Raw genomic sequence first — 57,671 nt, 5'->3', positions numbered from 1 at the left:
TGCCAGTCAAAAACATTTTGGTATTCGTAGGCTGCAAACAGTTTCACCGTGTCATCACTGCGTGTTTTGGCAAATGTCAGGCTCTGTGACTGGTAATCCTTGTAGCTGTAGCCAGCGGTAAGTGCCAGGCGGTGACGGTTAATAAATTTAAACCAGCTGATATCAAGCCCGTATGAATCGAACGATTCAGCGTCACCATCGGCATCGTGATTAATGTAAGTGAAAGCAGGCTGCAACATCGCAGTGCGATTAACGAGAATTCGGTAATCGCCTTTGATGTAGTAAATATCAGCATCACGGGCGAGCGTGCGATCAGTGACCTCTTCGTCATCTATCTGTTTGTCGGCAAACGCCAAGTCGAGATTGAAGTTCTTATCAATCAGTCCTTTTATCTGTAAGCGGTATGCGTTGCCAATCTCATCGGTTGTACGCCGGGCAACACCTACCTGATAGGGGTTACGCCACGCTTCTCCTTCCAGCAAAGTTGGTAAGTAGGATACGTCAAGCACGGTGCCAGACGGCAACTGATATTGATAGCCGAGCTGAAAGGCCAGTGTACCAATAGCCACATCCGAGCGGGTGGTACCTGTGTACACTTGCTGATTGAGCTGTGTGCCGAAGGTGTAAGCGATGTTTCCCAGCGGGCCTGCAACCACGGAGCTGTCACTGTCTGCACTGTGACTCAGTGAATCGATGGTCTTGTCGCTGTCGGTATTAAAGTTAGATTCCGATGTAACAAATCCTGCGTTAAGTGAAAGCTCTCCGCTGAGTCCGGCGGTTTCTGCGAGCCGAGCCTGAGCTGAGCTGACGATAAAGGCGAGAGCCAAGACTGCTAGTCTTGCTTTCATTCGTGATCTCCCTATTAGCAAATGAATAGTTTAGTGCTCGTTGCGAGTGACTAATCAGACCATTCTGATAAGTGTTTCAATGTAGCAGTGGGACAGTATAATTACACGCTGTTTTATTACACACCTTATCATTATTACTTGGTTATCATGCTGGCATATTTGTTACTTTTTTTTTAACGCTTCTCTTGTGATCTTAAATTCGGCGATCTGCTCGCTGGCAATTTGCATTATCGCCATGATTAAGTTTTTTCTTCCGGGTATACAGCTGAAAGCGAAGGGTACTGAAGCCGCTAATAAAGTAATGTGGGTATGGTCAACGGTGAATGCGGGTATTCTCGCTCTGTCTAACCGTGTTGAGTGGGATGTGCAGGGTGGTGAGGAGCTGAAAAAGGATGGCTGGTATCTGCTTATCAGCAATCACCTTAGCTGGACGGATATTGTTGTGCTGTGCTGCGTGTTTAAAGACCGTATTCCGATGCCAAAATTTTTCCTTAAGCAGCAGCTATTGTATGTTCCTTTTATAGGCATGGCGTGCTGGGCACTGGATATGCCGTTTATGCGCCGTTATTCGCGTGAATATCTTATCCGTAACCCGCACAAGCGTGGTCAGGATCTGGCGACGACCCGTCGTTCTTGTGCAAGGTTTAAGCATACTCCGACAACGGTGGTGAACTACGTTGAAGGCACACGTTTTACCACAGACAAACAGCGTTCGGGTAATGCAAGATATGAGTATCTTCTGCAGCCAAAATCAGGTGGCATCGCTTACACGCTGGCTGCGATGGGCGATCAGTTTGATAACATCATTGATGTGACTCTGGCTTATCCGGAGAACACTGATAAACCATTCAAAGACATGATGATGGGACGGATGAGCAAAATCGTGGTGCGGGTAAAGGTACTGCCGGTTGATGAGCAAGTACTGGGTGATTACTTTAATGATAAGCCATACAAACGCCAGTTCCAGCAGTGGTTGGGTGATGTCTGGCAAGAAAAAGATCAGATACTGCAAGATATCCATAAGTAACGGCAGCAGATAAAACAAAGGGGAGCGTAAGCTCCCCTTTGTGCGATTTGTGCTGGTTTATTTCAGTTCCAGTAAGTAGTTCACCAAAGCAAAATACTCGTCCGTGGTTTTGATGCTTTGTGCCTGTACCTGGTACTTGTTATTGACGATTACCGCCGGAACTCCTGTCAGGCCGCTGTCTGAAAACTGTTTATCCATGCGGCGAATCATGGAGTCGACTGCAAAGCCTTTGAATGCTGAGTCAAATTTGTTCGCGTCTACGCCTTCATCCAGAAATATCTGGCGCAGTTCAGCGTCGTCACGTGGTGCTTTACGCATATTGTGAATGCGGTTAAACATTACTGGCACCATTTTGTCTTCAATCTTTAGCGCGACCATGGTGGCGAATGCTTTACTCATAGAAGGCCCCATCTTGCCACCCATGAAAGATACGTGGTTCTTTTGTAGTTTTACGCCTTCTGGTAACTGCTTTTTAAGCTGCTGAATAACCGGTTCGAAAGAATTACAGTGCGGGCAGTAGAATGAGAAGAACTCAGTAACAACAGGCTTACTTGATGCCTCTAAGTCCAGTACTTTGTAATGTTCACCTTCTTTGAACTGAGCGGCATTTGCCGTGAGGCTCAGCATTAGCATAGAAAACAGTGCGAACAGCTTTTTCATCTAAATATCTCCTTTTTGAATTATTTGGCTGATTTACCATTGAGGCATTAAAGAGAGGGGGGCTTCTTCTAAGCTGGCAATCTGCTCTTTAAACGCAAGGACTTGACCTTCCCAGTATTTTGGCTCATTAAACCATGGAAAAGCGAGCGGAAATGCCGGATCATGCCAACGTTTTGCTAACCAAGCCATGTAGTGCACCATTCGTAGACCGCGAAGAGGTTCTATAAGTTTCAATTCTGCTGAATTAAAATCGCAAAACTCCTGATATGCTTCCAGAATCGTATCCAGCTGCATCAATTTCTCCTGACGCTCTCCGCTGAGCAGCATCCACAAATCTTGTACAGCAGGTCCGTTACGTGAGTCGTCTAAGTCTACGAACATCGGGCCGTCACGCCACAGGATATTGCCCGGATGACAATCTCCATGCAGACGAATGGTATTGAAATCTTCTCGCCAGTGATTCTCAATAGATTTGATTAGCATATCCAAATCATTGAAAAAACTGTTTTCCAGGTGCATCGGAATCATATTTGAGTTTTGCAAAAGCTCACGTGGTTGGTAGAGGTATTCCTGTAATCCGATACTTGGCCGGTGCTGAAACGCTTTCTGACTGCCGACTTTATGGATGCGGCCGAGAAATCTGCCAACGCCTTCGAGCTGATCTAAATTATCCACTTCAAACTGACGCCCGCCGACGCTTTCAAACAGAGCAAAGTTATAGCCCTGGTAGTGATGTAAGGTCTGGCCGTTCAGTAGTACTGGTGGGGCGACCGGGATTTCATTGTCGATCAGCTCCAGAGTGAAATCGTGCTCTTCCTGAATTTGTTCGTTACTCCAACGTTCTGGACGATAGAACTTCACCACGTAGCGACGGCGCTCTTCATCAGTAAACTGATAAACACGGTTTTCATAGCTGTTGAGAGGGAGAAAGCCAGATTCTGCGCGAACACCGATGCTTTCTAACGCATACCACATAAAATCCGGGGTTAGGGCGTCAAAGTTAAACGTACCTTGGGACATATAAATAAAAAGGCTCATTACTGAGCCTTATTCCATTAGTTATCGAAGCTGGAATCAGAGTTTCTTGATAAACCTGCTTTCCACTTCGATAGTGAAATCGTTACTCTTATCGGTGAGTATAAACTGAATTGTTGTTATCGCAGAGTTTAGCTTGTCAGGATCTGCGCCAAGACTCAATGGTAAGTTCAGCACTTCACCCGGTTGTACCTGTACGGTTTGTTTACCGTACCAGCTCACATCGCTTAGGCCGCTGACATCAAGAGTGTATTCTTGTGTCTGTTGGGTCTTATTGATCAGTTTAAGGGTGTAGGTATTTTCCACTTCACCGGAACTGTTAACGCGGAACAGTTGGTTACGGTCACGAATTACACTCATACCAGCAGGGTCAACAGATGCAATCTGCGCGAAGAATAAGCCCACCATGATCAGTAACACGGCACCATAGCCAAGTAGCTTAGGACGCAGAACTTTAGTGTGCTTACCCGATAAACGGTGCTCAGTGGTGTAGCTGATCAGCCCTTTTTCGTAGCCCATGCGATCCATGGTCTGGTCACAAGCATCAATACAAGCACCACAGTTGATACATTCATACTGCAAGCCATCACGGATATCGATTCCCGTCGGACAGACCTGGACACATAAATCACAGTCAATACAGTCACCCAACCCCAGTTGTTTTGGATCTGCCTTACGTGAACGAGGGCCTCTTTGTTCACCACGATTGGTGTCGTAGCCAACGATGAAGGTATCTTTATCAAACATCGCTGACTGGAAACGTGCGTAAGGGCACATGTGAATACACATGATTGAGCGCATCCAGCCTGCATTACCGTAAGTACAAATCGCAAAAAACAGCACCCAGAAAACAGGCCAGAAGCTAGAGTTAAAGGTGAAGAAATCGATCACTAGTTGCTTAATAGGCACAAAGTAACCGGCAAAAGTGAAGCCAGTGGCGAGCGCAATTGCAAACCAGGCGATGTGTTTGAGGGTTTTACGCATCACAAGGTTGGCGGTTAACTTGTTCGCATCTTGCCTGCGGCGCTTATTCGCGCTGCCTTCGAGTTTCTCCTCAAACCAGATGTACATAAACGTCCAGACGGTTTGCGGACAGAGGTAACCACACCAAACCCTGCCTAAAAATGTGGTAATGAAAAACAGGCCGAATGCCGCTATCACAAATAATAGGGCAAGCAGGGTGAGATCCTGCGGATACAGTGTAGTGCCAAAGAAGTTAAATTGCTGATTACCAATATCAAGCAGAATGGCCTGGCGATCACCGTATGGAATCCAGGGAGTCAAAGCAAACAGGAGTAATAAAAACCAGCCGCCGTAGCGTCTTAGCTTTTGATAGGTTCCTTTACTTTCACGGACATAAATGCGATTGCTCGGGTTAAAACGATCCCCGTTACCTTTATGGGTTTTCGGGTTAAAAGTCTTGGGAGTCACATCTTTGATGTCGATCTTATCCTGACTCATGCACTCATCCTTCTTGGGCTTTTTTAATGTACGGCGTCATTTCTACCGATGGCGCTCGATGACATTGCTATTTTAGTTAATACTGATAAACGATGATTATACAACCAATAACATTTCCTTTTCTTTAACGTAGTCAATGTTTAACAACAAAAAGCAGTACAGTTAACCTGATTATTGGCTGAACAGTTATCACTTACTTTACTGCTCTTTTTTAGTTGTAAAAAAGAGCAATAAAAAAGCGACTCGGACGAGTCGCTCAGACAGGGCTGGTATTGTCTATTTGATGACGCCGCGAGCGCGTAAAATAGCCGTTTTGAAATCATCTTCCTGGTCTTTCTTTAAACCCGGGATCATCTCATCTTTACTGCTGTTACGCATTTTAAGGTGGTAGATCAGAACATCATCAGTGAGATCTTCCAGTTTGCCTTCATAACCCGCTTCTGTGGCCAGTTTCACAATAAACTGTAGCAGGTTCATGTCCTGGTCTTTGTGCCACTCTGGATCTAGCAGTTCGAGCAATTCTTCAATTCGATGACACTTCATTCATTTCTCCACAAAATTTATAGGTATTTGGGTATATACCCAAATAACCTCAAGGTGCCAAGTTCAGCGAGAATGACTTGGCTTACAGGCGAGGCAACGATTTGATGATCTAGTGGCTCTAAATCAAAAATCGTTAACAAAGACTGTGAGCCAAGGAAACTCGCCCTTCGGGAGCGTGTCACTGACACGATTTCCGCGTCAAATAACTTGGAAAGAGCTCGCTATTCCGCTGCGTTATTTTCCTAGATCTTGTGCCAGTGACAACGCTCTGAATCCTGCACCTTGAAGTCATTTGGGTATAACGGTATCAAATTGCCGTGAGGATACAAATAGGGAGCAAGAAAAGAAAAAAGCGCAGCTAGTGCCGCGCTTTTTATTAAGCTGCTTTGATAACTTTGGACGGAGCTTCTGGCGTTACCGCGTTTTTCTCAACCATTGTCATAGCAGGCGCAACTTGCTTTGCCTTAAATGCAGTAGCAAAACCACTGCGACGGCGCATTGCACTACTATTGGTGTGTGCGAACCTGACTGCTGTTGGGCGCATTTAATTACCTAACTGTCACACATATCCATTGCCGATGTTATGGCCTGAATCACTATGAGCTGACCTCAAACTGCGAAAAGCTTCGCTCTTTTGGCTCTCGCCAATCCGGATAATGAGTCAGGAATACCGATATGCATACATATCAGTGATTAGGTTAGCACCCTTGTGTTAATTGGTCGATACTTGAACAATCGAAATGTTTCGATTTTGTCAATTTATCGAATGTAAAGAATGCAAAAATTGTTTTTGACCCCGTGATCGGCAGTAGTAGTATGAGATCTCGACAAAGGAGGTGCCTATGTCATTTTTAAAGAAGACACTTGCGAGTTTTGGGATTGGCAGTGCTAAGGTTGACTCGGTTCTGAATCAGGATGTGCTCTATCCGGGGCAGAGTGTGGATGTGTCTATCCATGTTTACGGGGGAGCGACAGAACAGGAGATTGATAATATCGATTTGAAACTCTGCTGTCGTTACATTGCGGAAGCGCCTGATGACAGAGGAGCCCGTGAAGGGCACAGTATGCGCCGGATACCGCAAACCCATGTTCTGGCTGAGTGGAGCCTTCCTTATGCGTTTACTATCCACTCTGCAGAAGAACGTACCTTCGATTTAAAACTTGATGTGCCCTGGAATACTCCGATTACAATCGGTGACGCGAAAGTGTGGCTGGAAACAGGCTTAGACATTGCCGCTGCGCTTGATCCGACTGACAAAGATATGCTTACCATTCGTCCGGATCCTCTGATGGATGCAATCCTGACCGCATTTGAGGCGCAGGGTTTACGTATTCGCAAGGTTGAATGCGAAGAAGTGAAGGGATTTGATCTGCCATTTGTTCAGGAATTTGAACTGGTACCGACAGATGGTCCCTACCATGGTCTGTGGCGTGAGCTGGAGTTTGTCGCGCACCGCAGTGAAAAAGAGCTGAAACTATGGTTTGAGGTTGACCGCAATCGCAGCGGGTCCGGAGGTATGCTGGCGAGCCTGTTAGGCAGCGGCAAGCTCAAGCGGGAACTGACGATCCCTGTGACGACTAACCATGATGAAGTCGGGGAGCTTGTGCTTAATTACCTTGACCAAGCTACTGCTATTCACGACCCTTAATTTTAGCTTACACGTGTAAGCTAAGTGTGCCATACTAGAGCGAATATACACGACTCAAGTATAGGTACATCGATGTCATCATCACATAAGCCTCAATACAGTCAGGGCGAAGAGTTTGCTAACTCTCTCACTCACGGGATAGGGATGTTATTGGGTATTGTTGGCCTGATTCTGCTGTTAGTCAGAGCTTTGGACCAACAGGCTGATGCCCTGACCATCACCAGTATGGCGATCTACGGTTCCAGTATTATTGTGCTGTTTCTTGCCTCTACGCTCTATCACGCAATTCCGCATCCTAAAGCTAAACGCTGGCTGAAAACCTTCGATCATTGTGCGATTTATTTACTGATTGCGGGCAGCTATACCCCGTTTTTGCTGGTGAGTTTACGAACCCCTTTGGCGATTGGTTTAATGATCGTGATCTGGACCATTGCCTTGATTGGTATTCTTATGAAAGTGGCGTTTATTCATCGCTTTAAGAGATTATCGCTAACGACTTATCTGGTCATGGGATGGCTGTCATTGATTGTTATTTACCAACTGGCCATTACCCTGGATATTGGCGGATTGACGCTACTTGCGGCGGGCGGCCTGATTTATTCCCTTGGTGTCATTTTTTATGTGGCTAAACGTATACCATTCAATCACGCTATCTGGCATGGCTTTGTTTTAGCGGGCTGTGTGTGTCATTTCTTTGCTATCTATTATTTCGTCGAACCGATTTAGCCTTAACGGTTCGACGGGGTTTGGCTTTAGCGAGTCTGTACCTCTATGACTTTAGCTGAAAACTGGTATTGCTGAGATTGCGGCACTGCCAGCCTGATGGTTTTACCCTGCTCTGCCTGTTGCGGGCGAAGGTAGGTATCGGCCATGCGTTTGATCGACTGCCAGACAATAACCTTTTCTTTTTTCAGTGCCTTACCGGACAGATCGAACACCTCGACTTCCACTTCAATCTGGATTACTGACTGAGAACTCTGGTTGGTAATCGAGGTTGGAAATATCAGTTCACCACCTTCATAACTTGCGGAACCAATAAGGATATCCACACCAGAATCAGAAAGCTGCATAGTTGGCTTTTTTGCATTGACCACAACTGTTGTGCCCGTAGTTTTTGAGACAGCAGGTATCGTCGCAATGACTGGTGTTGCTGCGACTCCGGTTGTGGTAACCGCTTTGGATGCGGATTGCGTTGTGGATTCAGCTGCGGCGCTAACCACCACATACTCCCAGGTAAAGTCATCATTAAGCTTTACTTCTCGTCCATCGGCTAACTTTACGACTTCGGCAGCATCAACTGATGAAGTGGCCAGCAGTGTAGCCAGAGTGATCCAGGTTTTCATTGTTGTACCTTTTATTTGATGGTCTAACGGCGCCAGAATGCAGGGAAGAATAATACAAGAATAGTCAGAATCTCCAGGCGCCCCATTAACATCCCAAAACTTAGCAGCCATTTGGCCGCATCGGGTAGTGGTGCAAAGTTACCTGTCGGGCCAATCACCGATCCCATCCCCGGCCCCACGTTAGCAACGGCGGTGATAGAGCCTGAAATACTGGTAACCGGATCTAAGCCTAAGGCACTCAGACACCCTGCAATAAAGATGATGGTGATAAAAAACATCAGTACGAAAGCGACAACGGAACGCACAATGTCATCATTTACTGGACGTTGGTTGTAGCGCTGGACAAATACACCTGACGGATGCACCAGTTTTAGCATTTGTTTGTTCAGCAGAGTCATTGCGATCTGGAAGCGGAATATCTTGATACCGCCGGATGTGGAGCCTGAGCAGGCGCCTGCAATCATCAGGAAAGCAAACAGTGTTGTCGGCAATGCACCCCAGGCGGTGAAGTCTTCTAAGCCAAAACCGGTTGTGGTGACGACAGATACGATATTAAACATCGACACACGCAATGCATCTACTATGGTGTAGCCATCACGGATTACCAGCCAGGCAGCAATGACCAGACTTGAGAGGATAAACAGGCAGGCAAAACCCCGGACCTGGGCATCTTTAAGCAGAATGCTGATTCTGCGTTTACGCAGGGCGGCAATGAACAACAGGAAGGGTAGCCCCCCTAGGAACATAAAGGCGGTTGCGACCCAGTGTGCACCATCGGAAAACTGATTCATCGACCTGTCGGAAGTCGAGTAGCCGCCGGTCGATAGTGTCGTGAAAGCGTGGTTGATCGCTTCGAACACATTCATACCCGTCAGCACAAAGCCAACAATGCACAAACCGGTCAGGGTCAGGTAAACCAGTACGATGTTCTTCGCCACGGTCTTAGCTCTCGGGCTGCTTTTGTCTGACCAGTCGGAAGACTCGGTGTGGAACAGCTTCATACCACCAACGTTTAGCATCGGCAGAACCGCTACCGCCATAACGATAAAGCCGATGCCGCCAAGCCATTGCAGAATTGAGCGCCACAACAGGATGCTTGGTGCCATACTGTCCAGGCCGCTCAAAACCGTTGAGCCAGTGGTGGTGATACCTGACATGGTTTCGAAATAGGCATCAGTGAACGTAATATGGTTTATGAACACAAAAGGCAGCGCAGCGAACGCACTGGCGATAATCCAGACCAGGCTGGTGATCAGGAACATATCACGTACACTGAGTTTGAAATTGGTCGTCCGGCCAATAGTCAGGCAGAAAAATGCAGCCACATGGGTGATGACAACAGCCTGGGCGAAATCGAGGAATCCGCCCGTACCTGTGAAAAACGCGACCAACGTCGGTATGTACATGAAAAGAGCCAGTTTGGATAAAACCAGCCCGATAACAAACAGTACGGGACGTAAGTTGACCATTGGCTAATCCTAAAGGAAAAACGGGCTAGGCTGGAACAGAGCTTCGACGTCTGATACGTATTTTTTGTCGACCAGGAACATAACGACGTGGTCATCTTGTTCTATAACCGTGCGATCATGAGCGATGAGGACCTCTTCACCACGAACGATTGCGCCAATGGTCGTGCCCGGCGGAAGTTTGATGTCGCCAATCGCGCGGCCAACCACTTTCGATGTGGTTTCATCACCGTGGGCGATGGCTTCAATGGCTTCAGCAGCACCACGGCGCAGAGACGAGACGTTAACAATATCGGCACGGCGAACGTGGGTCAGCAACGCAGAGATTGTCGCTTGCTGTGGTGAAATTGCCACGTCTATCACGCCTCCTTGTACGAGGTCGACATACGCACCGCGCTGAATCAGCACCATTACCTTTTTCGCCCCCATGCGTTTTGCCAGCATGGCGGACATGATGTTGGTTTCATCTTCGTTAGTCAGGGCAATGAACACATCGACCTGATCGATATTTTCTTCTGTCAGTAACTCTTGATCCGCGGCATCTCCACAGAACACAATGGTGTTGCCCAGCTGTTCAGATAGTTTTTCTGCTCGCTGGTAGTTACGTTCGATTAATTTCACGCTATAGGTCTGCTCTAAGCGCTTCGCTAAGCTTGCACCGATGTTACCGCCACCGACTATCATAATTCGGCGGTAAGGCTTCTCAAGGCGCTGCAATTCACTCATTACAGAGCGGATATGATTACTTGCGGCAACAAAGAAAACTTCATCATCGGCTTCGATGATGGTGGTGCCTTGCGGACGTATCGGACGACCCTGACGGAATATTGCAGCCACGCGGGTGTCTATGTGTGGCATGTGCTCACGCAGCGCAGATAACGCATTCCCCACCAACGGGCCGCCATAGTAGGCTTTTACCGCAACCAGGCTGACTTTCTGCTCGGCAAAGCTGACAACCTGAAGTGCGCCCGGATACTGAATAAGACGTTCGATATAGCTGGTAACGAGTTCTTCCGGTGCGATAAGGTGATCGACCGGGATTGCGCCAGATTTAAACAGGGCTTCTTTTTCTGCCAGATACTCTGGAGAGCGGATACGAGCGACACGGTTAGGGGTGTTAAACAGAGTAAAGGCTACCTGACACGCCGCCATATTGGTTTCGTCAGCGTTGGTTACCGCAACCAGCATGTCGGCATCTTGTGCCCCTGCTTCGTGCAGGACATCCGGATGACTTGCATGGCCGTTGACCACACGTAGGTCATATTTGTCCTGCAACTCACGCAGGCGGTCAGAGTTGTTGTCGACGATGGTGATATCGTTGTTCTCACCAACAAGGTTTTCTGCCAGTGTGCCGCCAACCTGACCAGCACCAAGAATTATGATCTTCATACTCTTTTCTCGTTATCTGAAAAAGGCGATTGAATAACTCCAATCGCCTTATTTAGCTTGCTGTTACGCACGGTTTTTTGTGAGCACGGCGTAGTAAAATCCATCCATATCGTCTTCACCTGGCAGTATCTGACGCCCAGGCTGATCGGGATCTGAATCCAGCAATATCGCATCTGCGGTGCGAGCTAAAAATGCTTTCACTTGCTCGGTGTTTTCTTGTGGAGTGATGGAGCAAGTTGCGTAAACCATTGTGCCGCCTGGTTTTAGCTGTGTCCACATAGCATCGAAAATTTCACGTTGCAGATCTGCCAAAGCGGCAATATCGTCTGCCCGGCGTAGCCATTTAATATCCGGATGACGGCGAATGACTCCTGTTGCAGAACAAGGTGCATCCAGCAAAATACGGTCAAACTGTTCACCTTGCCACCATTCTTGAGGGGTACGGGCATCACCGCAAATTACTTTTGCGTCAAGGTTGAGACGCTTCAGGTTTTCATGCACACGCTTCAGGCGAGTGTCATCACAGTCGATTGCCACTACTTCGCTGCCCGAGGTGCGCTCAAGAATATGGGCTGTCTTACCACCCGGAGCGGCGCAGCAATCGAGGATCTGTTCACCATTTTTTGGCTTGAGGTAGTTAATTGAAAGCTGCGCTGCCGCATCTTGTACTGATACCCAGCCTTTCTCGAAACCAGGCAGTTTGGTCACATCGCAAGGCGTTGCTAACTTCAGAGCGTCCATCGCTTCCGGATGCGGCGTGCTCTCAATCTCTTCATCTTCAAGTAGCTTCAGGTATTCATCACGTGTGTGGTGCTGGTGGTTTACCCGCAGCCACATTGGCGCTTTCTGATTATTGGCCTCGATAATGCCTTGCCACTGCTCTGGGTAAGCGTCCTGCAGCAGTTTTAGTAGCCAGCTCGGGTGACCATATTTTCCGGCATTGTGGCTGACTGCAATCTCGTCAAGCTCTTCCTGATTACGCTGGTAATTACGCAATACCGCATTAATCAGGCCACGCAGACGAGGGCCTTTAAGATCTTTGGTGCCTTCAACCGTTTCTCCAACGGCCGCGTGCGCAGGAATTCGCATAAAGCTCAGTTGATAAATACCGACCAGAATCAGGTGATGGAAGACACGCTGTTTGCCTTTGAGGGGCTTATCCATCAGCTCATTAGCGATCGTTTCCAAGCGAGGCAGGTAACGAAGCGCACCGTAACAGATCTCTTGCAAGAGAGCATGATCACGAGATCGGATGGTTTGTTGAGCCGCCGGAAGCGCGCTGGAAAGAGAGTGACCCTTGTCGACGACAAGATACAGGACGTTAGCAGCCGCAGCGCGAACATTCATGATGAGTACCTTAAAGTAAAGGAGGGCATCTCTGCCCTCTAAAAGTTCGTAATAATTAGGGTCTGTTGACCTTTCGTGGTTAAGTTTTGTTCGAGATAAAAGCGTTTTAATCGCGGCGAGAGATTTGTAGCCTAGTCATTCTAAGCAAGCACTTCTCAACAAAGAGTAAAACGCTTTTAGCCGAACCCTTCGGGCAGCATTTGTGGCTCCTTTCTACTGCGTTATCGGCTTATCAAGTAGAATAACTACATTTCAAAGCCTCTGCCTTGTATAAAAGAACCCACAAATTGCTGCAAAAATCAGCTCGAAAGGTCAACAGACCCTAGGGTATATACCCTAGTATGGCTTAAATTAGCTGGGTGCCAACTTCAAACCAAGCCGCGCGTGAGTTCAGAATATCTTGAACTGACATGGCTTTTTTACCTGGAACCTGCAGTTGTTCCAGTACCAGTACGCCGTTACCTGTCACAACATAAATGCCGGTTTTATCTGCTTGCACAATCGTACCCGCCGGCTTGTCGCTGGTTTGCTCCGAAACATGGCTTTGCCATACTTTGATGCTGTTTTCGGCCGCTTCAAAATGACTCATTGGCCACGGATTAAAGGCGCGAACGCAGCGTTCTATATTCGCAGCGTCATCGTTCCAATCGATACGAGCTTCCTCTTTGCTGAGCTTTTTCGCATAGTTGGCGAGATCATCATCTTGCTTAACAGGATTCGCTTTGCCTGTCGCGATATCTGCAAGGCAATCAATCAACGCTTGTGGGCCAAGCTCGGCGAGCTTTTCGTACATCGATGCACTGGTATCCGTCGCTTCGATTGGCAGTGTGGCGATTTTCAGCATATCACCGGTATCGAGACCAATATCCATCTGCATGATAGTAACGCCAGTTTCTGCGTCTCCAGCCCAAATTGAACGTTGGATTGGTGCCGCGCCGCGCCAGCGAGGCAGGATGGAACCGTGGACGTTAATACAACCTAGCTTAGGCGTGTCTAGTACGGCTTGTGGTAGTAGTAAGCCATAAGCAACAACAACCATGATGTCAGCATTCAGATCAGCAAGTTCTTGTTTCGCTTCATCGGATTTGAAATTCTCAGGCTGATAAACCGGGATGTCGTGTTCTAGGGCGATGTTTTTTACCGGGCTTGCAGTCAATTTCTTACCGCGACCCGCAGGGCGGTCAGGTTGAGTGTAGACGGCAATTACTTCGTGCTCCGAAGACAACAACGCCGCCAAGTGACGGGCGGCGAAATCCGGAGTACCTGCAAAGACAATACGTAAAGACTGACTCAAGGTAGACTTCCTTATAATTGGTATGGTTCGCGATTAAGCGTTTAGCTGCTTCTCGTTGTAGCGTTTGATCTTCGCTAGCTTGTCCTGAATACGTTTACGCTTCAGTGGCGACAGATAATCAACAAACAGCTTACCTTGCAGGTGATCCAGCTCGTGCTGAACACAAATCGCTAGCAGGTCGTCAGCGTCAAAGGTAAATTCTTTGCCGTCACGATCCAGTGCTTTTACCGTAACTTCAGCGGCGCGAGGCACAAGCGCGCGAGCACCCGGTACCGATAGACAGCCTTCTTCGATGCCATCTTCACCACGCTTTTCCAGAATCTCAGGATTGATAAGCACCATAGGCTCATCACGAGTATCTGAAATATCGATCACTACGATACGTTTATGGATATCAACCTGCGTTGCAGCAAGGCCAATACCTTCTTCGTCGTACATGGTTTCAATCATGTCATCGACGATTTTTTGAATCTCAGGGGTCACTTCTTCGACAGGTTTAGCAACAGTGCGAAGACGATCATCTGGAAATGTTAATACTTGTAATACAGACATATTCACTCGAAATATTGAACTGTGCCGAAACAGCACAAACCTTGTTGGGTCAATTCTAGACATTTTATGACCTAAATGACAGCATCCAACATTAATTTTCACTCTGATTACTGCTTTACAGACCAAGGATGAGGGTCATGAATCGAATTTTTCGCAACGTTACCAGTGTTATGTTGCCGTTATTTTTCTCTCTCAGTGCAGCCGCCAGTGCGGATTCCAAACCACTCGCTGTTAAAGCTAATGCGCCACAAACGTATGTAGTGGTGAAAGGTGACACCTTGTGGGATATTTCGGCAATGTATCTGGATAGTCCTTGGTTGTGGCCGCGTTTATGGCAAGTTAACCCGGAGATAGACAACCCGCATTTAATTTACCCCGGTGATAAACTGTCATTAGTGTGGATCAATGGTCAGCCCGTACTGAGTTTAAAGCCGGTTAAGAAACTGAGCCCTCAGGCGCGTATCACCGAGAGAAAAGCCGTACCAACCGTAGCTGAAGGCCTGGTGATACCTTATCTCAATTCTGACCGGTTGGTAGATGAAGATACTCTGGATAATGCCGTTAAGGTGATGGGCAGTACTAAGGGCAGTAAATACCTGACCGCAGAAGATGTGCTGTATATCAGCGGTGAGCACACGTCGACGCAATGGGCTATTTACCGTCCTGTGGAGACTTTCTCACGAGAGGACATCTCAAAGGAGATCACAGCGTTGCGTTTAATTGCAAAAGGAGAGTTAGTTGAAGCCTCCGAAGATTATTCTGGCTTAAAGATTACTTCACAGCTGCAAGAAATCGTTCGTAATGACATTGCGTTACCTAACCAGATGGCAGAAAGTGAGTTTACGACGACATTCCATCCATTGCCTTCACCGGCAGGTACCTCAGCTAAGTTGCTCGGAAACATTGAAGGTATCCGCTTTAGCTCGACCAGTCAGGTTGTTGTTATTGACAGGGGAACGGCGGATGCGCTGATACAGGGCAGTGTATTTGATTTAAAAGAGGACGCTCATCCGGTTTATCAGGATGGCGATGGCTATAAAAAAGAGTTTGGCTTACTTGATAAGAAAATCACCTTGCCACAAAGTAAGGTAGGTGAGCTGCTGGTGATTCGCCCTTATGAATATTTCAGCTTGGCCCTGATAACGAACAGTTCCAAACCAATCAGTAACGGAGTCACAGTGGTTTCACCACTGACTGAAACGCCAGCAGCAGATGACTCGTCCCAATGAAAATGACCTTATTGCCTGGCTAAAGCTGAGTTGCTTACCAGGCATTGGCGGGGTCAGAATGAATCAGCTTCTGAGCAAAGATACCCCGCGTAATATTGTTAATTCTTCCCCTGAGTACCTACAACGACTTGGCTTGAGCCCGAAGCAACTTCAAGCTTGGTCATCGGTCGATAAAGAAGTTGATGCTTGCCTGGCCTGGAAAGCACGCTCTGCAAATCATCATATCCTGACCTTAGACGATCCCTTTTACCCTCCGTTACTCAGGCAGATTGTTACTCCTCCTCCATTACTGTTTGTTCAAGGAGAGTCTACCTGTTTATCTCAGCCCCAGATTGCCATGGTGGGAAGCCGTAATGCCAGTGTTGACGGATTGCAGCATGCCCGTTATTTTGCTGCCGACTTTGCTCGCAACGATCTTGTCGTCACCAGTGGGTTAGCTCTGGGCATAGATGGCCACGCTCATGACGGAGCCCTGCAGGCTGGTGGTAAGACGATAGCCGTACTCGGCTCTGGCCTAGCACAAATTTATCCGGCCCGGCATCGCGGACTCGCTCAACGGGCTGCAGAAAACGGTGCGCTTGTTTCTGAGTTTCGCCCCGATGCCAAGCCGAGGGCAGAACACTTTCCGCGTCGGAATCGAATCATTAGCGGGTTATCGCTCGGGGTTTTAGTGGTAGAAGCTGCAGAGAAAAGTGGCTCGCTGATCACCGCACGCTACGCCCTTGAGCAAGGAAGAGAAGTGTTTGCTCTGCCTACCTCTATCAATGCGGCTAATGCCAGTGGTGGCAATCATTTGATTCGTAATGGTGCCTGTCTCGTAGAAAAGACCAAAGACGTGCTCGATGAAATACAGTCGTTGCTCGACTGGTCTGTTAATCAGACTTTTGATTTATTTTCTGCGTTAAATGAAGAAGAAGAATTGCCATTTCCTCAGCTGTTAGCTAACGTAGGAAGTGAAGCTACACCGGTTGATATTCTTGCAAGCAGGACCAATATACCTGTCCAGGAAGTCATGATGCAGCTCTTGGAGCTTGAGCTTTCAGGGCATGTTGTTGCAGTTTCAGGTGGCTATATTCGAAAGGGGAGGGGCTAGCTATGATGATGGATATACTGATGTATCTATTCGAAACCTACATCCATAGCGATGCAGAGTTACAGGTCGAACAAGACGAGTTGGAAGATGAGCTGCTCCGTGCAGGCTTCCAGCAAAAAGATATCTACAAAGCCCTTGTCTGGTTAGAAGAGCTTGCCGCACTGCAGCAAAGTGATACATCTTCAGCCATATCGGCGTGTATCGCATCGTCATCGACTCGTATTTACACTGCAAAAGAGATGCAGCGTCTGGATATAGAAAGCCGGGGCTTTTTGTTATTCCTTGAGCAAATCAATGTGTTGACGACAGAAACGCGTGAAATGGTCATTGACCGCGTGATGGGGCTGGAAACAAGCGAGTTTGAACTTGATGATCTGAAATGGATCATTCTGATGGTGCTGTTTAATGTACCGGGTAATGAAAATGCTTATACGCTGATGGAAGAGCTGTTATATACCAAGGAGCAGGGGATTCTTCACTAAGTTCAATCTAGACAAGTTCTGGTTCAATCATACTAACGGAGCTTGTCTATTTTGCATGCCTTCAATTAAGCGGTAACTATGAGTAGTAAAATCGACAACACCCTTTTCTCTGCGCATGAGCACGCTCTGGTTCATGAGCCTTGTCCAAAATGCGGCGGTGAGCTAACCCTCAAGCACGGTAAACACGGCCCGTTTCTCGGTTGCAATCACTATCCAAGTTGTGACTATATCAAAGCGTTGCACAGTAATGATGGTCACATCGTAAAAGAGCTCGGTGTACCGTGTCCTGATTGCGCGAATGAGCTGGTTCTGCGTCAGGGGCGTTACGGCATGTTTGTCGGGTGCAGTAATTACCCTGCTTGCCATCATATTGAGTCGATTAATCAGCCTGAACCAGAAAAGCAGTCTCAGGAGCAGTATGCTTGCCCCGATTGTGGCAAAGGTCATTTAGTTGAACGAAAGACGCGCTTCGGTAAAACATTTTATGCCTGTGATAATTACCCAAAGTGTAAGTTTGCCGTGAACCTACCTCCGGTCAAAGGCCAGTGTGAAGAGTGTGGGTTTACTTTGCTGGTTGAGAAGAAACTCGCCAGTGGTATCAAGTTGCAATGTGCAAACCGCAAGTGTCAGCATACTCAGCAAGGCTAATGAATCGAATAGAAATAAAAATGGTCGCATTTGAAGTGCGACCATTTTTATTTGTCTTGAGCTGGATGTGGATGCTAAGCCTGTGATTGTTTGGCAAACTCATGCACAGCAGGAAAAGCAACAGGATTCAACACTTCTGCTAATGCACAAACTCTGCGTTGCAGTTCTCCCGGGTAGTCACCACATACATTGATGTGACCCATTTTGCGCCCAGCGCGTTTCTCTTTACCGTACCAGTGGATATGGCAACCATCCATCGCCAGCAGTGCTTCTGGGAGCGTATCTTCTCCAAGAATGTTTACCATCGAGGTTTCGCGAATCAGTTTGGTGCTGCCTAGTGGCAAGCTGCACACTGCGCGCAGATGGTTTTCAAACTGGCAAGTTTCCGCACCTTGTTGTGTCCAGTGACCTGAGTTGTGTACCCGTGGAGCAATCTCATTAACCAACAAAGCACCATCGACATCAAAGAACTCGAGAGCTAATACGCCAACGTACTCCAGGCTGTCTGCAACTGCGGTGAACATTTGCTTGGCTTGATCTTGCAGCTCTGGTGCATCAATGGCTGTCGACAGGCTCAACACACCATTGGTGTGCACGTTTTCTGCCAGCGGATAAACTTCAACACTGCCATCTTTGCCGCGGGCGCCGACTAACGATACTTCACGGTTAAATGGCACAAACTCCTCAGCTACAATCGCTTGAGTTGGTGTTGTTGCGATGCACTCGGCCATTTCCATCCAGATAGCGTCTACCTGAGAAGCTTCTTTCAAGCGCCATTGTCCTTTCCCGTCGTAGCCGCCTAAAGCGCTTTTCAGCACCATTGGCATGCCGACGTGTTCAATGGCACGTTCAAAATCTTCCCGTGTTTCAATTACGTAGTACTTTGCGTTACGTACACCAGCATTATCTAATAATGCTTTTTCAAGACGTCGGTCACCGCCAGCCTTGATGGCTTCGGTACTAGGAAGGAACTTTCCGCTTTTTTCACAGATGTCGAGTACATCGTGAGGAATATGCTCGAATTCTGCTGTAATAACATCGACTTGTTCAATGGCATTTTCTAGACCATGTCCAAGCACGTGTTGAGTAAGAGGATGGACAACGTTACCGCTACCGACATCGTAAGCCGAGATTTGAATATTCAGTGGCGCACCAGCCAGAGACATCATACGAGCCAGCTGACCTGCTCCGAGAACCAGTACATGCATCCGATTAATCCTCAGCTGGGTTTGGGTTCGCCAGTACGGTTTCTGTCTGTTCATTACGGAACGCTTCGACTTTGGCCATGATGCTTTCATCATGAGTACCCAGAATCTGTGCTGCCAGGATGCCTGCGTTAGCTGCGCCCGCTTCGCCAATTGCCAACGTACCGACTGCGATACCTTTTGGCATTTGTACGATAGACAGCAGAGAGTCCATGCCTTTCAGTGCACGAGACTGAACCGGAACGCCGAGTACTGGCACACTGGTGAATGCCGCTGCCATGCCTGGAAGGTGAGCCGCGCCGCCCGCACCAGCGATGATCACTTTGATACCACGTTCTTTTGCACTGCTTGCGTAATCGGCTAACAGCTGAGGAGTACGGTGAGCTGACACCACTTTTGTTTCGTAAGACACACCAAACTGATCCAGCATGTCTGCTGCTAATTTCATGGTTGGCCAATCTGATTTAGAACCCATGATGATACCGACTTTCATCTCAAACTCCTTCAAGCTGCAAAATTAGGTGAGCTGATAAATTTGTGCGCATTATACGGGGATTTTTGTCTCAAGCAAACGTTTGCGTGGCTCGGTAAATGTTATTGATACATTTTATAAAAAAATAGCTTTAGTCTCTGAGAATGAATCTTTGTACACTTAGCGGCATAACATAATAATCAGACTATCAGGAAGTAATCGGTGGATAACTTTGAACAGGTGCTGAGCGCACTACAGCAAGGCGAAGTAATTGCCTATCCGACAGAGGGCGTTTTTGGTGTCGGGTGCGATCCGGACAACCCAGAAGCCATCCAAAAACTGCTGGAACTGAAACAACGTCCAGTAGAGAAGGGGCTTATTCTGATTGCGGCCAGTTATGAGCAGTTATTGCCTTATATTGATGAATCTCAACTTACTCAGGAGCAACTAGATAAAGTTCATGCAACCTGGCCGGGTCCGTACACTTGGATCATGCCTGCGAGCGATAAAGTATCTAATTGGGTTTCAGGGCAGTTTGATTCAATTGCTGTTCGTGTGACTGATCATCCTTTGGTGCAAAAAATGTGTAATGCATTCGGAAAGCCGTTAACCTCTACCAGCGCAAATCTTTCTGGCTTACCGCCGTGCATGACGACAGAAGAAGTTGAGCTGCAGTTAGGAGACAAACTGGTGGCGATTCTTCGTGGTGAAACCAGTGGCCGTGATAAACCAAGTGAGATTCGTGACGCTAAAACCTCGCAAATATTAAGACAGGGCTAACCCTGCCAGTTAGTTATCAATAGTTATCGGATAATAGGTAATAACGTATGTCAGTAATCGATAAGCATGCTGTAAAGCAGTTCCTGATGTCGCTTCAGGATTCTATTTGTCAGCAGTTAGAACAAGAAGATGGAAAGGCCGTCTTTGTCGAAGATGCATGGCATCGTGAGCCGGGCGAGCGCCTTGGTGGTGGTGGTCGTTCTCGAGTCCTGCGTGATGGCCATGTTTTTGAGCAGGGCGGGGTAAACTTTTCTCATGTTGAAGGAAAAGAAATGCCAGCGTCAGCGACAGCTCATCGTCCAGAGTTGGCTGGTCGCCGCTTTGAAGCGATGGGTGTTTCTCTGGTTATTCACCCTAAAAACCCTTATGTACCGACTTCTCATGCTAACGTACGTTTCTTCATTGCAGAAAAAGAGGGAGAAGACCCTATTTGGTGGTTTGGTGGTGGTTTCGACCTGACTCCTTTCTATCCTTTTGAAGAAGACTGTCAGTCGTGGCACGATACAGCAAAGACAATCTGTGCCCCGTTTGGTGATGACGTTTATGCCGATCACAAAGCATGGTGTGATAAGTACTTCTTCCTTCCACACCGAAACGAAACGCGTGGTGTTGGTGGTTTGTTCTTTGATGATTTGAACCATTGGGAATTTGATAAGTGTTTCGATTACATTAAAGCGGTAGGCGAAGGCTTCTGTCAGGCTTACTTACCTATTGTTGCGCGACGTAAAGATATTGAGTTCGGCGAGCGTGAGCGCGATTTCCAACTGTACCGCCGTGGTCGCTATGTGGAGTTTAACTTAGTGTATGACCGTGGCACGTTATTTGGCTTACAAAGTGGCGGGCGTACTGAGTCGATTCTGATGTCGATGCCGCCGTTAGCACGATGGGAATACAGCTACCAACCGGAACCAGGCACACCTGAAGCTGAACTTTACGAGCGATACCTAAAACCACGCGAGTGGTAAGCGCTGAATCTCCTTTTCTATATAGATAGATAGTGATAGGGTCATCTTTAATCAGATGGCCCTGTTTTTCTCTGTATTTAGGTAAGGAATAAAGGTAAGGAAATGACTCAGCAAATTGATCGCTACGCCGTGTTTGGTAATCCTATCGGGCATAGTAAGTCGCCATTTATCCATACACTCTTTGCTCGCCAAACTAATCAGTCACTGACTTATACGGCTGAATGTGCGCCAGTTGGTGGGTTTATCGAGGCGGTGACCATGTTTTTTGCTGAAGGTGGCAAAGGATGTAACGTGACCTTACCTTTCAAAGAAGAGGCTTATCAATTTGCCAGTCGTTTGACTGAACGCGCGCAATTGGCTGGTGCCGTGAATACGCTAAAAAAACTTGATGACGGTGAGATCATAGGTGACAACACGGACGGGGCTGGCTTGGTACAAGACTTGCTCCAGCATCAAGTGGCTTTAGAAGGTGCCCGTATCCTTATCATAGGTGCTGGTGGTGCTTCTCGTGGTGTAATTCTTCCGTTACTTGAGCAAAAGCCCGTTACTCTGACGGTCACCAATAGAACTTTTTCCAAAGCAGAAGAGTTGGCGGAGCTGTTCGCTGCGTATGGAGCGGTGACAGCGAAAGAGATGAGCGCCATTAATGAAGAATATGACGTCATTATCAACTCTACTTCCGCGTCGCTGAGTGGTGATCTTCCTGAAATATCGCCAGCTATTTTCGCGCCTGATAGTGTCAGCTATGACATGATGTATGGAAGTGGCGATACTAAGTTTAACCATTGGGCTAAGGAGCATGGCGCTGCTCAAGCTTATGATGGTTTAGGAATGTTGGTCAGCCAGGCATCTGAAAGTTTTATGTTGTGGCGTGGCTTGCGTCCTGGCGCCAAACAGATCTTACGTGAATTAAGAAAAAACCTTGAAGGTCAGTAACCGATGAATCAATCTATTTTATTTCCTGACATGCAGTCGTGGGACGAGCCTTCGCAATCGGTACGCTTTCCTGCGCAGCAGTCGGGAGCTCTGATAGAATGCTACGTAACAAAACAGAAGTTAGTCAAAATCAGTGGTTCGGATATTAAAAGCGAGCAACAAGCAGTAGAAGTGTTTGTCGCCTGCCGGTTTGATCTAGAAGAAATTGCTGAAGAACTGATAGAAGATGAAGCCTTCGATGAAGAAGGCCACATTGTTATTGAATAAGTAGAATAACGAACAATTAACTAATAACTTCAACTTCATTTAAGTAGTCATTTTTGTTCTGTACATAGTTATCAGAAGACTTTTGCAAAAAGGCGCGCTCTTTCTCTGACAGAGGGCGTGCTTGCTTAACCGGGCTGCCTACATAGAGGTAACCACTTTCCAATACTTTTCCTGGTGGCACCAAACTACCAGCGCCAATCATTACTTCTGACTGAATTACCACACCGTCGAGAACAATTGCTCCCATCCCTACCAATACTCGATCGTGAATCTCACAACCATGCAGCATTACCTTATGTCCAATAGTGACATCATTACCAATAACCAATGGGTAGCCATTAGGATTTTCTTGATTCTTATGTGTAACGTGTAAAACGCTGCCATCCTGGATATTTGTGCGCTTTCCGATGTGGATATGATTAACATCCCCGCGCGCTGCAACTAAAGGCCAAATGCTAGAATCGTCCCCGATGATAATGTCTCCAACTAAAACAGACGTTGAATCGACGTAAACTCGCTCGCCAAGTTGCGGTTGGATGCCTTTATAACTTCTTATTGAACTCATTTTTTCTCCTTATTAGGGGCGATTGAAGAGGATGTCTTGATAGAAGAGTAGTGAAAACTTGCCTTTTAGAATAAAAAACACCCAAACGATAGAAAAATCAAAAAAAACTTAAAAAAGGGGTTGCCAATGTGATCGCAATCCCTATAATGCCACCTCGCTGACACGGCAACGCTTCGAAAGAGATGAAGCTGAGTTAGCAAGCCAAATTAGCTAAGCGGAAACGCTGAAAGAAAGTTTGAAAAAAGTGTTTGACACTAAACTTTATCTCGCTAAAATGGCCGTCCTGTTTGAGCAAAGCTCAGCAGGAAAGCTCTTTAACAATATAGACCTATCAATCTGTGTGGGCACTCGTTGATGATAATCCAATTCGAAACTTCGGTTTCAAATTAGGTTTCAATGATACGAAGTGACCATTGAATCTTCGGATTCAGCACAGTCAATTCATTATCGTTCTGTTGGAACGATAATAGCTTTAAAATTACTTTTGTAGTTTTGAAGTCAGTATTCATTGAGCCGAACAAAATCTTAAATTGAAGAGTTTGATCATGGCTCAGATTGAACGCTGGCGGCAGGCCTAACACATGCAAGTCGAGCGGAAACGAGTTATCTGAACCTTCGGGGACGATAACGGCGTCGAGCGGCGGACGGGTGAGTAATGCCTAGGAAATTGCCCTGATGTGGGGGATAACCATTGGAAACGATGGCTAATACCGCATGATGCCTACGGGCCAAAGAGGGGGACCTTCGGGCCTCTCGCGTCAGGATATGCCTAGGTGGGATTAGCTAGTTGGTGAGGTAAGGGCTCACCAAGGCGACGATCCCCTAGCCTAGCTGGTCTGAGAGGATGATCAGCCACACTGGAACTGAGACACGGTCCAGACTCCTACGGGAGGCAGCAGTGGGGAATATTGCACAATGGGCGCAAGCCTGATGCAGCCATGCCGCGTGTGTGAAGAAGGCCTTCGGGTTGTAAAGCACTTTCAGTCGTGAGGAAGGTAGTGTAGTTAATAGCTGCATTATTTGACGTTAGCGACAGAAGAAGCACCGGCTAACTCCGTGCCAGCAGCCGCGGTAATACGGAGGGTGCGAGCGTTAATCGGAATTACTGGGCGTAAAGCGCATGCAGGTGGTTTGTTAAGTCAGATGTGAAAGCCCGGGGCTCAACCTCGGAATTGCATTTGAAACTGGCAGACTAGAGTACTGTAGAGGGGGTAGAATTTCAGGTGTAGCGGTGAAATGCGTAGAGATCTGAAGGAATACCGGTGGCGAAGGCGGCCCCCTGGACAGATACTGACACTCAGATGCGAAAGCGTGGGGAGCAAACAGGATTGGAGATACCCTGGTAGTCCACGCCGTAAACGATGTCTACTTGGAGGTTGTGGCCTTGAGCCGTGGCTTTCGGAGCTAACGCGTTAAGTAGACCGCCTGGGGAGTACGGTCGCAAGATTAAAACTCAAATGAATTGACGGGGGCCCGCACAAGCGGTGGAGCATGTGGTTTAATTCGATGCAACGCGAAGAACCTTACCTACTCTTGACATCCAGAGAACTTTCCAGAGATGGATTGGTGCCTTCGGGAACTCTGAGACAGGTGCTGCATGGCTGTCGTCAGCTCGTGTTGTGAAATGTTGGGTTAAGTCCCGCAACGAGCGCAACCCTTATCCTTGTTTGCCAGCGAGTAATGTCGGGAACTCCAGGGAGACTGCCGGTGATAAACCGGAGGAAGGTGGGGACGACGTCAAGTCATCATGGCCCTTACGAGTAGGGCTACACACGTGCTACAATGGCGCATACAGAGGGCGGCCAACTTGCGAAAGTGAGCGAATCCCAAAAAGTGCGTCGTAGTCCGGATTGGAGTCTGCAACTCGACTCCATGAAGTCGGAATCGCTAGTAATCGTGGATCAGAATGCCACGGTGAATACGTTCCCGGGCCTTGTACACACCGCCCGTCACACCATGGGAGTGGGCTGCAAAAGAAGTAGGTAGTTTAACCTTCGGGGGACGCTTACCACTTTGTGGTTCATGACTGGGGTGAAGTCGTAACAAGGTAGCGCTAGGGGAACCTGGCGCTGGATCACCTCCTTATACGATGATTACTCACGATGAGTGTCCACACAGATTGATATGGTTTATGAAGTTTAAGAGATAGAACATCCCCCAAGATGTTCACTTAGTGTCCCGTTCGTCTAGAGGCCTAGGACACCGCCCTTTCACGGCGGTAACAGGGGTTCGACTCCCCTACGGGATACCATTGGGTCGTTAGCTCAGTTGGTAGAGCAGTTGACTTTTAATCAATTGGTCGCAGGTTCGAATCCTGCACGACCCACCATTCTTCTCCACGAAGAATCAAAAAAACTTATGTGGGCGATTAGCTCAGTTGGGAGAGCACCTGCCTTACAAGCAGGGGGTCACTGGTTCGAGCCCGGTATCGCCCACCATTCTCTAAGTATTTTTGGAATATAATGTCCAAACCAGAGCAAGCAATTGATACTGGTTGGAATTTTTGACGCCGAAAGTCTTTAGAAAATGTACTTCCTCGTGAAGAAACATAGCTCTTTAACAATTTGGAAAGCTGACAAAATAATCTTTAAGATTATTTGTAAAGTTCTCAAAGTATTCCTAACGGAATACAACTAACAACACATTCAAGTGTTCTTGGAATTTGAGTCCGGCAAAATCGAAAGCTGTCTCGCTCATTCAAATAATGAGACAGCAACTTTGGTTGTTTAACTTCAATTCGAAACTCCTTCGGGTTGTATGGTTAAGTGACTAAGCGTACACGGTGGATGCCTTGGCAGTCAGAGGCGATGAAGGACGTATTAACTTGCGATAAGCCCAGATTAGGCAGTAAAAGCCACTTGAGTCTGGGATTTCCGAATGGGGAAACCCACTAGCATAAGCTAGTATCGCTGCGTGAATACATAGCGCAGCGAGGCGAACCGGGGGAACTGAAACATCTAAGTACCCCGAGGAAAAGAAATCAACCGAGATTCCGAAAGTAGCGGCGAGCGAAATTGGACTAGCCCTTAAGCTTTATATGCGTTAGACGAACGGTCTGGAAAGTCCGGCGATACAGGGTGATAGCCCCGTAGTTGACAACGCACATTCAGTGAAATCGAGTAGGGCGGGACACGTGATATCCTGTCTGAATATGGGGGACCATCCTCCAAGGCTAAATACTACTGACTGACCGATAGTGAACCAGTACCGTGAGGGAAAGGCGAAAAGAACCCCTGTGAGGGGAGTGAAATAGAACCTGAAACCGTGTACGTACAAGCAGTAGGAGCAGGCTTTGTCCTGTGACTGCGTACCTTTTGTATAATGGGTCAGCGACTTATATTCAGTGGCAAGGTTAACCATATCTAGGGAGCCGTAGGGAAACCGAGTCTTAACTGGGCGTTTTAGTCTCTGGATATAGACCCGAAACCAGGTGATCTAGCCATGGGCAGGTTGAAGGTTGAGTAACATCAACTGGAGGACCGAACCGACTAATGTTGAAAAATTAGCGGATGACTTGTGGCTAGGGTGAAAGGCCAATCAAACCTGGAGATAGCTGGTTCTCCCCGAAAGCTATTTAGGTAGCGCCTCGGACGAATACTACTGGGGGTAGAGCACTGTTAAGGCTAGGGGTCATCCCGACTTACCAACCCTTTGCAAACTCCGAATACCAGTAAGTACTATCCGGGAGACACACGGCGGGTGCTAACGTCCGTCGTGGAGAGGGAAACAACCCAGACCGCCAGCTAAGGTCCCAAATTACTACTAAGTGGGAAACGATGTGGGAAGGCTCAGACAGCCAGGATGTTGGCTTAGAAGCAGCCATCATTTAAAGAAAGCGTAATAGCTCACTGGTCGAGTCGGCCTGCGCGGAAGATGTAACGGGGCTAAGTAGTAAACCGAAGCTGCGGCAATATACTTTTGTATATTGGGTAGGGGAGCGTTCTGTAAGCGGTTGAAGGTGTGTGGTAACGCATGCTGGACGTATCAGAAGTGCGAATGCTGACATGAGTAACGATAAAGGGGTGAAAAACCTCCTCGCCGGAAGACCAAGGGTTCCTGTCCAACGTTAATCGGGGCAGGGTAAGTCGACCCCTAAGGCGAGGCCGAAAGGCGTAGTCGATGGGAAACGGGTTAATATTCCCGTACTTCTTACAATTGCGATGGGGGACGGAGAAGGCTAGGTGGGCCTGGCGACGGTTGTCCAGGTTCAAGTGCGTAGGCTTAAGAGTTAGGTAAATCCGGCTCTTTTTAAGGCTGAGACACGACGTCGAGCTACTACGGTAGTGAAGTCATTGATGCCATGCTTCCAGGAAAAGCCTCTAAGCTTCAGATTGTAAGGAATCGTACCCCAAACCGACACAGGTGGTCGGGTAGAGAATACCAAGGCGCTTGAGAGAACTCGGGTGAAGGAACTAGGCAAAATGGTACCGTAACTTCGGGAGAAGGTACGCTCTCGACGGTGAAGTCCCTCGCGGATGGAGCTATTGAGAGTCGCAGATACCAGGTGGCTGCAACTGTTTATTAAAAACACAGCACTGTGCAAAATCGTAAGATGACGTATACGGTGTGACGCCTGCCCGGTGCCGGAAGGTTAATTGATGGGGTTAGACTTCGGTCGAAGCTCTTGATCGAAGCCCCGGTAAACGGCGGCCGTAACTATAACGGTCCTAAGGTAGCGAAATTCCTTGTCGGGTAAGTTCCGACCTGCACGAATGGCGTAATGATGGCCACGCTGTCTCCACCCGAGACTCAGTGAAATTGAAATCGCTGTGAAGATGCAGTGTACCCGCGGCTAGACGGAAAGACCCCGTGAACCTTTACTACAGCTTGGCACTGAACATTGACCCTACATGTGTAGGATAGGTGGGAGGCTTTGAAGACGGTACGCCAGTATCGTTGGAGCCGTCCTTGAAATACCACCCTTGTAGTGTTGATGTTCTAACGTTGACCCCTTATCGGGGTTACGGACAGTGCCTGGTGGGTAGTTTGACTGGGGCGGTCTCCTCCCAAAGAGTAACGGAGGAGCACGAAGGTGGGCTAATCACGGTTGGACATCGTGAGGTTAGTGCAATGGCATAAGCCCGCTTGACTGCGAGAATGACAATTCGAGCAGGTGCGAAAGCAGGTCATAGTGATCCGGTGGTTCTGAATGGAAGGGCCATCGCTCAACGGATAAAAGGTACTCCGGGGATAACAGGCTGATACCGCCCAAGAGTTCATATCGACGGCGGTGTTTGGCACCTCGATGTCGGCTCATCACATCCTGGGGCTGAAGTCGGTCCCAAGGGTATGGCTGTTCGCCATTTAAAGTGGTACGCGAGCTGGGTTTAGAACGTCGTGAGACAGTTCGGTCCCTATCTGCCGTGGGCGTTGGAGAATTGAAAGGGGCTTGCTCCTAGTACGAGAGGACCGGAGTGGACGAACCTCTGGTGTTCGGGTTGTGTCGCCAGACGCATTGCCCGGTAGCTAAGTTCGGAATTGATAACCGCTGAAAGCATCTAAGCGGGAAGCAAGCCTTGAGATGAGTTCTCCCTGATACTTTAAGTATCCTAAAGGGTTGTCGTAGACTACGACGTTGATAGGCAGGGTGTGTAAGCGTTGTGAGGCGTTGAGCTAACCTGTACTAATTGCCCGTGAGGCTTAACCATACAACACCCAAGGGGTTTTGATGGACTCAATAAAAGAACATTGAATGTGTAAGAACGAGAATTAAAAAACAGCTTTCCAGATTAAAGAATTTGCTTGGCGGCCATAGCGTTTTGGACCCACCTGATTCCATTCCGAACTCAGAAGTGAAACAAAACAGCGCCGATGGTAGTGTGGGGCTTCCCCATGTGAGAGTAGGACATCGCCAGGCTTTAAATTTAGGTTTTGACCTTTTATAGGTGAAGACAGCAGTTAGAAAAGCCCGCTCTTTGAGCGGGCTTTTTTGCGTTCTGTATTCTGGGAAATTATTACAACTAGAAAGCAATATTCGACCTGTTTAAGGTGCGATGTACTTGTTTTCGGCGACCTCCCAGAAAGCTTTCACCAATGGGTTGCTTAGCTGACTCTTTGTGCAGCACACACCTAACTCGAAGGGTTTAATCGGCAGTACTTTTAGTCGGATTATCTTTTCTCTAACCGGGCTATTATTTATTACCACATCAGGTGCGATGCCCACTCCACAGCCTAATGCTACCATACTGACAATTGCTTCATGCCCCGATGTCTGCGCATAGATATTGGGCTTAATTTTCATTTTCTTCAGCCAGACATCAGCTCTCTCCCTTGCAGTACCTGCTTCCGGCAAGATAAACGGAATCACTGACCAATCAGGACTTTCTTTTTGTAACTCTTCGGCAAACGTACTTACACCTACTGGTGCAATAACGGATAAAGGGACCTCACTGATCAACTCAAATGCTATGTTATTAGGTAATTGGTTGGGCATTGCCGAAATAGCAATGTCAGCTTCGTCGGCTAAAATCTTATCGATGGCTTGTGCCGGGTCGCCGGTAGACAGTTTGAACTCAATAAACGGATGTTGCAGCCGGAACTCAGAAATAAGCTCAGGAAGATGGCTGTAGCTTGCGGTAACTGAGCAGAAGAAGCGAATCTCTCCTTTTAGCTCCCCTTCGCTGCCTTTAAGATGACTTTGGTACTGTTGCCACTCTCCTAATATCTTAAGGGCAACGGGAACGAGCCTTTTTCCTTGTATGGTCAGTTCTACACTGCGATTGTCGCGCATAAACAGTTGCTGACGTGTTTCTTCTTCCAGTTTTTGGATCTGTCGGCTTAACGCTGAGGGGCTAATGTGCATTGCTGCTGCAGTCTTAGCAAAGCTTTTACTGTCACATAGATGAATGAAAAGTTGCAGGCTTTTTATGTTCATATGTACGTTAGGTCCATGTTGCAAAATTCGCAATGACTAATTGTGAATATATCACTTTAAGCAATGGAATGTCTGTTTTAGTATGAAGTCATTCGGTAAGACTAGTACCGACCTCTACGGAAGAATTTAAAAGGAGCACCCTAATGGCTAACTATTTCAATACCCTAAACTTGCGTGAGCAATTGGATCAACTTGGTCGTTGTCGTTTTATGGATCGCAGTGAGTTTGCTTCAGAAGCTGATTACCTTAAGGGTAAAAAGGTAGTCATCGTGGGTTGTGGTGCCCAGGGGTTAAACCAAGGCCTGAATATGCGTGATTCTGGTCTGGATGTATCATACGCGCTTCGCCAGGCTGCCATTGACGAGCAACGTCAGTCATTTAAAAACGCAAAAGACAACGGTTTTGAAGTAGGCAGTTACGAGATTCTGATTCCTCAAGCCGATCTCGTTGTAAACCTGACTCCGGATAAACAGCACTCTAACGTTGTAGAGACAGTAATGCCTCTAATGAAAGAGGGCGCTGCTTTAGGTTATTCACACGGCTTCAACGTTGTTGAAGAAGGCATGCAAATCCGTAAAGACTTAACGGTTGTCATGGTTGCCCCTAAGTGTCCTGGTACCGAAGTACGTGAAGAATACAAGCGCGGCTTTGGTGTTCCAACCCTAATTGCGGTTCACCCGGAGAATGACCCTCAAGGTGATGGTCTAGAAATCGCGAAAGCATGGGCAGCTGCGACAGGTGGTCACCGCGCAGGATGCCTAGAGTCATCTTTCGTGGCGGAAGTGAAATCAGACCTTATGGGTGAGCAAACTATCCTATGTGGTATGTTGCAAGCTGGCTCTATCGTTTGTTACGAAAAGATGGTTGCAGAAGGTATCGACCCAGGTTATGCAGGTAAGCTACTTCAGTACGGTTGGGAGACGGTTACTGAAGCTCTTAAATTTGGCGGTATTACGCACATGATGGATCGCCTGTCTAACCCAGCTAAAGTCAAAGCCTTTGAACTTTCTGAAGAGCTGAAAGATTTAATGCGTCCGTTATACAACAAGCACATGGATGACATCATTTCTGGTCATTTTTCCAGTACAATGATGGCTGACTGGGCTAACGATGACGCAAACTTATTAGGCTGGCGTGAAGAGACTGGTGAAACAGCATTTGAAAACTACCCAGCGACTGACGTTGAAATTTCTGAGCAAGAATACTTCGACAATGGCATCCTGATGATTGCTATGGTTCGTGCTGGAGTTGAGCTTGCATTTGAAGCGATGACAGCATCTGGCATCATCGATGAGTCAGCGTACTACGAGTCTCTGCACGAGCTACCACTAATCGCGAACACGATTGCACGTAAGCGTCTGTACGAAATGAACGTAGTTATCTCAGATACCGCTGAGTACGGTAACTACCTGTTTGCTAACGTTGCTACTCCATTGCTACGTGAGAAGTTTATGCCTTCAGTAGGTACTGATGTTATCGGTAAAGGTCTGGGCGAGACTTCAAACCAGGTTGATAATGCAACACTAATCGCGGTTAACGAGAAGATCCGTAACCATCCAGTAGAGTACATTGGTGAAGAGCTACGTGGATACATGACTGATATGAAGCGTATCGCGGTAGGTGGCTAAATTACTTACTATAAATTTTCATTTTGATGTCGAAGGTGCTCATTTACTACCGTAAACTCTGTGCCTCTCTTAGAATTGAAAACTTAATGCAGCGCATTTTGAAAAAATAATTAATCGCAGTAACTGAACTCCGGGCAGACTGGAGTGATAAATACAAAACAACACAACATCTAATGAAAAGGCTTGGTCGCCGTTGACCAAGCCTTTTTTATTTAATTTGAATGTAATACCAATCGTAGTAAATAACTGATCATTCTAGCTTGCTAAAATACTCGTTAACGTCGTTAAAAATTTTGATTGTAGAATAACTACTTACCAAAAATTTTTGCCTTGTTATCAAGCATTTTTTCCTACGCTATTTCTGATCACTTATTTACTGTGATTGGTATAAATCACCAAAAAGTGACTCCTGTAACTTTTTGAATGTTTTGTCGATAGGGGGAGGTAAATTCGTTGAATTTAAAGTTTGTATTAACGATATTAGGTCGATTTTGATTACAATGTCGCCATAAAGAGTTTGGGGGGAGTTATGGGGCAACTTTATATTTTAGGCTTTATCGCAGTGGGTGGAGCATTTGGTGCGTGTTCTCGTTATCTTGTTTCTGAGCTGTGCGTGTATCTTCTAGGTCGTGGTTTCCCTTATGGTACGCTAACCGTTAACGTTGTCGGTTCTCTTATTATGGGGCTATTAATCGCCGCTTTTGAAAACGAGATGTTAGCTACAGATCCTTGGCGACAAATCATTGGGTTAGGGTTTTTAGGGGCGCTAACTACCTTTTCTACATTCTCTATGGATAACGTTTTATTAATGCAACAGGGTGCCTTTTTCAAAATGGGCTTAAACATTCTTTTGAATGTTACATTGAGTATTTCAGCTGCATGGATTGGCTTCCAGTTAATGATACGTAGCTAGTAAAAGATGACAAAATGTCATCTGATCGGATTGGTTTAATCAATCCGTTTTAATATACTGATTTCACTTGTCGGAGTGCCATAAGGCTGAGACCGTTAATTCGGGATCCGTTGAACCTGATCAGATTAGTATCTGCGAAGGGAACAAGAGAAGATACCTACACCAGATCTGTTCTGGCTAACCTATCAAAACGTCGATTGTTGTTATAGACGAAGCATTCTATCTTGCTATCTATATTTCGACTCCTCTTGTCGCATCTATCCGCCAAGCATTTTTATCCCAATACTTTTTATCTAGCATAACAAGCAAGGAAAAATGCTATGTCGAATCGCAAGCAAGCGAGACTGGAAGCAAAACAGTTTATAGATACTCTTTCGGTACAGCCGTACCCAAATTCAAATAAAGTCTATGTCGAAGGTTCACGCCCGGATATTCGTGTCCCGATGCGTGAGATCTCTTTAGCTGATAGCCTCATCGGTGGCTCTAAAGAGGCGCCTATTTTCGAATCAAATGAGTCAGTACGCGTTTATGACACCTCTGGTGTATACACTGACCCTGATTACTCTATTGATCTTTTCAGCGGCTTACCAAAGCTCAGAGCAGGTTGGATTGAAGAAAGAAACGACACTGAAGTTCTTCAAGATGTTAGCTCTGTTTACGCAAAAGAGCGCTTGGAAGATGATACGTTGGATGAACTGCGTTACGGTAATCTACCTCATATTCGACGTGCTAAGGCGGGACATTGCGTCACTCAACTTCATTACGCACGTAACGGGATTATCACGCCGGAAATGGAATTCATCGCTTTACGTGAGAATATGGGGCGCGCTAGATATCGCGATGAGGCATTAACTCAGCAACATCCGGGCCAAAGCTTCGGCGCTAACCTACCAAAAGACATCACAGCTGAGTTTGTCCGTAAAGAAGTGGCAGAAGGTCGTGCCATTATCCCATCAAATATCAACCACCCAGAATCGGAACCAATGATTATCGGGCGTAACTTCTTAGTAAAAGTGAACGCGAACATTGGTAATTCGTCGGTAACATCTTCAATCGAAGAAGAGGTAGAGAAACTTGTCTGGGCCACGCGCTGGGGTGGGGATACCGTTATGGATCTCTCTACAGGACGTAACATCCACGAGACCCGTGAGTGGATATTACGTAATAGCCCGGTGCCAATTGGTACTGTGCCAATGTATCAGGCGCTAGAAAAAGTAAATGGTATTGCGGAAAATCTAAACTGGGAAGTAATGCGTGACACTTTAATCGAGCAGGCAGAGCAAGGCGTGGATTACTTTACCATTCACGCAGGTTTGTTACTTCGTTATGTCCCGATGACGGCAAAGCGTGTTACTGGTATCGTTTCTCGTGGCGGCTCCATCATTGCTAAATGGTGTTTAGCGCATCATCAGGAGAGTTTCCTTTACACCCACTTCCGCGAAATCTGTGAGATCTGTGCTAAGTATGACGTTGCACTTTCATTAGGTGATGGACTACGTCCTGGCTCAGTCGCAGACGCCAATGACGAAGCACAGTTTGCTGAATTACGTACTCTTGGTGAACTGACTAAGATCGCTTGGGAATATGACGTTCAGGTCATTATCGAAGGCCCTGGTCATATACCAATGCACATGATCAAAGAGAACATGGATCAACAGCTGGAACATTGCCATGAAGCACCATTTTACACGCTGGGTCCGCTGACAACAGATATTGCACCTGGCTATGACCACATTACCTCCGGTATTGGTGCAGCGATGATTGGTTGGTATGGCTGTGCAATGTTGTGTTATGTCACACCTAAAGAACACTTAGGGCTGCCCAACAAGGAGGATGTTAAGACAGGCATGATCACCTACAAGCTGGCTGCACATGCCGCTGACTTGGCAAAAGGGCACCCTGGTGCGCAGGTTCGTGATAATGCGCTATCTAAAGCACGTTTTGAATTCCGTTGGGAAGATCAATTTAACCTCTCACTAGACCCAGACACGGCGCGTGCTTTCCACGACGAAACGTTACCACAAGAATCTGGGAAAGTAGCTCACTTCTGTTCGATGTGCGGCCCTAAATTCTGTTCGATGAAGATTTCTCAGGAAGTCAGAGAGTATGCAAAGGACACTGAACAAGTTGCTGCTGATCAGGCGATTTCTATCAAGATGTTAGATGATCCGCTAGAAGGCATGCGCAGAAAGTCTGAAGAATTTCGTTCGACGGGCTCTGAACTTTATCACCCAGCTGTACACGCCGAGGTGGATGACTGATGACTAAAATCCTTATTCCGTCACCATTAATTGAGCTAACGGGTTTTGTTCAGCAATGTTTATTATTGGCGAAAGAACAGGGTTTTAGTACTGAAGAGATTGAGTTGGGCGTTAGCCCAACTCATTTGATTCAACTTGTTCCAGACCAAAATAAAACAGTCTGTGTGGGCACAGATCTTGTTGATGGATTTTATGAAGCGTCAAGCGGTGATTTTACGCTTTACTACCAATCGGATTTACCTTTGAAGGAAACGAATCAGCAAAGTTCCTCGTCTATTTTTATTGGTATTGAGGAGGCTCCTCCAGCACCAAGCAGAGACGACAACATGACGGTGTTTGATATCTGGCGTCATCCAATTAGTGATGAAGTAAGGGCGTTATCGGTGCATGTATCAGCATCAAAGAATTTCCAAGCTGAGTATCACTTAGCTTGGATAGTAACGTTGTTGGCTCTCGACTTTCCGATCGAAGACGCATTGACATTAGCCCGTGCAATGACCAATGTTTCACGTGAAACACAGTTTAGCGGTGAAACATGTACTCTTCACGAGTGGGCATCTCACATTGTTGATTTTCCAACTCCCGTTATAGAAGACGTTCGCTTGGGTATTCAAGTGGGTTGGTCATCGCAAAGCGAAGCGGTTGGTTTTCCTTGCCTTGATAAAGACAGTTTAGGGCTTTATCCCGTTGTTGATGACGTCAGTTGGATAGAGCGGCTTCTTCCGTTGGGTATTAAGACTATACAACTGCGTATCAAAGATGCCGTTCAGTCCGATCTCGAACAACAGATTATTCGAGCGATTGAACTGGGACGTCAATATGATGCGCAGGTCTTCATTAATGATTACTGGCAACTCGCTATTAAGCATGGTGCGTTCGGAGTACATCTTGGCCAAGAAGATATTGAAGCATCTAACTTACTGCATTTAAGTGAAGCTGGGATTCACTTAGGACTGTCAACACATGGTTACTATGAACTGCTGAGAATTGTACAAATCAATCCAAGCTATATCGCACTGGGTCATATCTTTCCGACTACGACTAAGCAAATGCCATCAAAGCCACAAGGTTTGATTCGTTTAGCTTTGTATCAAACGCTGATCGATAGCATTCCATATGGAAAGCAAGTTGGCTACCCAACAGTCGCGATTGGCGGTATTGATCAATCAAATGCAGAGCAGGTTTGGCGATGCGGTGTATCCAGTTTAGCTGTGGTTAGAGCCATGACATTATCTGAGTCGCCAAAATCGGTGATTGAGTTTTTCAATCAATTGATGGGTAGCGTTCAGCCATTGCAGGAAGTGGAGGGCGAAAGTGCTTACTGATAAAGAATTCATTCGCTATCAGCGTCAAATTGCGCTAACTGAAATTGGTGAATCAGGACAAGCTAAACTCAGCCAATCTCATGTTTTGATCATTGGCTGTGGCGGGCTGGGAAGCGCTGCAGGTTTGTATTTGGCAGCCGCAGGAGTAGGTAAGTTAGTGGTTGTTGATGATGACCATGTCGATAGCAGCAATTTACAGCGACAGGTTGTTTATCGGGAACGTGATATCAACCTAATGAAAACAGAAGCTACTGCTCAACAGTTAGGTGCCCTTAATTCACTGGTTCAAGTTAGAACTATTCCGAAACGTCTGGATAAATCTCAGCTGCAATTGGAAGTGATGCTTGCCGATGTTGTACTCGACTGTAGTGACAATATGCCCACTCGGCAGCTGATTAATCAAGTCTGTTTTGAGCAAAGTACACCGTTGATATCTGCGGCTGCTATTGGTTGGCAGGGTCAGTTTGCTGTATTTGATTACTCAGATGAGAAACACAGTTCGGGGTGTTACCGATGCCTTTATCCATTTGGCGAATTAAAACAGGGGATGAACTGCAGTGAAATGGGCGTTGTAGGGCCGGTGGTTGGAACATTAGGAAACTACCAAGCTTTAGCGGCAATTCAAAAACTGGCGACAGATAAGTTTCATGTCGCTAGTGGGCAGTTGCACCTATTTGATGGGATTTGTCTTAACTGGCAAACCATGAGTATCAATAAGGACCAAGAGTGCCAGGTTTGCAGTGAAGCGCATGAACCACAGCACTGAGTTAGGAGAGGAGCTAGTTATGACATCATCAAAACATGATGCAATCACTGAACTTGACGCTTCATGTGGCAAAGGAAAATTGGTCGTCATCGCTATTAATGACCAACCACAACAAGTCGAGTCCAACGTGAATCTGCAGCAAATCATCACACAGTTTTCTCTACCGGAAGTAGGCTGTGTTTTTGCCATAAATAATCAAGTTGTGCCGCGCAGCGAGTGGGCAAGCACGATACTTTCTGAGGGAGATACTATCTCTCTGTTTCAAGCTATCGCAGGGGGATAATGTCGATGCTGAAAATAGGTGATAAAGAATTTCAATCGCGCTTGTTCACCGGAACAGGCAAGTTTTCCAATAGCCGTTTGATGGCCGAAGCCATTCAGATTTCCGGCTCTCAACTCGCAACGATGGCACTCAAACGCATTGACGTAAATGATCAGCAAGATGACATTTTGCGACCTCTGATTCATGCTGGAGTGAATCTGCTACCGAACACTTCTGGTGCTAAAAATGCTAAAGATGCAGTGTTTTCCGCTCAACTTGCGCGTGAAGCGTTAGGCACCAATTGGGTCAAACTGGAGATTCACCCTGATCCGAAATATTTGATGCCAGACCCGATTGAAACTTTAGCTGCAGCAGAACAACTGGTTTGTGAAGGCTTTATTGTTTTGCCATATTGCCATGCCGACCCTGTGTTGTGTAAGCGACTAGAAGAAGTTGGCTGTGCAGCTGTTATGCCGTTAGGTGCACCTATCGGTTCAAACAAGGGCATCGCCTCACATGACTTTTTACAAATCATCATCGATCAAGCCACTGTGCCAGTTGTCGTTGATGCGGGGATTGGTGCGCCTTCACATGCTGCGCGAGCAATGGAAATGGGCGCAGATGCAGTATTGGTTAACACGGCGATTGCTGCAGCAAGCGATCCCGTTGCTATGGCAAAAGCCTTCAAGATGGCTGTAGAGTCGGGGCGTATGGCTTATGAAGCGGGGCTTGCAGGGCAAGTTTCTCATGCCGTTGCTTCGAGTCCGCTAACCGCTTTTCTCGATGAGCTGTAAAAGAGAGGTCCAAACATGAGTTTTTACGACCACTTTAAGCAGTTTAACTGGGATGACATTACCATGTCGATATATGCCAAAACGGCGCAGGATGTGGAAAGGGCGCTGGCAAACCCCAAACGAGATTTAGAAGATTTCAAAGCGCTCATTTCGCCCGCGGCAGAGCCCTATCTGGAGCAGATGGCAAAGCTGTCTTATACGCTGACGCGAAAGCGGTTTGGTAATACGATGTCGCTTTATATACCGCTGTACCTTTCTAACCTTTGCGCCAATGCTTGTACTTATTGCGGCTTTTCGATGGAAAACCGTATTAAGCGCAGAACGCTGACCAAAGACGAGGTGCATGCGGAGATTAATGCGATCAAGCAAATGAAGTTCGACAGTGTGTTACTGGTTACGGGCGAGCATGAAACCAAAGTCGGGATGAAGTACTTTCGGGAAATGCTGCCGGTGATAAAGCAACGATTCAATTACCTGGCGATGGAAGTTCAACCTTTGGCTCAGGACGACTATGCGGAACTGAAAACGTTGGGCCTGGATGCGGTAATGGTCTATCAGGAAACTTATCATCCATCGACTTATGCTGAGCATCACTTGCGCGGTAATAAAACGGATTTCCGCTATCGTCTTGAGACTCCTGACAGGTTAGCCAGGGCAGGGATAGACAAAATCGGTATCGGCGCCTTGATTGGTTTGCAAGAGTGGCGAACAGATTGTTTCTTTACTGCTGTTCATCTGGATTATCTCGAACATACTTACTGGCAATCGCGTTATTCTATTTCATTCCCTCGTTTACGTCCTTGTGCAGGCAGCTCACCAAGTTCTACTCTGCAACCAAAATCGCTGATGACGGATAAGCAGTTAGTACAGTTGATTTGTGCGTACCGGCTACTCAATCCAGAAGTTGAGCTATCGCTGTCGACCCGAGAGTCACCTCAGTTCCGGGATAATGTGTTACCTTTGGGCATTACGAGCATGTCCGCGGCATCTAAAACACAACCTGGCGGTTATGCTTCTGAGACGGCAGAACTAGAGCAGTTTGAAATCAGTGATGAAAGAAGCGCAGCTTCAGTAGAAGGCATGATTAGAGCCAAAGGGTTCGATCCCGTTTGGCGTGATTGGCACTCTGCTTATTCTGGTTAGCTGAGAAATTGAAGATGACGCTGAGTGTTTCACGTGAAACATTACGGCTCGCATACAAAGTTATTACAAAAAAGGCTCTCCGTTTGGAGAGCCTTTTTGTTTTATATCGAAGTGATAATTGTGCTTTTACTTATGAGTGAGCTAACGGCAAAGTTGCTTCGCGTAGCCACTCTTTAACTTCTCCATCAACAAGAGGGCTGATTTGATCCCACACTTTTTGGTGGTAGTCATTTAGCCACGCAAGCTCAGGACGAGTCAGCATATCAACGTTGACGTTACGTTTGTCGATTGGGCAGCGCGTTAGTGACTCAAAGGACAGTACAGGGAAGTCACCATTGGTTGGTGTTTCCACAACTAACTCTAGGTTCTCGATACGAATACCAAATGCGTCTGCACGGTAGTAACCCGGCTCATTAGAGAGCACCATACCTTCTGTAAGAGGTACGTTGATTTGTCTCTTAGAAATGCTCGCAGGACCTTCATGCACACTCAGGAAGTGACCAACACCGTGGCCAGTGCCGTGGTCGTAATCGTAACCTTCAGCCCACAGGTGTTGTCGCGCTAAGGTATCGATCTGGTAACCACAAGTACCCTTCGGGAAGCGTGCACGAGCCACACCGATATGACCTTTTAGTGCCAGAGTGAACTGCTTGATCATTTCTTCTGATGGCTGACCAATGGCAATGGTACGCGTGATATCAGTGGTGCCATCTAGGTACTGACCGCCTGAATCAACCAGATAAAGCGTATTCATTTCCAGCTTGCCTGGCTCTGGTTGGTTCTCATGGTTGTAGTGACACATAGCCGCGTTACTGCCTGCCGCAGAAATCGTATCAAAGCTTAGATCCATTAATGTTGGGTCTTCTTTACGAAATGCTTCTAGTCGCTCAGAAAGCGTCGCTTCATCATGAAGATTGCCAGCTGCTACTTCTGAGTCTAACCAGCACAGGAACTTGCTCATCGCAGCGCCATCACGAATATGACAAGCTTTCATCCCTGCAATTTCTACAGCATTTTTAGCTGCCTTTGGCATTAAGCATGGATCTGCTGCTGCGATAACTGATGCACCAGAGTTTTGCAGAACCAGTTTAAACCAGGCATTGCTGATCGCAGGGTCGAGCAATACTTTCTTACCCGTCATTGCCTCGAGACGAGACTGAAGTGCCTCAGGGTGATGTACGGTTACACCAGAACCTACATGTTCGGTAAATTCCGCAGGTAAGCGCGCTGGGTCGAGGAAGTACTCGACGCTGGAATCTGAATGAAGAATCGCATGAGATAACAATACCGGTAAGCGTGATACATCTAGACCGCGTACGTTGAGTAACCAACAGATAGAATCAAGTGCAGTAATAACCGCGCTATCGGCACCGGCTTTGGAAACCAACTGAGCGATCTCCTGGCGCTTACTTTCGCTAGATTGACCAACCGATTCAGTTGGCATCAGGCGTACATCAGAAACTACTGGCGCAGGGCGGTCATGCCATAGTTCGTCAATTGGATTGCTGGTCAGGATGCTGAGTTCGAATTTGCTAGCCAGTTTTGCTTGCGCTGAATCTAGCCAAGCAGAGCTGTGCATACGTGGGTCAATGGCTACAGTCGCCCCTGTGGATAGATTGTCTTTAATCCAATCCAATGCAGGCTCTTCAATTAAGTGGCGGTATTCAAATAGATCGGCTGGAACTTCTTTAGTCACCTGGACTGTGTAGCGGCCATCAACAAACATTGCTGCCTTATCTTTAGTGATCACGGCAGCGCCCGCTGAACCGGTAAAACCGGTTAGCCAATGAAGGCGTTCGTTATGAGCCGGAACGTATTCACCCAAATATTCATCTTCGTGTGGGACAAGCAGGGCATCAATGTTGTGTTGAGCAAGCCATTCGCGAATTGCATTCACGCGGCTTTGTGTATCGTCATGCATCTTTATTATTCCTTCAATTACGACTCCTTCATGCTCAGTTTTGGAAGCTGTTTCCTTCTGCTTCACGCAGTGAAAGAGTAAAACGTTTAATTATTTAAGTCTGGTACAACAGGCCATAGGTGAGCCAAAAGGACTATCGACTGTTAAGCTACTCATTTTATCTGCTAAGCGCAAATTGAGAGCAACATTTTTATCTGAGATGATCGGTTTTTTGCGTGATCATAGTACGCAGCCAATTCAATGCTGGGTCATTTTCTCTGTCCCTGTGCCAGAACAAAGTGTATGCCATCGGAGGAAACTCTAAGGGCAAAGGCAGTACTGCTAAGTCGAGCTGCTTTGCTGCAAGCTGAACAAAATGACTTGGTGCAGTGAAGATAAAGTCGGTATATGAACACAGACTGGCGGCACTGTTAAAATCCGGAACCGTGACAGCAATGTCTCGCTCTGCGCCAATGTCGGCAAGACGATAGTCGAGTAACCAGCGATCGTTACCATCACAACGAACCTGAACATGACGCATTGATAGGTAGGCTTCCAGATTCCATTTTTGATTCAGTGCCGGATGGTTCTTGCGAATTATGCACATTTGATGATCGCGATAGATTTCTTGTTCGCAGATGTCTTCCGGTGGCAACAGCGTCAGCTTGGCATCATTGATATCGATATCCTTGCCGGTTAAGCCCAAATCTAACTCACCACGTTGCAGCATCTTAAAGGTGTTATCTGTCCATGGGTGAGTACTGATGGTCACGCCCGGGGCCTGCTGAAATATAGCCGGTAAAAAATGTGGCAGGATTAATGGGTAGACACTTTCCACTGCAGCAATCTGAAAACGGTACTCGCTGCTTTGTGGTGAAAACTCTTCTGGCTGGGTCAGAACTTCGAGATGATTAATCAACAGATCGAGTTTCGGTTTGAGGAACAAGGCTCGGGGGGTTGGTGTGAGTCCATGTGAGTTTCTCGTAAAAAGCGGGTCGTCAAACTGAATGCGCAACTTCGCCAGGGACTTACTTACCGCAGACTGGCTTAGACACAGACGGTTTGCCGCTCGGGTGACATTCAACTCTTCCATCAAAACTTTGAAACAAACCAGTAAATTCAGGTCGAAACGAGCCAACTTCTCTATATACATGTGAATTTCCCTCAAGGAATATTGCTCATGATTATACATCATTTCCATTCATATCATCAGATGATTAAGCTGCACGAATCGTTCTTTCTCAATTCGGAGTATTGTGTGTCTAGCCATATTTCTAAAAGTAAAAAGCAGATGGCTTTATTGACCCTGTTGGTTCTTTTCAGTCCGCTTGCAATAGATATTTATCTGCCTGCTTTACCACTTATTGCTTCTGCTTTTCAGGTTGATAATGCGTTAGCACAAGACACGATCACTTGGTTTTTGTTTGCTATGGGCGTCGGGCAGCTTTTTGCGGGGCCGTTAGCAGATAAACTCGGACGTCGAACTGTTGCATTGGGCGGCATCGCCATTTACGCAATGAGCGCTTTATTGGCGTGGAGCGCTCAAAACATTGAGTGGATGCTGATGTCCCGACTGCTACAAGGCTTAGGTGCGTGTGCGACATCGGTGGCAGCCTTTGCAACAGTTCGCGATATTTTTGGTCCGGATAAAAGCGGTAAGATGATCAGCTACCTCAATGGTGCGATCTGCTTTATTCCGGCGCTAGCGCCTATTTTAGGCAGCTGGTTAACCCAGCAATTTGACTGGCGTGCAAACTTTAGTTTTATGGCTGGTTTTGCAGTAGTATCAGGTACGTTGATGTTCCTGATGCTGAAAGAAACTAACCCGGCAATAGAGAAACAATCGGTCTTTAAACTCAGCCGTTACTGGGCAGTACTGAGCACTCCGTCTTTCGTTTTCCATGCATCATTGTGTCTGATGGCGATGGCGGTGATTCTTGCTTATGTTACCTCTGCGCCTTCGGTATTAATGACCGGAATGGGCTTATCCATGAACGAGTTTACTTTCTGGTTTGGCGTGAATGCACTGATCAATATCGCGGCTTGTATGCTGGCACCTAAGTTTATGGAACGCTTTGGTACGCATAATACACTGGTTGTCGGTATCTCGACGTTAGGTCTTGCTGGCGTTGTTATGATGGTAATGAAAGGCCAGGGCACAGCTTTTTCGTTTATGCTGCCAATCTTTATGTCTTCTGTCGGCTTCGCCATGATCCTTGGGGCAGCCGCTGGTAAAGCGCTGGAGCCGTTCGGAGATAAAGCGGGTACAGCGGCTGCATTGCTTGGCTTGTTCCAGATGAGTGGTTCAGGACTGCTCGTGGGCACGCTTTCGCGCTTATCGCTTGATTCACAAACACTGATTGCGGTTCAAATGTGGATTATTCTGCCTGCGCTGGTAATTTTGTTCACTAAATCTGGCAAGAGTTGGCATACGAACTTGGCAAAAGCGTAAATCAGTGTAATTTAGTATTTTCCAATATGAGTAACGAGTGTATATTTGTCGCACACACTTTTCCTAAAACCATAATGGAAATCAAAACGTAATGTCGTTAACCACGTATGAAATGGCTCGTATCTTAGAGCAAATGGAAGAATCACCTGAGAAGGTGATGTATGGTAAGTTGCTTAATGAGCTGGGCAATCAAAGCTCCGAGCGCATTCGTAGTGCCGCAAAACAAGTACCTCTGCCTATCCTGCGTGACATTGTGTATCAGTTTCAGCAAGTGATTGAGTCGCGCAAGGGCGAGCAAGTTGAGCTGCTGGCAAAAGACATCGCTCAAAAAGGTATCTCAGCCGACGATTTACTGGCTTACCTGAACAAAAAATAAAAGATCCCCGCGACAGCGGGGATTTTTTATTTAGTCAGCTAACGTTTCAGTAGTCGGTCAAAGGAGTACGCACCGGATCCCCAAACAATCACGACCAGTATCATTAGCCCCCATAATTGATGATCATGAAAACCTTTCTCCCTAGTTATTCTCTAAGGTAAAACCGGCAAACAAATCCAGCTGCATGACCTGACTTAAATTAGTGAGCAGTGATGGGGGGATGTTTTCTAATGGTTGCTCTTGCTCAAAATAACGCAGTAGTTGAAAGGTTTCGATATCGAGTGTATGACACGATGCGATACCACTCGAATCAACCATGATGACCCCGCATTGTGGCTGGTTAATATTGAGTTGTCCGAACTCTTGAGCTTGTATGGCCTTAAACAAGTCAAGTACAGCGTAGTTAGAGTCAAAACTGCGGCATTCCGGTTTTAAGTGAAAAACCAGTTTAGGTTGCTGGTTGGCAGGCACGTCTGTTAATTGAGCCAGAGGGATTAACTTGGTATTGGGTAGCTTCTCGCGTTGGTCTTGCCGGGCCAGATCGAGTGCCCATTCAAAACGGGCTACCTCTATGATGTAGGGGGCTTTTGCCATTACTTGGTCAAACGTCTTTATCGTGTCCTGAAAGCCTTCACCGTAATGAGCAACATATGCTTCGGTCAACGGGTGCTTCAGTACATGTTTCCGGGCAATTTGAGCAAAGCATTCTTCACCGATTAATACTTCAACCATAGGATAGGTTGCCGATAGAACTTCACTCAGGCTGATGATGAAATTGTTACGATAAATCTGCAGGCGTTCATCCGCGTTGAACTGGTCACCAACAATACTGCATGTTTCCCCCGATGATTGATAGAGAAGTGCTTTGGCGAACTGACGTTGCAGGGCTGCAAGGTTCATGACGCTTTCCTCGCGTTTTCAGAAATAGAGCAAGTCTCAGAGTTCCAAGCCAAACGTGAGGCTTTGGATGCTTCATCAAGTAACACTTCTGGCGCAGGAATATCTACATCCCATTCAATCAGGGTATGGCGAGTGCCATGCTGTGTTATCCAGTTTTGATAAAGCAGCCATACTTCATCACTGACCGGACAGCTGTGGGTATCAATCCAAATCTCGCCTTTATCAAGTTGTTTGACGGTAAAGCCTGCGAGGTGAATCTCATCTACTTTGTTGGCTGGAATAGCGCTTAAATATCTTTCACAATCAAAGCCATGATTGAAAGCTGATACGTAAACATTGTTTAAATCGAGTAGTAACCGGCAGTCAGTACGTTGTTGTACTTCAGTCAGAAATTCCCATTCACTGATAGTGGAGTGCTGAAATTTCACATAACTCGAAGGGTTCTCAATTAAGATTTCACGCTGCAGATAGTTTTGTACTTCCAGAACATTACGTGAGAATACGTTTAATGCTTCTTCGGTATATGGTAGGGGTAGGAGGTCGTTAAAGTAATGCCCGCCATTTTCGCTCCAACTAAGATGATCGGAGACATACATTGGCTCGATGATATCAATGAGTGTTTTGAGCTGGGCTAGATGTTGACGACTGGCTCTGCTTACTGAGCCAAGAGATAAGCCAACACCATGACAACTGATTTGATACATTTCTCGCAAGGACTGAAGTTGACGGCGCTCGGCTGAATTGAGCTGAAAGTAATTCTCGCTGTGAATTTCAAGCCACGATAATTTCGGTTGGTTCTGGCTAAAGTATTCCATATGAGGTAAGCGTAACCCGACCCCTACGAGGTTATGAAAGGTCTGATGTTTCACGTGAAACTCCTTTTTCAAACGAGCCGAGATATAAAGAAAAGAGTGTGTGGATTGAGTATTCACACACCAAACAATTTCTGTATGATCTGTTAGGAAGAGGTAGTGCTTCCGCCCGCCAATTTGTCGCACAAGCCTTTTGGTACCACCACGAAAGCATCTTTCTGGTTGTCTTGCTTAGCCGTTCCGGCACAAGAGCTGGTTTTTGTTGCACAGTCATTCTTACCTGCTTTAGCCACGCCATAACATTTTTCTTTTTCAGCAGCGACCGCCGAAGTAGTTGTCAGCATTGTGCCGCCAAGCGCGATAAGACCGGTAACGGCAGCAGCGATAGCAAGATTCGAATTTTTCATAATGATTTCCTCTGAGTGATTTCCTTTACTTCCAGTGAGCAAGAAGATGCGACACTATGTTGTTCAGTATTTGTCCACTTGCTTAACTTATGAGATAGGAAAGTGAGAGAAAAACTTTCAGTGATTTTTACTGTTAGCCTCTGCTTGAGATGCTCTTTTTAGATAACCGACTGAAGAGGAGGGTAAAAAAACAACGAATTTTTTATCGAGTTTTGTCTAAACAGCGCCCAGCTGTTTAGGTTATAATCTGTTTTTATGTATAAATAACCAGTAGCTCATCATGATGGATCCATCTCTATTACTCGACGGCTTGAACGATAAACAGCGTGAAGCCGTTGCAGCACCTCTAGAAAACTTACTTGTCCTTGCTGGCGCAGGGAGTGGTAAGACCCGCGTTCTTGTTCACCGAATCGCTTGGTTAATGTCAGTGGAGCAGGCATCACCATTCTCAATCATGTCAGTAACCTTTACTAACAAAGCGGCAGCGGAGATGCGTGGTCGTATTGAAGAGTTGATGATGGGCAGTGCGTCGGGTATGTGGAATGGTACGTTCCATGGTATCTGTCACCGTATTCTGCGGGCGCACTATCTTGATGCCAAGCTACCGGAAGATTTTCAGATCATCGACAGTGATGACCAGCAGCGTCTGCTTAAGCGACTGATTAAGGCGCAAAATCTGGATGAAAAGCAGTGGCCTGCACGCCAGGTTGCCTGGTGGATCAATGGCAAGAAAGACGAAGGCCTGCGCCCAGCGCACATCGATGCCTATCATGATCCCGTTACTAAAACTTACCTGCAGTTGTATACCGCTTATCAGGAAGCGTGTGATCGTGCAGGGCTGGTCGATTTTGCGGAAATTTTGCTTCGCGCACATGAGCTACTGCGCGATAACAAATTTGTCCGTGAGCACTACCAGGCACGCTTTAAACACATTCTGGTCGACGAGTTCCAAGATACCAACAACATTCAGTATGCTTGGCTGCGCATGATGGCAGGGCGTGATTGCCATGTAATGATTGTGGGTGATGACGATCAGTCTATATACGGCTGGCGCGGTGCCAAAGTGGAAAACATTGAGAAATTCACTTTAGAGTTCCCAAGCGTTAATACTATTCGTCTCGAGCAAAACTATCGCTCAACCAAAACGATTCTGGAGGCTTCGAATACCCTCATTGCCAACAATACTGAGCGTATGGGTAAAGAGCTGTGGACTGATGGTGACGTTGGTGAGCCAATTTCTGTTTATAGTGCTTACAATGAATTAGATGAAGCTCGATTCGCAGTAAACAAAATCAAAGAATGGCAAGACAAGGGTGGCGTACTGAATGATGCTGCGATGCTGTATCGTAACAACGCCCAGTCACGCGTATTGGAAGAAGCATTAATTCAGGCGGGTCTGCCTTACCGCATTTACGGTGGGATGCGATTCTTCGAACGTCAGGAAATCAGAGATGCATTGAGCTACATGCGTCTGATCTCTAACCGGAATGATGATGCGGCCTTTGAGCGTGTGGTGAATACGCCAACCCGCGGTTTAGGTGATAAAACCTTAGAGACGATTCGTCGTGCTGCTCGTGATCGCGGCTGCACTATGTGGGAAGCGAGTATCGCAATGTTGGATGAGCAGGTACTTGCCGGGCGTGCTGCCGGAGCATTGAGTCGTTTTATCGAACTGGTTACTGCTTTGGAAGACGATACCCTTGAGATGCCGCTGCACGAGCAAACCGACCATGTGATCAAGTATTCCGGTCTGTTTGCTATGTACGAGCAAGAAAAGGGCGAAAAGTCCAAAGCACGTATAGAGAACTTAGAAGAATTGGTAACCGCAACCCGTCAGTTCGAAAAACCGGAAGAAGCCGAAGATATGTCTCTGCTTACGGCATTCCTGACGCATGCTGCACTTGAAGCCGGTGAAGGGCAGGCAGATGAGTTTGACGATGCGGTTCAGTTGATGACGCTGCACAGTGCAAAAGGTCTGGAGTTCCCGTTAGTGTTTATGGTCGGTGTGGAAGAAGGCATGTTCCCAAGCCAGATGTCTGCTGAAGAGGCTGGGCGTTTAGAAGAAGAGCGTCGCCTGTGCTATGTCGGTATGACTCGCGCAATGGAGAAACTCTACATCACCTATGCAGAAATGCGTCGCTTGTATGGTCAGGATAAGTATCACAAACCATCGCGCTTTATTCGCGAGCTGCCAGAGGGCTGTCTGGATGAAGTGCGTATGAAAGCTCAAGTCAGTCGCCCTGCAAGTCGCGGTCGTTTTAGCCAGACCGTAGTAAAAGAGAACTTCAATGAGACAGGTTTTTCACTGGGTTCCCGTGTGATGCATCCGAAGTTTGGTGAAGGTACCATTATTAACTTTGAAGGCAGTGGCCCGCAAAGCCGGGTACAAATCGCCTTTAATGGTGAAGGGATTAAGTGGTTAGTCACGGCTTACGCCAGATTAGAGAAGCTTTAAAACATCTGCTTGAAAATTAATAGTAAGAGCTGCCGTTGGTAGCTCTTTTTGTATCTGGCGTTTGGGTAATAAGCGTTTTGATACGATATGGACACCTGCTGAGAATCTCTGCCAAAGAAAAAATTCTTATGTGATGGGGTGAGCGAGTGTGGTTAATGAAGTAGTGAGTTTAATAATGCAGATAAATGGCAAAGAAAAACCCCGAGGGCTTGCGCCCGTCGGGGTTATAGTCTTACTCGCAGCAATCCAGCTACTAAAAGTGCTCCATGCATCAAATCCATGATAGTGTGCTGATTCCTTCAGCTTATTCCTTACGTCGCCTTCCTAGCGGTGTCCCTGACCTTATCCTGGTCTGCTAACAATCCTCGTTAGCTCTCATCACTTGTTCCCTGAGCGGTGTCCCTGACATCATCCTGATGTTCAATCCATGCCTCGTCCAGAGGTGTCCATTTCCCGTCCTTAGTAGTAACCATCCTAGCTACTATTGATTCCGTTCAATGTCCAGTTTTGCATTCCATGCCCGACTACTCATCCTGAGTAACCGTTTCTTCTTCCTGAAGTCTACCAAATCCTTGGTAATTCCTGTTCCGTGTCAGCATCCTTCCGACAGGTTTAATATGACGTTTTTCAGCCCTCTCCACAATGGTGGAAATTCACATTTTTGTTGATTTAATTCAGTTAAAAAACCACATTTCATCATAATTCAATCACTTATGAGTATTGCGTGGTGCTTTTTCCACTAAGAAAGCGTGTTTTACCCAACCCTTTGTGAGAGATCTCGCACAAAGGATCGGGCGAAAAACTATTAGTTACCGATCGCGGTACCTTCACGGCGTGGATCTGCCGCACCCTCTAACCCTTCTGGCGTAATACGGATGGCATGTAATCCTGAATTGAGATCACGCACTTCAGTCGTAAAACCGGTTTTCTCCAGCTCTGACTTTAAGCGAGTTGCGTCTGTACCTTGCTCAATATCTAACGTACCAAAGCGGTTTAACAACCGAGGCTGATTGATAGCTTGCTGGATATCCAAGTCCCATTGGGTGTGTGCGATAATGGTTTGGGCGACATAGCCAATAATGCGACTGCCACCAGGAGAGCCAATGGCCATGTACGGCTTGCCACCTTTGAGAATGATGGTCGGGGCCATTGAGGAGCGAGGACGCTTTCCCGGTTCTAAGCGGTTAGCAATAGGGATACCATTTTGATGGGTGCTGAACGAGAAATCGGTCAGTTCGTTATTGAGCAAGAAACCACCCACCATTAATCGTGAACCAAAAGCGTTCTCAATCGTTGTTGTCATAGAGACCACATTTCCTTGTTTGTCGACAATATTAAAGTGGCTGGTGGAAGGCAGTTCGATCGAATCATCCATGCCAAGACTCATCGCGTGCGACCATGGTGGGTTTCCGGCTGCCACCTCTTGTAGTGCTTTACCAATTGATATCAAACTCGCTCGTTGCTTCAGGTAGTCGGTATCCAGCAATCCTTCTGTTGGCATTGGTACATAGTCTTGATCTGCCATGTATTTACCACGGTCAGCAAAGGCGAGGCGAGAGGCATCTGCAATTACTTGCCATGATTTGGTACTTTCCGGGCCCCAGCCTTTAAGATCATAATGCTCGCTGATGGTCAGAATCTGACCTATTGTAAGTGCCCCGGAGCTGGGTGGTCCCATTCCGCATACTTCATAACTTTGATACGCGGTACACACGGGCTCACGCTGTTTGATCTGGTAGCTATCAAAGTCTGATTGTGCGAGTACTCCCGGATTTCCCGGAGCATTTTGTACCGTATCGATGATGTTCCTGGCGATGTCACCTTGATAAAAGACTGCAGCGCCTTGCTCTGCAATTGCCGACAACGTTTGAGCATACTGAGGATTTTTTAGAATCATTCCCGCAGCTTTTGCTGAGCCATCCGGATTAAAGAAGTAGGCTTTGGTGGCAGGAAAGCGTGACAGACGCTCAGAATCGCCCTCAACCAAACTGGCGAGGCGAGGGCTGATAGTAAAGCCTTGTTCAGCAAGCTGGATGACAGGCTCAATTATCTTTTTCCATTTCAGCTTGCCATACTTCTGGTGCGTATCCCATAACAGTTTGACCGTTCCCGGTGTACCTACTGAACGGCCACCGACAACGGCATCGTAAAACTGCAGTGGCTGACCTTTGTCATCCTGAAACAGCTGTGGAGTCGCTACTAACGGGGCGGTTTCCCGGCCATCATAAGTCGTGAGCTTTTGCTCATCGCTATCCCAGTACACTAAAAAGGCACCACCACCTATCCCGGAAGATTGTGGTTCTACTAAGCCGAGCATCAGTTGGACAGCGACCATGGCATCAATGGCATTTCCGCCTTGCTCTATTACATCTGTGCCAGCTTGAGCTGCAATAGGGTTGGCTGCCGTCACCATGTAGTTTTTAGTCTTTACCAGCTGCTTGTGCTCAGAGCCAGTGCTTTGCTCGGGCGCGATGGCATCTGTAGCCTGATTCGCGATGGCATGGTTAGCAAAGGTGAAAGAGGAAGTAAGAAAAAGCCCGGTTGTTATGAGCCGGTTGAACGTCCATTGCATGATGACTCTCCATATTGCCAGTTGAATATTCAGCTTGGCAGCCATGAAGAGAAGCGTCGAGTTACCATTGTTATAATTGTCGGATGTACGACGCTTTTAAATCAGCCAGTTACACAACGAAGGTGTGGATGGTCTGCAGTAAGATACTGCTACCGACCAGCGTAAATACTACGCCGCACAGACCATCGATATAGATGCCTGCCTGTTGTAAACGACGTTGTAGTTTTTTCGTGGATAGCATCCAGGCCAGGCTGGAAAACCAAAGCAGTGACAGGCTAAACAAAATCACTAATGCTATTCCTTTACCTGTCAAAGACATCCCTGCCGGAACTAAACTCGACATCAGGCTGACGAAAAACACTAAAGCTTTTGGGTTAAGAATATTGGTTGCAAAACCCTTGGCGAATGCTTGCCGCTTATTACTGATCACCAGATTATTCGCTTTGTCAGGTTGATCCAGTTGCGGTTTTTTGATCATGTCGATCACAGCACGAAGCGCCCCGATACCTAAGTAAAGTAAGTAACTGCCACCGAGTAGTTGCATTGCTGAATACAGCAGGGGATGCTGATGAACTAAGTAGCTCACCCCAGTAAGACTAAACAGTGAATGAAGCAGGATGCCAACTGATAAACCCAGTGCGATATACATTCCGGTTTGACGGCCATGACGTGTGGCATTTTGTACAACCAAAGCGAAATCAGGTCCCGGACTCATTAGAGCAATAAAGTGAATGCTGGCCAGCGTGATTAATATGGTGGATTCATTCATAAACAGATCTCAAAACAGTTTGAATAGGGTTCATTGTCGCCGTGAGTGACATGATGAGCTTGTAAAAAACTGACACGGATGCTCCTGAAGTTCTTCAGCGTGCGATTTGCGAAGGGGAAATGCCATAAGTCTGCTTAAACGCTTTACTAAAATGAGCCTGATCGTAAAAGCCAATTTGATGCGCTACATCTGTTCCGCATTGTCCTGCCTGGAGTAGCTTCATACCTTGTTCGAGACGAAGCCTCGCGAACCAGGCGTAAGGTGTCATTCCTGTCTGTGCTTTGAAGTGACGCTGAAACTGGGTAGGGCTTAACTGACAGAGTTCAGATAATGATTCCAGCCGCACGGCCTGATCGAGATTAGCCATCAAGTAGTCTTTTAGGGTATTGAGAGATTGTTTCCCTAGCGGTATTACCTTCTGTCTGGCAAGCGAACCATAACGATCAAAAAGCGGGTTAAATCCTTCAAACGGAAGGCAATCCCTAGTCAGCTGGCTGAGGCTTTTACGTCGAAGATGGCGGTGTAAGTTACTAAGTTGTGAAAATATCTGTGGATCAGAGATGATCAACTCATTAAAGCTGATTATTTGACCGTTTTGTTTAAGATCGGCCAGATCGCTGAGCATGTGCGGCTCGATCGAAAAGACATTCACTTCATATCCGTCAGCAAGTCTGGATTGGCCATCATGAAGCTCATCTGGCGGCATAATAACGATTTGCCCGTATCCGACCTGGTGATTGCATCCTCGGTAGTGGAACTTTTGTTCGCCATGAGTGATCAGACCAAGGTGAAAATCCAGATGGTAGTGCTTTCGAAAAGCAAAATTCTGATATTTCGCCTCAATCAGACTCAGTTGGTCATGGTCGGTTGCGTAGTAGTGAATTTGTTCCATTACATAAAAAAGCTTGGTCATTATCTGACCAAGCTTATCGTCCAATTTCTAAGTTGTCTTGTAAAAAACGATCACTGAGCCTGGATTGCCCGACGAGAACGACGACTGCTGCGCAACCCATCGAAGCTGAAGACGACGAGTGCACCCCAGATAAAGGCGAAGGTAATGGCTTTATCGATAGTAAAGGCTTCACCGTAAACCAGTACCGCAAGCATGAACATCAGGCTCGGACCTATGTACTGGAAGAAGCCTAATGTAGATAGCTTCAGTCTTGTAGCTGCACCAGTGAAGCAAAGTAGTGGCATTGTTGTCACTATACCTGCTGCTATCAGCAAAGTATTCAACTGCCAGGTGTTGTCAGCCATGTTCGAGGTTGATGAGTCGGCGATAAAGAGCAGGTAAATCACCGCAGCCGGTAGCATGACCAAAGTCTCTATAAATAACCCTGTTTGCGCCTCGACACTGACTTTTTTACGCAGTAAGCCATAGATGCCAAAGCTAATCGCTAATGCCAAGGCGACCACAGGGACAGAGCCAAACACAAACAGCTGCACTAACACACCGCACGCAGCAAGAGCGACAGCAAACCACTGCAATTTACGCAGCCTCTCTCCGAGGAATATCATACCGAGTAGAACGTTTAACAGTGGGTTGATGTAATAACCAAGACTGGCATCAAGCATGTGATTATCGTTAACCGCCCAAATGAAAATAAGCCAGTTACCACCAACTAGAAGTGCTGTCGTCACCAAATACATCATTTTAGTCTTATTGGTGATGATTTCGCTCACCGAGCGCCAGCGGCGGCCAAAGTGGAGCAGTGCAGCAAGTAAAACGAAAGACCAGACTACTCGGTGACTGAGGATTTCCAGTGCTGATACTTCGGTAACTGATTTAAAGTATATCGGGGCGATACCCCACATAGTGTAAGCGCCAATTGCAAGCAGGACGCCTTGTCGTGCACGTTGTTGTTCTTCTGTTGTCATGACGTGTCTTCTAATTGTATTTGTTTTATGTTTGTTAAGCAGAAAAGCAGTATACGAGCGGCTTTGGGAAACAGCTAGCAATTTGCGGTTTTATTCACCACGAAACCCCATTACAATGTGCCCTCTTTTTGTTTGCCGGCGGCAGGCAAAAGCATTTCTGTGAACACCCAATCTGAGATTATTCATGACCTCGACCTTGTTAGCCGAACCATCAGACTCGCCTGTAACGCCTCAACGTGTGTTGGAGGACGTATTCGGTTATCAGACTTTCCGTGATGGCCAACAACAAGTCATTGAAGCGGCAGTTGAGGGCAAAGACAGCTTAGTTATCATGCCAACAGGTGGTGGTAAGTCTCTCTGTTATCAAATCCCTGCTCTGGTTAGAAGTGGTATTACCCTAGTTATTTCACCGCTGATTTCATTAATGAAAGACCAGGTGGATCAGCTTAAAGCCAATGGTGTCGCAGCAGAGTGCGTAAACTCAACCATGAGCAGAGAAGAGTTGCTCAGCGTGTATAACCGCATGCATAGCGGGCAGCTAAAGCTCGTTTATGTTTCGCCAGAGCGCGTTCTTATGCGCGATTTTATCGAACGACTGGAAAACTTGCCTTTAGCTATGATAGCGGTCGATGAAGCGCACTGTATCTCTCAGTGGGGTCATGATTTCCGCCCTGAGTACGCATCACTTGGTCAGCTCAAGCTACACTTTTCCCAAGTGCCATTCATGGCATTAACGGCGACGGCCGATGACGCTACCCGCAGGGATATATTGGAGCGTCTGCGTTTACAAGAGCCACAGGCTTATCTCGGCAGTTTTGACCGCCCGAACATTCGCTATAACTTGGTAGAAAAGCACAAGCCGATTTCTCAGATTATGCGCTATTTGGACACTCAGAAGGGGAATTGCGGCATCATCTATTGCGGTAGCCGTAAGAAAGTCGAAATGGTCACGGAGAAGCTGTGCAACAACCATATCCGAGCAGCAGGTTATCATGCGGGGATGGATGCAGATGAGCGTGCTTATGTTCAGGAAGCATTTCAGCGTGATGATATCCAGATAGTGGTGGCAACGGTTGCGTTTGGTATGGGCATTAACAAACCTAACGTGCGCTTTGTGGTGCATTTTGATATCCCGCGTAATATCGAGTCCTATTATCAGGAAACGGGCCGGGCGGGTCGGGATGGCCTGCCTGCCGAAGCGATGATGCTCTATGACCCAGCCGACATCAGCTGGCTACGCCGCATGCTGGACGAAAAAGACGACGGTCCGCAGAAGCAGGTTGAAAGTCACAAACTGAATGCGATGAGTGCATTTGCTGAAGCACAAACTTGTCGTCGTCAGGTGCTGCTCAATTACTTTGGTGAATATCGGGAAAAGCCTTGTGGCAACTGCGATATCTGCCTTGATCCTCCAAAACACTTTGACGCCACTGAAGAGGCGCGTAAAGCGCTGTCTTGTGTGTATCGAGTCAATCAAAGCTTCGGTATGGGCTATGTGGTTGAAGTGTTGCGTGGTATGCAAAATATCCGCGTGCGTGAAAATGGCCACGATAAAATATCAACTTACGGAATAGGTCGTGATCACAGCCACGACTATTGGATAAGTATTTTCCGTCAGCTGATTCATAAAGGGATGCTGTTTCAAAATATAACCCGCAACTCGACTCTGCAATTAACCGAAGAGGCCCGTCCTCTGTTGCGTGGAGATGTGGCACTGGAGTTGGCCGTGCCACGTTTAGATACGGCTGCTCGTGCGGCGAAGTCCGATAAATTAACCAGTAAAAACTATGATAAGAAGCTGTTTGCCAAACTACGCAAGCTGCGTAAGTCGATTGCGGATGAAGATGGCCTGCCACCATATGTGGTTTTCAGTGATGCTACACTTATTGATATGGCGGAGATTCTGCCAACCTCTTATGGTGAAATGCTGGCAGTCAGCGGGGTAGGTCAACGCAAACTAGAGAAATATGCCGACCCGTTCTTGGATCTTATTCAGGAACACATTACCCATCACGGATAAGGAGATTGCATGCACAAGGAATTTGGCCTCACTGAATATATCGCTGATCAGGGCCGATTACTCATTACTGCACCAAGCTTTGATTTAGATACGTTTCCGGTACTGGGTGAACGTATCGTTGATTTGTTATCGGCTTCAGTAGTAGAAAAACAGTGGGATGCTGATATTCATTCCTGGCTTATCGATTTTGAAGGTTGTCGCCTGTTTATGAAAGCCGAACACTACAGTGAAGCGATATGGTTTGAAGCACTGACGGTGGAAGAAAGCAGGGAAGAACTTGATTATCTTGCTGGATTATTTCAACGCGGATTCTGACGTAACTTTATAATATTGTTGAGGGTGTTTCACATGAAACACCCCTTTTTTGTACAAAAAAGTTTGCGTAAAAACCATCGCTTGCGAGTGGGTTTGGTTAATGTATAATCGCCCACCGCTTTGCTCGTTACGGGCTTAGCTAGTTTATTTTTTCATTTTACATTGTTGGTACGGGTTGTTTTTATTCAGAACACTCGATTTGGGTTCCCTCGCCCCCAAACCAAACTAAAAAGGTATCGCATGAGTAACTTTACCCCTGCGCAGCAGCGCAACGCCCTTATCTATCTGGCTTTATTCCACCTGATTATTATTGCATCGAGCAATTACCTGGTTCAGCTTCCGTTTACTATTTTTGGCCTGCATACCACATGGGGTGCATTTACCTTTCCATTTATCTTTTTGGCAACCGACCTGACTGTGCGTATCTTTGGCGCGGGACTGGCGCGTAAAATTATTTTCTTAGTGATGTTACCTGCGCTAGCTGTGTCGTACTTCTTGTCAGTGGTGTTCTTTGAAGGACAGTTCCAGGGATTTAGCCAACTGAGTGAGTTCAACTTATTTGTCGCGCGTATCGCGGTTGCGAGTTTTATGGCTTACTTACTGGGTCAGATTCTGGATGTGCACGTATTTAACCGTCTTCGTCAGATGAAACAGTGGTGGGTAGCACCGACCTGTTCAACGTTATTTGGTAATGCGCTAGATACCATTGCGTTCTTTGCGATTGCGTTTTACCAAAGCCCGGATCCATTTATGGCGGAACACTGGACTGAAATCGCGCTGGTGGACTATGGCTTTAAGCTTGTGATCAGCCTTGGCTTGTTTGTCCCAATGTACGGTGTATTACTGAACTACCTAATTAAAAAACTGACTGCAGTGAACCCGAACTTTAAAGTGACTACGACTGCTTAGGTTACTGATTAATAATCAACATTTTAAAAAGCCGCTGTTAACAACAGCGGCTTTTTTGTTTTTTTGATGTGCGATGTACAGCATTGGAAGCATTTAGATCATGGGTGTCCAAAAGCTCCCTAAGCTGTACGAAGATAAAAACGAGCAATATAAAAGGTCCCGAGTGAGACCGTTTCGTCGAGAGTATTGAGAAGAGGAAGCTTGTTGGTGGAATGATTAGCGGAGCATCTTCTCAATCAAAATGGCTTTTTGAGCGTCGAACGCGCCAAGCTGCAGTCCTTTCTCCCAACTTATGCTTTGGTTGAACATCGCCAGCATCAAACCAACGCTGCGCTGGTTGGCATCCTGCCAGCAATCAGACTCGCTGTACTCTCCATCATTTATCGCGTTGCTATCAACGAGAATAGGCTCGAAGCGCCATTTTTCGCCGACATGGTAGTAGCCTCTGTTGGTTAAGGTTTGGTTGGATTGAATCGTCAGGTTGTGCTCGATGCCCGGTTCGCCTGTTAATTCAAATACGAACCTTAACTGGTGGGCACCACATTTCAGCTCAACGATAAGTTGACCGTTTTCTTCAATCAGTGTCGAGTGAGAATAGTCTCCGAAGCAGTGCAACAACCAAGAGATAGGGTGGCTGGCAGTTTCAAGAAACCATTCTTTGAGCGTGAAGGTGCCTGGCAAGTT

50 protein-coding genes, 3 tRNA genes, 3 rRNA genes, 1 pseudogene and 1 riboswitch (2 of these 58 cut by a window edge) are annotated in these 57,671 nt (G+C 46.8%); of the genes and pseudogenes, 31 read left to right on the top strand and 26 right to left on the bottom strand.

Annotated features, from left to right (window positions below):
• Positions 1-848: the 5' portion of a DUF2860 domain-containing protein gene (locus tag KHN79_RS14010; RefSeq protein WP_182011300.1), read on the bottom strand. It extends 109 nt beyond the left edge of the window; only the first 848 of its 957 coding nucleotides appear in the window; its start codon is at positions 846-848; its stop codon lies beyond the left edge, outside the window.
• A gap of 147 nt (positions 849-995) precedes the next feature.
• Here KHN79_RS14010 and KHN79_RS14005 point away from each other — a divergent pair.
• Positions 996-1,875, top strand: a pseudogene (locus KHN79_RS14005) (acyltransferase).
• Between the two features lie 57 nt (positions 1,876-1,932).
• Here KHN79_RS14005 and KHN79_RS14000 read toward each other — a convergent pair.
• The 5 genes from KHN79_RS14000 to KHN79_RS13980 all read right to left on the bottom strand — a co-directional run bounded on the left by KHN79_RS14000 (position 1,933) and on the right by KHN79_RS13980 (position 6,118).
• A complete protein-coding gene (locus tag KHN79_RS14000; RefSeq protein ID WP_182011301.1) occupies positions 1,933-2,535 on the bottom strand; it encodes a thiol:disulfide interchange protein DsbA/DsbL in 603 nt (200 codons plus the stop codon).
• Positions 2,536-2,568: 33 nt separating this feature from the next.
• On the bottom strand, positions 2,569-3,555 hold the full coding sequence (locus KHN79_RS13995) for a serine/threonine protein kinase (protein WP_182011324.1): 987 nt from the start codon (positions 3,553-3,555) through the stop codon (positions 2,569-2,571).
• A gap of 54 nt (positions 3,556-3,609) precedes the next feature.
• Positions 3,610-5,031 carry a cytochrome c oxidase accessory protein CcoG gene (ccoG, locus tag KHN79_RS13990; RefSeq protein WP_182011302.1) on the bottom strand — a complete coding sequence of 474 codons (1,422 nt, stop codon included), beginning with the start codon at positions 5,029-5,031 and terminating at the stop codon, positions 3,610-3,612.
• Between the two features lie 276 nt (positions 5,032-5,307).
• The gene (locus KHN79_RS13985; RefSeq protein ID WP_182011303.1) at positions 5,308-5,574 is read right to left on the bottom strand and encodes a YihD family protein; all 267 of its coding nucleotides are present in this window, start codon (positions 5,572-5,574) and stop codon (positions 5,308-5,310) included.
• A gap of 376 nt (positions 5,575-5,950) precedes the next feature.
• Entirely contained in the window at positions 5,951-6,118 is a 168-nt protein-coding gene (locus KHN79_RS13980; RefSeq protein WP_182011304.1) for a hypothetical protein, read from the bottom strand.
• A 298-nt stretch (positions 6,119-6,416) separates the two neighbouring features.
• On the opposite strand from KHN79_RS13980, the gene KHN79_RS13975 reads away from it, so the two are divergent.
• Both KHN79_RS13975 and KHN79_RS13970 read left to right on the top strand, forming a co-directional pair.
• On the top strand, positions 6,417-7,223 hold the full coding sequence (locus KHN79_RS13975; protein WP_182011305.1) for a sporulation protein: 807 nt from the start codon (positions 6,417-6,419) through the stop codon (positions 7,221-7,223).
• 72 nt (positions 7,224-7,295) lie between these two features.
• Positions 7,296-7,949 carry a hemolysin III family protein gene (locus KHN79_RS13970; protein WP_182011306.1) on the top strand — a complete coding sequence of 218 codons (654 nt, stop codon included), beginning with the start codon at positions 7,296-7,298 and terminating at the stop codon, positions 7,947-7,949.
• 26 nt (positions 7,950-7,975) lie between these two features.
• On the opposite strand, the gene KHN79_RS13965 is transcribed toward KHN79_RS13970, so the two are convergent.
• The 6 genes from KHN79_RS13965 to def form a co-directional block, all read right to left on the bottom strand.
• Positions 7,976-8,566: a DUF3157 family protein gene (locus KHN79_RS13965; RefSeq protein ID WP_182011307.1), complete on the bottom strand. Its 591-nt coding sequence runs from the start codon at positions 8,564-8,566 to the stop codon at positions 7,976-7,978.
• A gap of 23 nt (positions 8,567-8,589) precedes the next feature.
• Positions 8,590-10,035, bottom strand: a complete 1,446-nt coding sequence (locus KHN79_RS13960; protein WP_182011308.1) for a TrkH family potassium uptake protein — start codon at positions 10,033-10,035, stop codon at positions 8,590-8,592.
• A 9-nt stretch (positions 10,036-10,044) separates the two neighbouring features.
• Complete coding sequence (trkA, locus tag KHN79_RS13955; RefSeq protein ID WP_182011309.1) at positions 10,045-11,421, bottom strand: Trk system potassium transporter TrkA; 1,377 nt, start codon at positions 11,419-11,421, stop codon at positions 10,045-10,047.
• 63 nt (positions 11,422-11,484) lie between these two features.
• Complete coding sequence (gene rsmB, locus KHN79_RS13950; protein WP_182011310.1) at positions 11,485-12,768, bottom strand: 16S rRNA (cytosine(967)-C(5))-methyltransferase RsmB; 1,284 nt, start codon at positions 12,766-12,768, stop codon at positions 11,485-11,487.
• Between the two features lie 346 nt (positions 12,769-13,114).
• On the bottom strand, positions 13,115-14,062 hold the full coding sequence (gene fmt, locus KHN79_RS13945; RefSeq protein ID WP_182011311.1) for a methionyl-tRNA formyltransferase: 948 nt from the start codon (positions 14,060-14,062) through the stop codon (positions 13,115-13,117).
• 33 nt (positions 14,063-14,095) lie between these two features.
• Complete coding sequence (gene def / locus KHN79_RS13940) at positions 14,096-14,614, bottom strand: peptide deformylase (RefSeq protein WP_211907253.1); 519 nt, start codon at positions 14,612-14,614, stop codon at positions 14,096-14,098.
• A 137-nt stretch (positions 14,615-14,751) separates the two neighbouring features.
• On the opposite strand from def, the gene KHN79_RS13935 reads away from it, so the two are divergent.
• From KHN79_RS13935 to KHN79_RS13920, 4 genes are all read left to right on the top strand, one after another.
• A complete protein-coding gene (locus KHN79_RS13935; protein WP_182011312.1) occupies positions 14,752-15,843 on the top strand; it encodes a LysM peptidoglycan-binding domain-containing protein in 1,092 nt (363 codons plus the stop codon).
• Positions 15,827-16,936 carry a DNA-processing protein DprA gene (gene dprA / locus KHN79_RS13930; protein WP_182011313.1) on the top strand — a complete coding sequence of 370 codons (1,110 nt, stop codon included), beginning with the start codon at positions 15,827-15,829 and terminating at the stop codon, positions 16,934-16,936. The genes KHN79_RS13935 and dprA overlap by 17 nt, the downstream gene beginning before the upstream one ends.
• Before the next feature lie 2 nt (positions 16,937-16,938).
• Complete coding sequence (locus tag KHN79_RS13925; RefSeq protein ID WP_182011314.1) at positions 16,939-17,418, top strand: DUF494 family protein; 480 nt, start codon at positions 16,939-16,941, stop codon at positions 17,416-17,418.
• A 78-nt stretch (positions 17,419-17,496) separates the two neighbouring features.
• Positions 17,497-18,066 carry a topoisomerase DNA-binding C4 zinc finger domain-containing protein gene (locus KHN79_RS13920; protein WP_182011315.1) on the top strand — a complete coding sequence of 190 codons (570 nt, stop codon included), beginning with the start codon at positions 17,497-17,499 and terminating at the stop codon, positions 18,064-18,066.
• Positions 18,067-18,140: 74 nt separating this feature from the next.
• On the opposite strand, the gene KHN79_RS13915 is transcribed toward KHN79_RS13920, so the two are convergent.
• Both KHN79_RS13915 and purE read right to left on the bottom strand, forming a co-directional pair.
• Complete coding sequence (locus KHN79_RS13915; protein ID WP_182011316.1) at positions 18,141-19,274, bottom strand: 5-(carboxyamino)imidazole ribonucleotide synthase; 1,134 nt, start codon at positions 19,272-19,274, stop codon at positions 18,141-18,143.
• A gap of 4 nt (positions 19,275-19,278) precedes the next feature.
• Positions 19,279-19,764 carry a 5-(carboxyamino)imidazole ribonucleotide mutase gene (gene purE, locus KHN79_RS13910; protein WP_140381076.1) on the bottom strand — a complete coding sequence of 162 codons (486 nt, stop codon included), beginning with the start codon at positions 19,762-19,764 and terminating at the stop codon, positions 19,279-19,281.
• Between the two features lie 201 nt (positions 19,765-19,965).
• On the opposite strand from purE, the gene KHN79_RS13905 reads away from it, so the two are divergent.
• The 4 genes from KHN79_RS13905 to KHN79_RS13890 all read left to right on the top strand — a co-directional run bounded on the left by KHN79_RS13905 (position 19,966) and on the right by KHN79_RS13890 (position 22,691).
• On the top strand, positions 19,966-20,523 hold the full coding sequence (locus KHN79_RS13905) for an L-threonylcarbamoyladenylate synthase (RefSeq protein ID WP_182011317.1): 558 nt from the start codon (positions 19,966-19,968) through the stop codon (positions 20,521-20,523).
• Positions 20,524-20,570: 47 nt separating this feature from the next.
• Positions 20,571-21,488 carry an oxygen-dependent coproporphyrinogen oxidase gene (hemF, locus tag KHN79_RS13900; RefSeq protein ID WP_182011318.1) on the top strand — a complete coding sequence of 306 codons (918 nt, stop codon included), beginning with the start codon at positions 20,571-20,573 and terminating at the stop codon, positions 21,486-21,488.
• A gap of 102 nt (positions 21,489-21,590) precedes the next feature.
• Complete coding sequence (aroE, locus tag KHN79_RS13895; protein ID WP_182011319.1) at positions 21,591-22,424, top strand: shikimate dehydrogenase; 834 nt, start codon at positions 21,591-21,593, stop codon at positions 22,422-22,424.
• A gap of 3 nt (positions 22,425-22,427) precedes the next feature.
• Entirely contained in the window at positions 22,428-22,691 is a 264-nt protein-coding gene (locus tag KHN79_RS13890) for a DUF1488 domain-containing protein (protein ID WP_182011320.1), read from the top strand.
• 16 nt (positions 22,692-22,707) lie between these two features.
• Here KHN79_RS13890 and KHN79_RS13885 read toward each other — a convergent pair whose 3' ends face one another.
• Positions 22,708-23,256 carry a gamma carbonic anhydrase family protein gene (locus tag KHN79_RS13885; RefSeq protein ID WP_182011321.1) on the bottom strand — a complete coding sequence of 183 codons (549 nt, stop codon included), beginning with the start codon at positions 23,254-23,256 and terminating at the stop codon, positions 22,708-22,710.
• Between the two features lie 527 nt (positions 23,257-23,783).
• Between KHN79_RS13885 and KHN79_RS13880 the strand changes: the two genes are divergently transcribed.
• From KHN79_RS13880 to rrf, 6 genes are all read left to right on the top strand, one after another.
• A 16S ribosomal RNA gene (locus KHN79_RS13880) occupies positions 23,784-25,341 on the top strand.
• Positions 25,342-25,431: 90 nt separating this feature from the next.
• Positions 25,432-25,507, top strand: a tRNA-Glu gene (locus tag KHN79_RS13875).
• Between the two features lie 2 nt (positions 25,508-25,509).
• Positions 25,510-25,585 (top strand) — tRNA-Lys (locus KHN79_RS13870).
• Between the two features lie 33 nt (positions 25,586-25,618).
• Positions 25,619-25,694: transfer RNA gene (locus tag KHN79_RS13865), tRNA-Val, on the top strand.
• A gap of 321 nt (positions 25,695-26,015) precedes the next feature.
• Positions 26,016-28,904, top strand: a 23S ribosomal RNA gene (locus KHN79_RS13860).
• A gap of 93 nt (positions 28,905-28,997) precedes the next feature.
• Positions 28,998-29,113: ribosomal RNA gene (rrf, locus tag KHN79_RS13855) — 5S ribosomal RNA — on the top strand.
• Together the 16S, 23S and 5S rRNA genes with 3 tRNA genes alongside form the textbook arrangement of a ribosomal RNA operon.
• 126 nt (positions 29,114-29,239) lie before the next feature.
• On the opposite strand, the gene ilvY is transcribed toward rrf, so the two are convergent.
• Positions 29,240-30,130, bottom strand: coding sequence for an HTH-type transcriptional activator IlvY (gene ilvY / locus KHN79_RS13850; protein ID WP_182010764.1), 891 nt, complete (start codon positions 30,128-30,130; stop codon positions 29,240-29,242).
• 143 nt (positions 30,131-30,273) lie between these two features.
• Here ilvY and ilvC point away from each other — a divergent pair, with 143 nt between their 5' ends.
• From ilvC to thiH, 8 genes are all read left to right on the top strand, one after another.
• On the top strand, positions 30,274-31,758 hold the full coding sequence (gene ilvC, locus KHN79_RS13845; RefSeq protein ID WP_182010765.1) for a ketol-acid reductoisomerase: 1,485 nt from the start codon (positions 30,274-30,276) through the stop codon (positions 31,756-31,758).
• A gap of 529 nt (positions 31,759-32,287) precedes the next feature.
• The gene (crcB, locus tag KHN79_RS13840; RefSeq protein ID WP_182011653.1) at positions 32,288-32,671 is read left to right on the top strand and encodes a fluoride efflux transporter CrcB; all 384 of its coding nucleotides are present in this window, start codon (positions 32,288-32,290) and stop codon (positions 32,669-32,671) included.
• A gap of 61 nt (positions 32,672-32,732) precedes the next feature.
• Positions 32,733-32,831, top strand: a riboswitch (TPP riboswitch).
• A gap of 160 nt (positions 32,832-32,991) precedes the next feature.
• Entirely contained in the window at positions 32,992-34,932 is a 1,941-nt protein-coding gene (gene thiC / locus KHN79_RS13835) for a phosphomethylpyrimidine synthase ThiC (RefSeq protein ID WP_182011654.1), read from the top strand.
• On the top strand, positions 34,932-36,257 hold the full coding sequence (locus tag KHN79_RS13830; protein ID WP_182011655.1) for a thiamine phosphate synthase: 1,326 nt from the start codon (positions 34,932-34,934) through the stop codon (positions 36,255-36,257). The genes thiC and KHN79_RS13830 overlap by 1 nt, the downstream gene beginning before the upstream one ends.
• On the top strand, positions 36,247-37,023 hold the full coding sequence (gene thiF, locus KHN79_RS13825) for a thiazole biosynthesis adenylyltransferase ThiF (protein WP_182011656.1): 777 nt from the start codon (positions 36,247-36,249) through the stop codon (positions 37,021-37,023). Before KHN79_RS13830 ends, thiF begins: the two co-directional genes overlap by 11 nt.
• Positions 37,024-37,042: 19 nt before the next feature.
• The gene (gene thiS, locus KHN79_RS13820; RefSeq protein WP_182011657.1) at positions 37,043-37,306 is read left to right on the top strand and encodes a sulfur carrier protein ThiS; all 264 of its coding nucleotides are present in this window, start codon (positions 37,043-37,045) and stop codon (positions 37,304-37,306) included.
• A 5-nt stretch (positions 37,307-37,311) separates the two neighbouring features.
• Entirely contained in the window at positions 37,312-38,079 is a 768-nt protein-coding gene (locus tag KHN79_RS13815; protein WP_182011658.1) for a thiazole synthase, read from the top strand.
• A gap of 15 nt (positions 38,080-38,094) precedes the next feature.
• Positions 38,095-39,222, top strand: coding sequence for a 2-iminoacetate synthase ThiH (gene thiH / locus KHN79_RS13810; protein ID WP_182011659.1), 1,128 nt, complete (start codon positions 38,095-38,097; stop codon positions 39,220-39,222).
• A gap of 130 nt (positions 39,223-39,352) precedes the next feature.
• On the opposite strand, the gene KHN79_RS13805 is transcribed toward thiH, so the two are convergent.
• Both KHN79_RS13805 and KHN79_RS13800 read right to left on the bottom strand, forming a co-directional pair.
• Positions 39,353-41,143 carry an aminopeptidase P family protein gene (locus KHN79_RS13805; RefSeq protein ID WP_182011660.1) on the bottom strand — a complete coding sequence of 597 codons (1,791 nt, stop codon included), beginning with the start codon at positions 41,141-41,143 and terminating at the stop codon, positions 39,353-39,355.
• Between the two features lie 190 nt (positions 41,144-41,333).
• Positions 41,334-42,275, bottom strand: coding sequence for a LysR family transcriptional regulator (locus KHN79_RS13800; RefSeq protein WP_182011661.1), 942 nt, complete (start codon positions 42,273-42,275; stop codon positions 41,334-41,336).
• Positions 42,276-42,413: 138 nt separating this feature from the next.
• Here KHN79_RS13800 and KHN79_RS13795 point away from each other — a divergent pair, with 138 nt between their 5' ends.
• Both KHN79_RS13795 and KHN79_RS13790 read left to right on the top strand, forming a co-directional pair.
• Complete coding sequence (locus tag KHN79_RS13795) at positions 42,414-43,574, top strand: multidrug effflux MFS transporter (RefSeq protein WP_211907277.1); 1,161 nt, start codon at positions 42,414-42,416, stop codon at positions 43,572-43,574.
• Positions 43,575-43,665: 91 nt separating this feature from the next.
• Complete coding sequence (locus KHN79_RS13790) at positions 43,666-43,950, top strand: hypothetical protein (RefSeq protein WP_182011663.1); 285 nt, start codon at positions 43,666-43,668, stop codon at positions 43,948-43,950.
• Positions 43,951-44,091: 141 nt separating this feature from the next.
• Here KHN79_RS13790 and KHN79_RS13785 read toward each other — a convergent pair whose 3' ends face one another.
• The 3 genes from KHN79_RS13785 to KHN79_RS13775 all read right to left on the bottom strand — a co-directional run bounded on the left by KHN79_RS13785 (position 44,092) and on the right by KHN79_RS13775 (position 46,069).
• Positions 44,092-44,850, bottom strand: coding sequence for a DNA-binding domain-containing protein (locus tag KHN79_RS13785; RefSeq protein WP_211907252.1), 759 nt, complete (start codon positions 44,848-44,850; stop codon positions 44,092-44,094).
• Positions 44,847-45,719 (bottom strand): DUF692 domain-containing protein, encoded by an 873-nt coding sequence (locus KHN79_RS13780; protein ID WP_182011664.1) that lies wholly within the window; start codon positions 45,717-45,719, stop codon positions 44,847-44,849. The genes KHN79_RS13785 and KHN79_RS13780 overlap by 4 nt, the downstream gene beginning before the upstream one ends.
• A gap of 89 nt (positions 45,720-45,808) precedes the next feature.
• Positions 45,809-46,069, bottom strand: a complete 261-nt coding sequence (locus KHN79_RS13775; RefSeq protein ID WP_182011665.1) for a DUF2282 domain-containing protein — start codon at positions 46,067-46,069, stop codon at positions 45,809-45,811.
• A 280-nt stretch (positions 46,070-46,349) separates the two neighbouring features.
• Between KHN79_RS13775 and uvrD the strand changes: the two genes are divergently transcribed.
• Positions 46,350-48,524: a DNA helicase II gene (gene uvrD / locus KHN79_RS13770; RefSeq protein WP_182011666.1), complete on the top strand. Its 2,175-nt coding sequence runs from the start codon at positions 46,350-46,352 to the stop codon at positions 48,522-48,524.
• An 805-nt stretch (positions 48,525-49,329) separates the two neighbouring features.
• Here uvrD and ggt read toward each other — a convergent pair.
• The 4 genes from ggt to rarD all read right to left on the bottom strand — a co-directional run bounded on the left by ggt (position 49,330) and on the right by rarD (position 53,743).
• On the bottom strand, positions 49,330-51,096 hold the full coding sequence (gene ggt, locus KHN79_RS13765) for a gamma-glutamyltransferase (RefSeq protein ID WP_182011667.1): 1,767 nt from the start codon (positions 51,094-51,096) through the stop codon (positions 49,330-49,332).
• 109 nt (positions 51,097-51,205) lie between these two features.
• Positions 51,206-51,865 (bottom strand): LysE family translocator, encoded by a 660-nt coding sequence (locus KHN79_RS13760; protein WP_182011668.1) that lies wholly within the window; start codon positions 51,863-51,865, stop codon positions 51,206-51,208.
• Positions 51,866-51,959: 94 nt separating this feature from the next.
• Positions 51,960-52,757: an AraC family transcriptional regulator gene (locus KHN79_RS13755; protein WP_182011681.1), complete on the bottom strand. Its 798-nt coding sequence runs from the start codon at positions 52,755-52,757 to the stop codon at positions 51,960-51,962.
• Positions 52,758-52,828: 71 nt separating this feature from the next.
• The gene (rarD, locus tag KHN79_RS13750) at positions 52,829-53,743 is read right to left on the bottom strand and encodes an EamA family transporter RarD (protein WP_182011669.1); all 915 of its coding nucleotides are present in this window, start codon (positions 53,741-53,743) and stop codon (positions 52,829-52,831) included.
• Positions 53,744-53,927: 184 nt separating this feature from the next.
• On the opposite strand from rarD, the gene recQ reads away from it, so the two are divergent.
• The 3 genes from recQ (at position 53,928) to KHN79_RS13735 (ending at position 56,987) form a co-directional block, all read left to right on the top strand.
• A complete protein-coding gene (gene recQ / locus KHN79_RS13745; protein ID WP_182011670.1) occupies positions 53,928-55,763 on the top strand; it encodes an ATP-dependent DNA helicase RecQ in 1,836 nt (611 codons plus the stop codon).
• 9 nt (positions 55,764-55,772) lie between these two features.
• Entirely contained in the window at positions 55,773-56,078 is a 306-nt protein-coding gene (locus KHN79_RS13740; RefSeq protein WP_182011671.1) for a DUF3630 family protein, read from the top strand.
• A 240-nt stretch (positions 56,079-56,318) separates the two neighbouring features.
• Complete coding sequence (locus KHN79_RS13735; RefSeq protein ID WP_182011672.1) at positions 56,319-56,987, top strand: 7-cyano-7-deazaguanine/7-aminomethyl-7-deazaguanine transporter; 669 nt, start codon at positions 56,319-56,321, stop codon at positions 56,985-56,987.
• A gap of 216 nt (positions 56,988-57,203) precedes the next feature.
• Here KHN79_RS13735 and KHN79_RS13730 read toward each other — a convergent pair whose 3' ends face one another.
• Positions 57,204-57,671, bottom strand: the final stretch of a protein-coding gene (locus KHN79_RS13730) for a sugar nucleotide-binding protein (RefSeq protein WP_182011673.1). Its footprint extends 1,176 nt past the window's final position; the window shows 468 of its 1,644 coding nt (coding positions 1,177-1,644); the start codon falls outside the window, past its right edge; its stop codon occupies positions 57,204-57,206.

The organism is Vibrio sp. B1FLJ16 (assembly GCF_905175385.1).
GTDB lineage: Bacteria > Pseudomonadota > Gammaproteobacteria > Enterobacterales > Vibrionaceae > Vibrio.
This window is presented reverse-complemented; position numbering and strand designations above follow the sequence as displayed.

Excerpts from the sequence above, each read along its gene's own strand:
- KHN79_RS14000 (WP_182011301.1), bottom strand. The coding sequence starts at position 2,535 with ATGAAAAAGCTGTTCGCACTGTTTTCTATGCTAATGCTGAGCCTCACG.
- KHN79_RS13995 (WP_182011324.1), bottom strand. The coding sequence starts at position 3,555 with ATGTCCCAAGGTACGTTTAACTTTGACGCCCTAACCCCGGATTTTATG.
- ccoG (WP_182011302.1), bottom strand. The coding sequence starts at position 5,031 with ATGAGTCAGGATAAGATCGACATCAAAGATGTGACTCCCAAGACTTTT.
- KHN79_RS13985 (WP_182011303.1), bottom strand. The coding sequence starts at position 5,574 with ATGAAGTGTCATCGAATTGAAGAATTGCTCGAACTGCTAGATCCAGAG.
- KHN79_RS13980 (WP_182011304.1), bottom strand. The coding sequence starts at position 6,118 with ATGCGCCCAACAGCAGTCAGGTTCGCACACACCAATAGTAGTGCAATG.
- KHN79_RS13975 (WP_182011305.1), top strand. The coding sequence starts at position 6,417 with ATGTCATTTTTAAAGAAGACACTTGCGAGTTTTGGGATTGGCAGTGCT.
- KHN79_RS13970 (WP_182011306.1), top strand. The coding sequence starts at position 7,296 with ATGTCATCATCACATAAGCCTCAATACAGTCAGGGCGAAGAGTTTGCT.
- KHN79_RS13965 (WP_182011307.1), bottom strand. The coding sequence starts at position 8,566 with ATGAAAACCTGGATCACTCTGGCTACACTGCTGGCCACTTCATCAGTT.
- KHN79_RS13960 (WP_182011308.1), bottom strand. The coding sequence starts at position 10,035 with ATGGTCAACTTACGTCCCGTACTGTTTGTTATCGGGCTGGTTTTATCC.
- trkA (WP_182011309.1), bottom strand. The coding sequence starts at position 11,421 with ATGAAGATCATAATTCTTGGTGCTGGTCAGGTTGGCGGCACACTGGCA.
- rsmB (WP_182011310.1), bottom strand. The coding sequence starts at position 12,768 with ATGAATGTTCGCGCTGCGGCTGCTAACGTCCTGTATCTTGTCGTCGAC.
- def (WP_211907253.1), bottom strand. The coding sequence starts at position 14,614 with ATGTCTGTATTACAAGTATTAACATTTCCAGATGATCGTCTTCGCACT.
- KHN79_RS13935 (WP_182011312.1), top strand. The coding sequence starts at position 14,752 with ATGAATCGAATTTTTCGCAACGTTACCAGTGTTATGTTGCCGTTATTT.
- dprA (WP_182011313.1), top strand. The coding sequence starts at position 15,827 with ATGACTCGTCCCAATGAAAATGACCTTATTGCCTGGCTAAAGCTGAGT.
- KHN79_RS13925 (WP_182011314.1), top strand. The coding sequence starts at position 16,939 with ATGATGATGGATATACTGATGTATCTATTCGAAACCTACATCCATAGC.
- KHN79_RS13920 (WP_182011315.1), top strand. The coding sequence starts at position 17,497 with ATGAGTAGTAAAATCGACAACACCCTTTTCTCTGCGCATGAGCACGCT.
- KHN79_RS13915 (WP_182011316.1), bottom strand. The coding sequence starts at position 19,274 with ATGCATGTACTGGTTCTCGGAGCAGGTCAGCTGGCTCGTATGATGTCT.
- purE (WP_140381076.1), bottom strand. The coding sequence starts at position 19,764 with ATGAAAGTCGGTATCATCATGGGTTCTAAATCAGATTGGCCAACCATG.
- hemF (WP_182011318.1), top strand. The coding sequence starts at position 20,571 with ATGTCAGTAATCGATAAGCATGCTGTAAAGCAGTTCCTGATGTCGCTT.
- aroE (WP_182011319.1), top strand. The coding sequence starts at position 21,591 with ATGACTCAGCAAATTGATCGCTACGCCGTGTTTGGTAATCCTATCGGG.
- KHN79_RS13890 (WP_182011320.1), top strand. The coding sequence starts at position 22,428 with ATGAATCAATCTATTTTATTTCCTGACATGCAGTCGTGGGACGAGCCT.
- KHN79_RS13885 (WP_182011321.1), bottom strand. The coding sequence starts at position 23,256 with ATGAGTTCAATAAGAAGTTATAAAGGCATCCAACCGCAACTTGGCGAG.
- ilvY (WP_182010764.1), bottom strand. The coding sequence starts at position 30,130 with ATGAACATAAAAAGCCTGCAACTTTTCATTCATCTATGTGACAGTAAA.
- ilvC (WP_182010765.1), top strand. The coding sequence starts at position 30,274 with ATGGCTAACTATTTCAATACCCTAAACTTGCGTGAGCAATTGGATCAA.
- crcB (WP_182011653.1), top strand. The coding sequence starts at position 32,288 with ATGGGGCAACTTTATATTTTAGGCTTTATCGCAGTGGGTGGAGCATTT.
- thiC (WP_182011654.1), top strand. The coding sequence starts at position 32,992 with ATGTCGAATCGCAAGCAAGCGAGACTGGAAGCAAAACAGTTTATAGAT.
- KHN79_RS13830 (WP_182011655.1), top strand. The coding sequence starts at position 34,932 with ATGACTAAAATCCTTATTCCGTCACCATTAATTGAGCTAACGGGTTTT.
- thiS (WP_182011657.1), top strand. The coding sequence starts at position 37,043 with ATGACATCATCAAAACATGATGCAATCACTGAACTTGACGCTTCATGT.
- KHN79_RS13815 (WP_182011658.1), top strand. The coding sequence starts at position 37,312 with ATGCTGAAAATAGGTGATAAAGAATTTCAATCGCGCTTGTTCACCGGA.
- thiH (WP_182011659.1), top strand. The coding sequence starts at position 38,095 with ATGAGTTTTTACGACCACTTTAAGCAGTTTAACTGGGATGACATTACC.
- KHN79_RS13805 (WP_182011660.1), bottom strand. The coding sequence starts at position 41,143 with ATGCATGACGATACACAAAGCCGCGTGAATGCAATTCGCGAATGGCTT.
- KHN79_RS13800 (WP_182011661.1), bottom strand. The coding sequence starts at position 42,275 with ATGTATATAGAGAAGTTGGCTCGTTTCGACCTGAATTTACTGGTTTGT.
- KHN79_RS13795 (WP_211907277.1), top strand. The coding sequence starts at position 42,414 with ATGGCTTTATTGACCCTGTTGGTTCTTTTCAGTCCGCTTGCAATAGAT.
- KHN79_RS13790 (WP_182011663.1), top strand. The coding sequence starts at position 43,666 with ATGTCGTTAACCACGTATGAAATGGCTCGTATCTTAGAGCAAATGGAA.
- KHN79_RS13785 (WP_211907252.1), bottom strand. The coding sequence starts at position 44,850 with ATGAACCTTGCAGCCCTGCAACGTCAGTTCGCCAAAGCACTTCTCTAT.
- KHN79_RS13775 (WP_182011665.1), bottom strand. The coding sequence starts at position 46,069 with ATGAAAAATTCGAATCTTGCTATCGCTGCTGCCGTTACCGGTCTTATC.
- uvrD (WP_182011666.1), top strand. The coding sequence starts at position 46,350 with ATGATGGATCCATCTCTATTACTCGACGGCTTGAACGATAAACAGCGT.
- ggt (WP_182011667.1), bottom strand. The coding sequence starts at position 51,096 with ATGCAATGGACGTTCAACCGGCTCATAACAACCGGGCTTTTTCTTACT.
- KHN79_RS13760 (WP_182011668.1), bottom strand. The coding sequence starts at position 51,865 with ATGAATGAATCCACCATATTAATCACGCTGGCCAGCATTCACTTTATT.
- KHN79_RS13755 (WP_182011681.1), bottom strand. The coding sequence starts at position 52,757 with ATGGAACAAATTCACTACTACGCAACCGACCATGACCAACTGAGTCTG.
- rarD (WP_182011669.1), bottom strand. The coding sequence starts at position 53,743 with ATGACAACAGAAGAACAACAACGTGCACGACAAGGCGTCCTGCTTGCA.
- recQ (WP_182011670.1), top strand. The coding sequence starts at position 53,928 with ATGACCTCGACCTTGTTAGCCGAACCATCAGACTCGCCTGTAACGCCT.
- KHN79_RS13740 (WP_182011671.1), top strand. The coding sequence starts at position 55,773 with ATGCACAAGGAATTTGGCCTCACTGAATATATCGCTGATCAGGGCCGA.
- KHN79_RS13735 (WP_182011672.1), top strand. The coding sequence starts at position 56,319 with ATGAGTAACTTTACCCCTGCGCAGCAGCGCAACGCCCTTATCTATCTG.